This is a genomic window from Pseudomonas sp. GW460-12-10-14-TSB1, assembly GCF_017349775.1.
GTDB lineage: Bacteria > Pseudomonadota > Gammaproteobacteria > Pseudomonadales > Pseudomonadaceae > Aquipseudomonas > Aquipseudomonas piscium.
Genome location: NZ_JACNAC010000026.1, coordinates 1 through 57,671 on the forward strand (window position 1 = coordinate 1; position 57,671 = coordinate 57,671).

The 57,671-nt window shown below is 65.4% G+C and carries 32 protein-coding genes (1 of these 32 running past the window's edge); 12 read left to right on the forward strand and 20 right to left on the reverse strand.

Annotation, left to right across the window (positions count from 1 at the left end; all coding sequences use genetic code 11):
• Positions 1-34 precede the first annotated feature (34 nt).
• The 3 genes from J4D52_RS30540 to J4D52_RS16380 form a co-directional block, all read right to left on the reverse strand.
• A complete protein-coding gene (locus J4D52_RS30540) occupies positions 35-160 on the reverse strand; it encodes a hypothetical protein (RefSeq protein WP_256581540.1) in 126 nt (41 codons plus the stop codon).
• 153 nt (positions 161-313) lie between these two features.
• A complete protein-coding gene (locus J4D52_RS16375) occupies positions 314-16,726 on the reverse strand; it encodes a non-ribosomal peptide synthase/polyketide synthase (RefSeq protein ID WP_408980327.1) in 16,413 nt (5,470 codons plus the stop codon).
• Positions 16,726-27,885 (reverse strand): non-ribosomal peptide synthetase, encoded by an 11,160-nt coding sequence (locus tag J4D52_RS16380; protein ID WP_102677101.1) that lies wholly within the window; start codon positions 27,883-27,885, stop codon positions 16,726-16,728. The genes J4D52_RS16375 and J4D52_RS16380 overlap by 1 nt, the downstream gene beginning before the upstream one ends.
• Before the next feature lie 211 nt (positions 27,886-28,096).
• Between J4D52_RS16380 and J4D52_RS16385 the strand changes: the two genes are divergently transcribed.
• Positions 28,097-29,065 carry a siderophore-interacting protein gene (locus J4D52_RS16385; RefSeq protein WP_102677102.1) on the forward strand — a complete coding sequence of 323 codons (969 nt, stop codon included), beginning with the start codon at positions 28,097-28,099 and terminating at the stop codon, positions 29,063-29,065.
• A gap of 101 nt (positions 29,066-29,166) precedes the next feature.
• Here J4D52_RS16385 and J4D52_RS16390 read toward each other — a convergent pair whose 3' ends face one another.
• Together J4D52_RS16390 and J4D52_RS16395 are read right to left on the reverse strand one after the other, a co-directional pair.
• Positions 29,167-29,910: a thioesterase II family protein gene (locus J4D52_RS16390; protein ID WP_025807476.1), complete on the reverse strand. Its 744-nt coding sequence runs from the start codon at positions 29,908-29,910 to the stop codon at positions 29,167-29,169.
• A 182-nt stretch (positions 29,911-30,092) separates the two neighbouring features.
• Positions 30,093-31,286 carry an MFS transporter gene (locus J4D52_RS16395; RefSeq protein WP_102677103.1) on the reverse strand — a complete coding sequence of 398 codons (1,194 nt, stop codon included), beginning with the start codon at positions 31,284-31,286 and terminating at the stop codon, positions 30,093-30,095.
• Positions 31,287-31,418: 132 nt separating this feature from the next.
• Between J4D52_RS16395 and J4D52_RS16400 the strand changes: the two genes are divergently transcribed.
• The 3 genes from J4D52_RS16400 to J4D52_RS16410 all read left to right on the forward strand — a co-directional run bounded on the left by J4D52_RS16400 (position 31,419) and on the right by J4D52_RS16410 (position 33,686).
• Positions 31,419-32,006 (forward strand): TetR/AcrR family transcriptional regulator, encoded by a 588-nt coding sequence (locus J4D52_RS16400; protein ID WP_102677104.1) that lies wholly within the window; start codon positions 31,419-31,421, stop codon positions 32,004-32,006.
• A gap of 169 nt (positions 32,007-32,175) precedes the next feature.
• A complete protein-coding gene (locus J4D52_RS16405) occupies positions 32,176-32,646 on the forward strand; it encodes a cysteine hydrolase family protein (RefSeq protein WP_102677105.1) in 471 nt (156 codons plus the stop codon).
• A gap of 137 nt (positions 32,647-32,783) precedes the next feature.
• The gene (locus J4D52_RS16410; RefSeq protein ID WP_102677126.1) at positions 32,784-33,686 is read left to right on the forward strand and encodes an alpha/beta fold hydrolase; all 903 of its coding nucleotides are present in this window, start codon (positions 32,784-32,786) and stop codon (positions 33,684-33,686) included.
• On the opposite strand, the gene J4D52_RS16415 is transcribed toward J4D52_RS16410, so the two are convergent.
• Positions 33,672-34,664, reverse strand: a complete 993-nt coding sequence (locus tag J4D52_RS16415; RefSeq protein WP_102677106.1) for a GlxA family transcriptional regulator — start codon at positions 34,662-34,664, stop codon at positions 33,672-33,674. The genes J4D52_RS16410 and J4D52_RS16415 overlap by 15 nt on opposite strands.
• Before the next feature lie 114 nt (positions 34,665-34,778).
• Between J4D52_RS16415 and inhA the strand changes: the two genes are divergently transcribed.
• Together inhA and J4D52_RS16425 are read left to right on the forward strand one after the other, a co-directional pair.
• Complete coding sequence (inhA, locus tag J4D52_RS16420) at positions 34,779-35,465, forward strand: isonitrile hydratase (RefSeq protein ID WP_102677107.1); 687 nt, start codon at positions 34,779-34,781, stop codon at positions 35,463-35,465.
• A 293-nt stretch (positions 35,466-35,758) separates the two neighbouring features.
• Complete coding sequence (locus tag J4D52_RS16425) at positions 35,759-36,163, forward strand: GFA family protein (RefSeq protein WP_102677108.1); 405 nt, start codon at positions 35,759-35,761, stop codon at positions 36,161-36,163.
• Between the two features lie 221 nt (positions 36,164-36,384).
• Here J4D52_RS16425 and J4D52_RS16430 read toward each other — a convergent pair whose 3' ends face one another.
• The 3 genes from J4D52_RS16430 to J4D52_RS16440 are packed head-to-tail and all read right to left on the reverse strand — an operon-like array spanning position 36,385 to position 38,011.
• Positions 36,385-37,191, reverse strand: a complete 807-nt coding sequence (locus tag J4D52_RS16430) for an aminoglycoside phosphotransferase family protein (protein ID WP_102677109.1) — start codon at positions 37,189-37,191, stop codon at positions 36,385-36,387.
• A 15-nt stretch (positions 37,192-37,206) separates the two neighbouring features.
• Positions 37,207-37,566: a helix-turn-helix transcriptional regulator gene (locus J4D52_RS16435; RefSeq protein WP_102677110.1), complete on the reverse strand. Its 360-nt coding sequence runs from the start codon at positions 37,564-37,566 to the stop codon at positions 37,207-37,209.
• A complete protein-coding gene (locus tag J4D52_RS16440; protein ID WP_102677111.1) occupies positions 37,556-38,011 on the reverse strand; it encodes an SRPBCC family protein in 456 nt (151 codons plus the stop codon). Before J4D52_RS16440 ends, J4D52_RS16435 begins: the two co-directional genes overlap by 11 nt.
• Positions 38,012-38,202: 191 nt before the next feature.
• On the opposite strand from J4D52_RS16440, the gene J4D52_RS16445 reads away from it, so the two are divergent.
• A complete protein-coding gene (locus J4D52_RS16445; protein WP_025807460.1) occupies positions 38,203-38,604 on the forward strand; it encodes a lysozyme inhibitor LprI family protein in 402 nt (133 codons plus the stop codon).
• 102 nt (positions 38,605-38,706) lie between these two features.
• On the opposite strand, the gene peaD is transcribed toward J4D52_RS16445, so the two are convergent.
• The 6 genes from peaD to J4D52_RS16470 all read right to left on the reverse strand — a co-directional run bounded on the left by peaD (position 38,707) and on the right by J4D52_RS16470 (position 45,165).
• Positions 38,707-39,834, reverse strand: coding sequence for a quinohemoprotein amine dehydrogenase subunit beta (peaD, locus tag J4D52_RS16450; protein WP_102677112.1), 1,128 nt, complete (start codon positions 39,832-39,834; stop codon positions 38,707-38,709).
• 23 nt (positions 39,835-39,857) lie between these two features.
• Complete coding sequence (gene qhpC, locus J4D52_RS16455) at positions 39,858-40,181, reverse strand: quinohemoprotein amine dehydrogenase subunit gamma (RefSeq protein WP_007921889.1); 324 nt, start codon at positions 40,179-40,181, stop codon at positions 39,858-39,860.
• A 1-nt stretch (position 40,182) separates the two neighbouring features.
• Positions 40,183-41,616: a quinohemoprotein amine dehydrogenase maturation protein gene (gene peaB, locus J4D52_RS16460; protein WP_009050017.1), complete on the reverse strand. Its 1,434-nt coding sequence runs from the start codon at positions 41,614-41,616 to the stop codon at positions 40,183-40,185.
• A gap of 80 nt (positions 41,617-41,696) precedes the next feature.
• A complete protein-coding gene (peaA, locus tag J4D52_RS16465; protein ID WP_102677127.1) occupies positions 41,697-43,277 on the reverse strand; it encodes a quinohemoprotein amine dehydrogenase subunit alpha in 1,581 nt (526 codons plus the stop codon).
• 330 nt (positions 43,278-43,607) lie between these two features.
• On the reverse strand, positions 43,608-44,042 hold the full coding sequence (locus J4D52_RS30765) for a hypothetical protein (protein WP_063432420.1): 435 nt from the start codon (positions 44,040-44,042) through the stop codon (positions 43,608-43,610).
• Positions 44,008-45,165 carry a polymorphic toxin type 44 domain-containing protein gene (locus J4D52_RS16470; protein ID WP_102677113.1) on the reverse strand — a complete coding sequence of 386 codons (1,158 nt, stop codon included), beginning with the start codon at positions 45,163-45,165 and terminating at the stop codon, positions 44,008-44,010. The genes J4D52_RS30765 and J4D52_RS16470 overlap by 35 nt, the downstream gene beginning before the upstream one ends.
• A gap of 210 nt (positions 45,166-45,375) precedes the next feature.
• Here J4D52_RS16470 and J4D52_RS16475 point away from each other — a divergent pair, with 210 nt between their 5' ends.
• From J4D52_RS16475 to J4D52_RS16485, 3 genes are all read left to right on the forward strand, one after another.
• On the forward strand, positions 45,376-46,041 hold the full coding sequence (locus J4D52_RS16475; protein WP_102677114.1) for an HAD family phosphatase: 666 nt from the start codon (positions 45,376-45,378) through the stop codon (positions 46,039-46,041).
• A gap of 130 nt (positions 46,042-46,171) precedes the next feature.
• Positions 46,172-46,576 carry a DUF1090 family protein gene (locus J4D52_RS16480; protein ID WP_063432424.1) on the forward strand — a complete coding sequence of 135 codons (405 nt, stop codon included), beginning with the start codon at positions 46,172-46,174 and terminating at the stop codon, positions 46,574-46,576.
• Positions 46,577-46,866: 290 nt separating this feature from the next.
• Positions 46,867-48,372 carry a methyl-accepting chemotaxis protein gene (locus J4D52_RS16485; RefSeq protein WP_408980328.1) on the forward strand — a complete coding sequence of 502 codons (1,506 nt, stop codon included), beginning with the start codon at positions 46,867-46,869 and terminating at the stop codon, positions 48,370-48,372.
• A gap of 157 nt (positions 48,373-48,529) precedes the next feature.
• On the opposite strand, the gene J4D52_RS16490 is transcribed toward J4D52_RS16485, so the two are convergent.
• Positions 48,530-48,919 (reverse strand): MliC family protein, encoded by a 390-nt coding sequence (locus J4D52_RS16490; protein ID WP_102677116.1) that lies wholly within the window; start codon positions 48,917-48,919, stop codon positions 48,530-48,532.
• Between the two features lie 232 nt (positions 48,920-49,151).
• Between J4D52_RS16490 and J4D52_RS16495 the strand changes: the two genes are divergently transcribed.
• Together J4D52_RS16495 and J4D52_RS16500 are read left to right on the forward strand one after the other, a co-directional pair.
• Positions 49,152-50,642 (forward strand): aldehyde dehydrogenase, encoded by a 1,491-nt coding sequence (locus J4D52_RS16495; protein ID WP_102677117.1) that lies wholly within the window; start codon positions 49,152-49,154, stop codon positions 50,640-50,642.
• A gap of 230 nt (positions 50,643-50,872) precedes the next feature.
• Positions 50,873-52,774 carry an amidohydrolase gene (locus J4D52_RS16500; RefSeq protein WP_102677118.1) on the forward strand — a complete coding sequence of 634 codons (1,902 nt, stop codon included), beginning with the start codon at positions 50,873-50,875 and terminating at the stop codon, positions 52,772-52,774.
• Between the two features lie 263 nt (positions 52,775-53,037).
• Here the strand turns inward: J4D52_RS16500 and J4D52_RS16505 are convergent, their stop codons facing one another.
• The 4 genes in view from J4D52_RS16505 to J4D52_RS16520 are tightly spaced (each overlapping or abutting the next) and all read right to left on the reverse strand, a layout consistent with a single transcriptional unit that may run on beyond the window.
• A complete protein-coding gene (locus J4D52_RS16505) occupies positions 53,038-54,345 on the reverse strand; it encodes an NAD(P)/FAD-dependent oxidoreductase (RefSeq protein ID WP_102677119.1) in 1,308 nt (435 codons plus the stop codon).
• A complete protein-coding gene (locus J4D52_RS16510; protein ID WP_063432436.1) occupies positions 54,342-55,019 on the reverse strand; it encodes a S8 family serine peptidase in 678 nt (225 codons plus the stop codon). Before J4D52_RS16510 ends, J4D52_RS16505 begins: the two co-directional genes overlap by 4 nt.
• Entirely contained in the window at positions 55,009-56,727 is a 1,719-nt protein-coding gene (locus tag J4D52_RS16515; protein ID WP_063432438.1) for an ABC transporter ATP-binding protein, read from the reverse strand. Before J4D52_RS16515 ends, J4D52_RS16510 begins: the two co-directional genes overlap by 11 nt.
• A protein-coding gene (locus J4D52_RS16520) for a sigma-54-dependent Fis family transcriptional regulator (protein WP_063432440.1) crosses the window boundary here: on the reverse strand, positions 56,727-57,671 show its end. Its footprint extends 960 nt past the window's final position; 945 of the gene's 1,905 nt are visible here — the last part of the coding sequence; its start codon lies beyond the right edge, outside the window; the stop codon is at positions 56,727-56,729. The genes J4D52_RS16515 and J4D52_RS16520 overlap by 1 nt, the downstream gene beginning before the upstream one ends.

Here is a 57,671-nt window from a genome sequence, read left to right on the forward strand (position 1 = left end):
CCTCGCTCCCCTTCCAGCTCAACCCAGCCACGCGTCATCCGCTGTTGTAGCTGCTGCCGAACGCCTGCCCGCCCCAGGTGCTGCAAGTGATCGGTGTGCGCACGCCGGCGGGAAACCAGCCCGCCCCACGCCAGGCCTCGCGACCGGAACTGGAAGTCATGCATGGATAAATCCGGGCCAATGGCCACGGCGACGAGTGTCAGGCGGCCCCGGCAGCGACCCATCCGCGCCCCCGCGGGGCGGCCGGAAACCCATCGGGGACGGCCATGAAAAAGGCCCGGATCATCGCTGATCCGGGCCTTTGGCGTGGCACTTAACGCAGAGCCAGGAAGCGCTCCCTGAGGCTGTCGAGCAAGGTCGCCGAAACGATCATGTCCTCATGGCAAGACTCGACCCTGAACGAACTGCCTGGACGCTGGCCTCCCGCCAGGGCACTGATGGCCTCCTCCAGTCGCATGACCTGGGCCTCGCTGTAGTCCGCGGACCACCACAGATGCGGGCTGACCCGCAGCGGTCGGTAGCTATAGGCGGCAAACAGGCGACGCAGGTCGTTGAACACCTCGTTCACCAGCGCGCTGTCGAACTCGGCCTTGAACAGCGTCACCGCCCGGTCCAGTTCCGCCCGCGGCAGGTCGGTATGGGCGACCATCCAGGCAAAGATGCTGTCCCAGGACAGTTGCGCCTCGTCTCTCAAGCGACTGCCAATCAGCCCGGCCTGTGCCGGATAGAGCAGGCTCAGCTTGTCGATCACTGCCCGCCATTCGGACTCGGCGGCCAATTGCGCGGCGGGTACCTGCAACTCGACCTGCTGATGCGCGGCATCCTCAGGCGGGGTTGGGTCGAACAGTCCGAGGAAGCTGACCTCTTCGCCCATGGCCTCCAGTTCGCTGGCGGCGTCCATGGCGATGGAACCGCCCAGGGACCAACCCAGCAGACGATAAGGGCCGTGCGGCTGGGCCTTCCTGATATTGCCGACATAACGCTGCACCATGGCCTGCCATGAGGTTTCGCTCCAGTCCTCGTGCAGATAGGCCTCGTTCAGCACCCCGTAGACCGAATAACGGTCCTTGAGCCGCGCCGCCAGCGAGAGGTAGCAATAGACCGTCCCGCCCGCCGGGTGGAAACAGAAAACCGGCTGCCCGGTTCCGCCCAGCGCGACGATGTTGTCAGCCTTGGGCGCCTGGCGCGTGGTCGCGAACCGGGCCATTTGCTGCACATCGGGCGAGGTGAAGACGGTGTTGAGGGTCAACTCCAGCCCCAAGGCCTGCTTGATCTCACTGACCAGTCGCAATGCATCCAGCGAATGGCCGCCCAGTTCGAAGAAGTTGTCGGTCAGGCCGACCCGGTCCAGTTTCAGTACCTCGGCCCAGATCGTCGCGAGTTGTTGCTCCAGCTCGGTTTGCGGCGCGACATAGGCCTGTTGCATCTGGCTGGCATCGGCCTTCGGCAGCGCCTTGCGGTCCAGCTTGCCGTTCGGCGTCAGTGGCAAAGCCTCAAGGAACAACAGATAAGTCGGCACCATGTAGTCCGGCAGGTTGTCCTTGAGCCGCGCCTTGATGTCCTCACGCAGGTTGGCCTGACGCTCCGCATCGAGCGCTACTTCGGCATCGGCTGGCACGATGTAGGCCACCAGTTGCTGGCCAGCTTCGCCATCCTGGGCCAGGACAAAGGCTTCGCGTACCGCCTCCTGTTGCACCAGTCGCGCTTCGATCTCGCCCAGCTCGATGCGGAAGCCGCGCACCTTGACCTGATGGTCGATACGCCCGATGTACTCGATCACCCCGTCGTCGCGATAACGCGTCAGGTCGCCAGTGCGATACAGGCGACCGCCGTCCGTGGCGAACGGATTGGGCACGTACTTCTCGGCGGTCAGCGCCGGGCGGGCCAGGTAACCCCGGGTGACCCCGGCACCGGCCAGGTAGAGTTCTCCCGCACGACCAGCCGGCACCGCTTGCAGGTCCGCGCCGAGGATATAGCCCTGGGTGTTGCTGATGGCCCGGCCGATATTGGCCCGACCGCCTTTTTCCCGACGGGTATAGGTCGAGTAAGTGGTGTCTTCCGAAGGCCCATACAGGTCATAGACGTGCTGCAACCCCGGGTTCTCATACAGCTTGTCGACCAGGCTCTGCTTCAGCGGCTCACCGGCCAGGTTGATGATGCGAACGCCATCCGGAATCTGCCCGCCACGCTGCAGAGCGGCAATGGCCGACGGTACGGTATTGATCAGGCGCACCTGATCCCGCGCCGGCAGCTCAGGCAATTCCAGGGCATTGCGGGCCAGGACGATGTAGCCGCCCGCGGACAGGGTGACAAACAGCTCCCATACCGACAGATCGAAACAGATCGAAGTCGAAGCCAGGACGCCTTGCAGATCCGCCGGGCTGTAGACCTGCAGCGACCAGTCGATCAGGGCCAGCACGTTGCGGTGAGCGATGGCCACGCCCTTGGGCAGGCCGGTCGAACCCGAGGTGTAGATCACATACGCCAGGTTATCCGGGGTCGCCACCGCCTGTGGATTCTCCGAGGAGTACCCGTCGAGCCAGCCGGCGTCGGCATCCAGTTGCAGGGTTTGCACCGACTCAAGGGTCGGCAGGACCTCCAGCAATGCGCTCTCGGTCAGGAGAATCTGCGCCTGGCTGTCTTGCAGCATATGAGCCAGGCGATCCTGTGGATAATCCGGGTCCAACGGCACATAGGCACCGCCAGTCTTCAACACCGCAAGCAAGGCCACGACCATTTCCGTCGAGCGTTGCAAGGCCACGCCAACCCGCACTTCCGGGCCGACGCCGGACTCGATCAGCTTGTGGGCCAGACGATTGGCTCGGGCATTCAACTGCTCGTAGCTGAGGGTCTGTCCGCCAAAGAGCACGGCTCGGGCGTCCGGAGTTTTCAACGCCTGGGCCTGGATCAGCTCATGCACACAGCGCTCGCTCGGGAAATGGCTGGCCGGTGGATTCCATTCATGGAGGATCCGCGACTGCTCGGCGGCCCCCAGCAACGGCAACTCGCCCAGAGCCTGTTGCGCGTCGAGCATGATGCCCAGCAGCAGGTTTTCCAGGTACTCGCCCAACTGGGTCACGGCCGCCTCGGAGAACGACGCCAAGGCGTATTTGAACTCCAGGGACAGGCTTTCACCCACGCCCACCAGCAAGGTCAGCGGGTAGTTGGTCTGTTCGTGATTGCCCACGCTACCGAAACGCAATTGTCCGGGCGAGCCCTGCTCCAGGGCTTGCGAGACAGGGTAGTTCTCGAACACCAGGATATTGTCGAACAGGGCTTCTGCGCCCAACCCGGCCCAGCGCTGCACTTCATACAGCGGCGTATGTTCGTAGTCACGCAATATCAGGTTGTGGCTTTGCACCGCTTGCAGCCAGTCGCTCGCCGTCATCTCCGGACGTGGCGTGGCCACTACTGGCAAGGTGTTGATAAACAGACCGATCTGCTGCTCCACGCCTTTAAGTTCCGCGGGACGCCCGGAGACCGTGGCGCCAAACACCACCGTATCCTGCCCGGTGCAGCGTTGCAGCAACAGCAGCCAGGCGGCTTGCACCAGGGTGTTCACCGTGACCTTCTGCTGGCGGGCGAACTCGCCCAGGCGCCGGGTCTGCTGCACATCCAGGCTGTGCAGATGGGCCGCGTGGCCGCTGGCGCTCAACGCCTGCGGAGCCGCGACCATGGACTGGGCCAGGCGTGTCGGCTCATCCAGGGCCAGCAGTTGCTCTTTCCAGAAACGCTCGCCGGCCTGGGCATCCTGACGCTGCAACCAAGCGATGTAATCGCGGTAGCGACCGGGCACATGACTCGGCAACTGGCCGGCATAACGTTGCAACACCTCGCCGAGCAACTGCGAGTTGCTCCAGCCATCCATCAGGATGTGGTGGTTGGTGTAGATCAGGTGATGACGGTTTTCCTCGGTCCGCACCAGGGCCAGGCGCAGCAACGGCGCAGCGCTCAGCTCGAAACCGCGCTGACGCTCGGCATCGGCCAGAGTATCCAGAGCCTCTTGCTGTCGAGGCTGGCCACGCCAGTCATGCTCGACACAGTCCAGCACGACCTGCTTGTACACCACCTGGATCGGCGCCGGCAGTTCGCCCTGCCAGAGGAAACCGCTGCGCAGGATGTCATGGCGCTCGACAGTCGCCTGCCAGGCCTGGCGGAAGCGCTCGGGATCGAGCCCATCCACGTCCACCCGCAGCTGGTTGATGTAGTCGCCACCCTGCTGCTCGTACAGGGTATGGAACAGCATGCCCTGCTGCATCGGCGACAGCGGGTAGAGGTCCTCGATCTGCGCCAGCGGCACGGGCAAGCGATCCAGTTGCTGCTGGTTCAGGCGCGCCAGCGGGAAGTCCGACGGCGTCACGCCACGATGCTCCGGCTGGCTGCAATGCTCGATCAGCGCCTTGAGTTCCTCGGCGTACTCATCTGCCAGGCGCTGGATGGTCGCCGGCTCGAACATCGCCTGGCTGAAGCTCCAGCCCAGGCTCAGCTCGCCGCCGTAGACCTGGCCGTTGAGGGTCAGCCAGTTACCCAGGGGGGCCTGCGGGCTCTGGTCTTCGCCCTTGGCTTCACGGGCCGGGGTGAACAGCGCCTGCTCTTCATCGAAACTGGCATCGAACTGGCCCAGGTAGTTGAAGGTGATGCGCGGTACGGCCAGCGCCGCCAAGGTCTGCCGGGCAGCCTCGTCACCCAGGTAACGCAGGGCGCCAAAACCTATGCCCTTGTTCGGCACTGCGCGCAGTTGTTCCTTGATCTGCTTGATCGAATCGGCCAGGGCCGCCTGCGGCGTCAGCTTGACCGGGAATACGCTGGTGAACCAACCCACCGTGCGGCTCAAGTCGATGCTGTCGAACAACTCCTCACGGCCATGGCCTTCCAGTTGCACCAGGGCGCTGTCGCTACCGGTCCAGCGGGTGATGACCCGGGCCAGGGCGGTCAGCAGCAGATCGTTGATCTGCGTGCGGTAGGCCGCCGGGGCATCCTGCAGCAGGCGCTGGGTATCGCTCTTGCTCAGTCGGGTATCGACGCTGCACGCGTGCTGGTTCTGCAGCCCGTCGCTCGCGTGATCCCAGGGCAGGCTCGAGTCGACGCCTTGCAGCTGCGCCTGCCAGTAAGCCAGTTCCTGTTGCAGGGCTGTGCTGCGGGCATACGCCTGCAACTGCCCGGCCCAGGCCTGGGTCGAACTGGACTTGGCCGGCAGCGGCCGGTTGCCCAGCAACGCCTGCAGGTCTTCCAGGAGGATCCGCCAGGACACCCCGTCCACCACCAGGTGATGGAAGATCAGCAACAAACGCTGACTCTGGTCAGCCAGGGTAAAGAGCACGCCACGCAGCAGCGGACCGTCCTGCAAGTTCAGGCTGCGCTGGGCGCGTTCACTGAATTGCTGCAACTCCTGATCGTTGGCCACGCTGGCCTGCCACAGCAGTTGCGCCTGCTCGTCGAACTCGGAAAACGCTGCGCTCCAGCCCCCCTCGCCCTCGACAAAACGCAGGCGCAGGGCGTCATGCTGCACCCTCAGCGCCTGCAAGGCCGTTTCCAGGACATCCGCTTGCAGCGGCTGGGCCGGCTTGAGCAGCACCGACTGGTTCCAGTGATGGCGCTCCGGCACCGGGGTGTCGAAGAACCATTGCTGGATCGGCAACAGTTCCGTGGTCCCGCGCACCGGGCCCTGGTCGATCTGCAACCCGCCCTCGCCCTGCTCCGCCACCGTGGCCAGTCCTTGCACCGTCTGGTGCTGGAACAGGTCTTTCGGGGTAAAGCGGATACCGGCCTGACGCGCGCGGCTGACCACCTGGATCGAGATGATCGAGTCGCCGCCCAGCTCGAAGAAGTTATCGGTCACACCGACCTGCTCCAGCTTCAGCACATCGGCCCAGATTGTGGCGATCTGCTGTTCCAGTGGGTTCTGCGGCGCGACATAGGTCTGCTGCATCAACTGCGCATCGACCTTCGGCAACGACTTGCGGTCCAGCTTGCCGTTGGGTGTCAGCGGCAGCGCTTCGAGGAACAGCAGGTAGGTCGGCACCATGTAGTCCGGCAGGTTTTCCCGCAGGCGGGCCTTGATGCTTTCCCGCAGTTGCGCCTGATGTTCATTGCTCGAAGTAACCTGCGCGTCCACCGGCACGATGTAGCCCACCAGCTGCTGGCCGCTCGGGCCTGGCTGGGCAATCACCGCCACTTCCAGTACCGGCTCCTGCTCCAGCAACCGCGCCTCGATTTCACCCAGCTCGATACGGAAGCCGCGCACCTTGACTTGATGGTCGACGCGGCCGACGTACTCCACCAGCCCGTCGGTGCGGTAGCGGGTCAGGTCACCACTGCGGTACAAGCGCGCACCACTGGTGCTGTAAGGGTCGGGGATAAAACGTTCGGCCGTCAGCCCCGGCCGATCCAGGTAGCCCCGGGCCACGCCGAGGCCGCCCAGGTACAGCTCGCCCGCCACGCCTACCGGCAGCAGGTTGAGGTTGGCATCGGCGACGTAGGCGCTGCGATTACCGACGATATTGCCGATCGGCGCATAAGCCGCATCGCACGGATCGCCAGCCTTGGCCTTCCAGATCAGCGGGGTGACCACGGTTTCAGTCGGGCCGTAGCCGTTGAAAATGTACTTCGGACGCAGCACGCGCCAGGCCAAGTCATAACTGGCCTGCGGCACCGCGTCACCGCCGAAGCAATACACCCGCACCGCTGGTGGGTTGCCGTCGCGTTCGGCGTGCACCGCCAGTTGTTGCAGGTACACCGGTGGGAACACGCCCACGGTGACGCCGTAGCGGTGCATCTGCTCGTAGGTAAACTCCGGCGACCACAGGCTGTCATCGCGGATCAATACGCTGGCGCCATAGATCAGCGGGTGCATCCAGCCTTCGTGGGAGCCGTCGAAGGCGAAGGACATGAAGTGCAGTTCACAATCCGCCGGGCTCATTTCATAGCGCTCGCCGGTGGCCAGGCTGTGCATGGCCAGCGGGCCATGGGACACCGCCACGCCCTTGGGCAGGCCGGTGGAGCCGGAGGTGTAGATCACGTAGGCGAGGTTTTCCTCGGCCAGGGTCACCTCCGGGCTGGTCATCGGGTAAGCCGCAAAGTCGGCCGCGCCTTCGACGCTGAGGGTCGGCAAACCGTCCGGAATAGGCAGGCGATCCAGCAGGTGGCTCTGGGTCAGCAGCAGCCAGGCACCACTGTCCTGCATCATGTAGCGCAGGCGGTCCTGGGGATATTCGATATCCAGCGGTACATAGACCCCGCCCGCCTTGAGCACAGCGAGGAAGGCCACCATGATTTCCGCGCAACGCGGCATGGCGATGGCCACCCGGACTTCCGGGCCCACTCCCAGCTCGATCAGCTTGTGCGCCAGCTGGTTGGCCTGGATGTCCAGCTCGCGATAGCTCAGGCGCTGTTCGGCGAAGAACACCGCCGGTGCCTCCGGCGCCTTGGCCGCCTGGTCGGCGAATAGTTGGTGGACAAAGCGGTGGGTCGGATAGACCACCTGGGTGTGATCCCAGTCCTGGCGAATCCGCCCCTGCTCTTCCAGGGTCAACAACGGCAGTTCGCCCAGGCCCGTCTGCGGATGCGCCATCAGGCTCAGCAACAGGCTCTGCAAGTGCCCGCCCAACTGCAGCATCGAAGCCTCGGAGAACGACTCGCGGGCGTAGATGAATTCGAACGACAGGCTCTGGCCCAGATTGACCGCGACCGTCAGCGGGTAGTTGGTCTGCTCGTGGTTGCCCACCGCGCCGAACTGCAGCTGTGCCGGCGCGCCTTTTTCCAGGGCCTCGGACACCGGATAGTTCTCGAACACCAGGATGTTGTCGAACAGCGCATCGCCACCCAGCCCGGCCCAACGCTGCACTTCGTACAGCGGCGTGTATTCATAGTCGCGCAGCGCCAGGTTGCGGCTCTGCACCGCCTGCAGCCATTGGCTCACCGTCATGTCCGGACGTGGCGTGGCCACCACCGGCAAGGTGTTGATGAACAGGCCCACTTGCTGCTCGATGCCCTTGAGCTCCGCCGGACGCCCCGCCACCGTGGCGCCGAACACCACGCTTTCCTGGCCGGTGCAGCGCTGTAGCAACAGCAGCCAGGCCGCTTGCACCAGGGTATTGACCGTGACTTTCTGCTGGCGGGCGAACTCGCCCAGACGCGCGGTCTGCGCCAGGTCCAGCTCACGCTGATGCTTGCCATGGCCGGCGCCGGCTGGAATCTCCGCGACCCGGGACAGGGCCTGGGTCAGGCGGGTCGGTTCGTCCAGCGCCTGCAATTGTTCTTTCCAGAAGTTCTCGCAGGCCTGGGCATCCTGGCGTTGCAGCCAACCGATGTAATCCCGGTAGCGGCCGGGGGCATGGTTCGGCAACTGGCCGGCATAACGCTGCAGCACTTCGCCGAGCAACTGCGAGTTGCTCCAGCCGTCCATCAGGATGTGATGGTTGGTGTAGATCAGGTGATGCCGCTGGTCGTCGATACGCACCAGGGTCAGGCGCAACAACGGCACCGCATCCAGCTCGAAGCCACGCTGGCGCTCGGCGGCGGCCAGGCTGTCCAGGGCTTCCTGCTGCTGCGGCTGGCCACGCCAGTCATGCTCGCTGCAATCCAGGGCGATGTGCTTGTGCACCACCTGCAGCGGGGTCGACACCTCGCCCTGCCAGATAAAACCGGTGCGCAGGATATCGTGCCGATCGATGGCCGCCTGCCAGGCCTGCTGGAAACGCAGCGGATCGAGCCCGTCCACGTCCACTCGCAGCTGGTTGATGTAGTCGCCCGCGGCCTGTTCATACAGGGTGTGGAACAGCATGCCCTGCTGCATCGGCGACAGTGGGTAGAGGTCTTCGACCTCGGCCAGCGCCACCGGCAGGCGGTCCAGCTGCTGCTGGTCCAGGCCGGCCAGCGGGAAATCCGAAGGCGTCGCGCCGCCCTGGCCCGGCTCGCAGCAATGCGCCACCAGGGCCTTGAGTTCCGCGGCATAGTCATCCGCCAGGCGCTGGATGGTCGCGGCGTCGAACATCTGTGTGCTGAAGGTCCAGCTCAGGCTCAGCTCGCCGCCATAGACCTGGCCATCCAGGCTCAGCCAGTTGCTCAGCGGGGCCAGCGGGCTCTGGTCGTCGCCCTTGGCTTCACCGGTCGGCTTGAACAGGGAATCCTGCTCGTCGAAGCTGCCGTCGAACTGGCCCAGGTAGTTGAAGGTGATGCGCGGTACCGCCAGCGCTGCAAGGGTTTGCTGTGCCTGGGCATCCCCCAGGTAACGCAGGGCGCCAAAGCCGATGCCCTTGTTCGGCACCGCGCGCAGCTGTTCCTTGATCTGCTTGATGGAGTCGGCCAGGGCCGCCCGGGGCGTCAGCTTCACCGGGAACATGCTGGTGAACCAACCCATTGTGCGGGTCAGGTCGAGGTTATCGAACAGGTCTTCGCGACCATGGCCTTCCAGTTGTACCAGGGCACTGGCCTCGCCGGTCCAGCGGGTGATGACCCGGGCCAGGGCGGTGAGCAGCAGGTCGTTGATCTGGGTCCGGTAGGCCGCCGGAGCGTCCTGCAACAAGCGCTGGGTATGGGCCTTGTCCAGGCGCGAACTCAGGCTGCTGGCGTGCTGGTTCTGCAACGGCGTCACCGGGTGATCCACCGGCAGGCTCGATTCGACGCCTTGCAACTGGGCCTGCCAGTAGCCCAGCTCCTGTTGCAGCGCCGCGCCTTGGGCATAGGCCTGCATGTGCTCGGCCCAGGCCTGGGTCGAACTGGTCTTGGCCGGCAATGCCAGGGGCTGGCCGGCGCTCAGTTGCGCGTGGGCCAGTTGCAGGTCCTCCAGCAGGATCCGCCAGGACACGCCATCCACCACCAGGTGGTGGATCACCAGCAACAGGCGCTGGCTGCCGTCCGCCAGGCTGAACAGCACGGCCCGCAACAGCGGCCCTTGCTCCAGGTTCAAGCTGCGCTGGGCCTCGATCGCCCGTTGCTCCATGGCGTGCGCGCTGTCCACCCTGACCTGCCAGAGCAGGCTTGGCCGCTGGCCGGTATCGGTGAACCGCGCCGACCAGCCATCGGCCTGCTGGCTGAATTGCAAGCGCAGGGCATCATGCTGCACCCACAGCGCCTGCAAAGCGTTCTCCACCACCTCGGCGCGCAACGCCTGGGCCGGCTTGAGCAGTACCGACTGGTTCCAATGATGGCGCTCGCTCATGGGCGAGTCGAAGAACCACTGCTGCACCGGCAACAGCGCGGTCGCGCCACGCACCGGGCCCTGGTCGATCTGCAACCCGCCCTCGCCCTGCTCGGCCACCGCCGCCAGACCTTGCACCGTCTGGTACTGGAACAGGTCCCTGGGGGTAAAGCGGATGCCGGCCTGGCGAGCGCGGCTGACCACCTGGATCGAGATGATCGAGTCGCCGCCCAGTTCGAAGAAGTTGTCGGTCATGCCGACCTGCTCCAGCTTCAGCACATCGGCCCAGATCGCCGCGATTTGTTGCTCCAGCTCACTTTGCGGCGCCACATAGACCTGCTGCATCTGCTGCGCGTCGACCTTGGGCAGGGCCTTGCGGTCGAGCTTGCCGTTCGGCGTCAGCGGCAGCGCCTCGAGGAACAGCAGGTACGCCGGCACCATATAGTCCGGCAGATGTTCTTTCAGGGCCGTCTTGATGCTTTCGCGCAAGGCCACTTGCGCGTCACCGGCAACGGCCGCCTCGGCATCGCTCGGCACGATATAGGCCACCAGTTGCTGGCCGTTGTCGCCATCCTGGGCCAGGACAAAGGCCTCGCGCACCGCGGCCTGCTGCACCAGCCGCGCTTCGATTTCACCCAGCTCGATACGGAAGCCGCGGACCTTCACCTGATGGTCGATGCGGCCGATGTACTCGATCACCCCGTCGGCGCGGTAGCGGGTCAAGTCACCAGTGCGATACACCCGGCCACCGTCGCTGGAGAACGGATTGGGCACGAACTTCTCGGCGGTCAGCCCCGGACGCGCCAGGTAACCGCGGGTCACCCCGGCACCGGCCAGGTACAACTCGCCGGCGCTGCCCACCGGCACCGGCTGCAGATCCGGGCTCAAGATATAGCTCTGGGTATTGCTGATCGCCCGGCCGATATTGGCCTGGCCACCCGCTTCACGGCGGGTGTAGGTGGAATAGGTGGTGTCTTCCGACGGGCCATACAGGTCGTAGACATGCACCAGTCCCGGCTGCTGGTACAGGGTATCCACCAGCGCCTGTTTCAGCGGCTCGCCCGCCAGGTTGATGATCCGCACGCCGGGCGGAATCTGCCCGCTGCGTTGCAAGGCGGCAATCGCCGACGGCACGGTGTTGATCAGCCGCACCCGATCACGATCCGCCAGCTCCGGCAGTTCCAGGGCGTTGCGCGCCAGGACGATAGAACCGCCGCAGGACAGGGTGACGAACAGCTCCCACACCGACAGGTCGAAGCAGATCGAGGTCGAGGCCAGCACCCCTTGCAGGTCATCGGCCGAATACACCCGGCTCGACCAGTCGATCAGCGCTAGCACGTTGCGATGGGCAATCGCCACGCCCTTGGGCAGGCCCGTGGAGCCCGAGGTGTAGATCACATAGGCCAGGTTGTCCGCGGTCGCTCGCGGCACCGGGTTGTCCGGCGAATAGCCGTCCAGCCAGCCCGGCTGGGCATCCAGTTGCAGGGTTTTCAGGGACTCAACAGCCGGCAGCAGCGACAGCAATGCGCGCTCGGTCAGGAGGATCTGTGCCTGGCTGTCGCGCAGCATATGGGCCAGGCGATCCTGTGGATAATCCGGGTCCAGCGGCACATAGGCGCCACCGGCCTTGAGCACCGCCAGCAGGGCCACGACCATTTCCGGAGTGCGCTGCAAGGCCACGCCAACGCGAACCTCAGGCCCTACCCCAAGTTCGATCAGCTTGTGCGCCAGGCGGTTGGCCCGGGCATTGAGTGTCTGGTAGTCCAGGCGTTGTCCGGCAAACAACAGGGCTTCGGCTTCAGGGGTTTTCCGCGCCTGGGCCTCGACCAATTGATGCACACAGTGCTCGCTCGGGAGCTCGACCGACGCCGGGGCCCACTCGTGCAGCAGCTTGTTCTGCTCGGAGGCCGCCAACAGTGGCAAGTCCCCCAGGCGCTGCTGGGGTTGCTGGACAATGCCCTGGAGCAACTGCACCCAGGAATGGGCCAGGCGTTCGATGGTCGAGGGTTCGAACAGGTCGGTGGCGTAGGTCATGGACGCCCAGAGGCCATCCTCGGACTCGAAGGTGTCCAGGCTCAGGTCGAACTGGGTACTGCTCTCCTCGCCGCTGAGCATCTCCACCTGCAAGCCGGGAACCTCCAGGCCCCGGGCGCCCTGACGGGCGGCGGCCTGATGGTTGAACAGCACCTGGAACAGCGGGCTGTAGCTCAGGCTGCGCTCCGGGTTCAGGGCCTCCACCAACTGTTCGAAAGGCAGGTCCTGATGCTCCTGGGCTTCCAGGGCACGGCCTTTGACCTGGGCGAGGAAGTCGCTGAAGCTCGATTGCCCGTCGACCTCGGCCTTGAGCACCTGGGTGTTGACGAAGAAGCCGATCAGGCGCTCGGTCTCGACCCGGTTGCGGTTGGCGGTGGGCACGCCAACGCGGATATCGGCCTGGCCGCTGTAGCGGTGCAGCAGCACCTGGAACGAGGCCAGCAACAGCATGAACAGGGTCACCCCTTCGCGCTGCGCCAGTTGTTTCAAGGCGCCCGGCAGCGCTCCGTCCAGGCTGATGCCCAGGCGCGCGCCACGGTGGCTTTGCTGCAACGGACGCGGATGGTCCAGTGGCAAGTCCAGCACCTGGGTGCCGCCTTCCAGTTGCTGCAGCCAGTAGCCCAATTGACGTTCACGCTCGCCGGCGTCCATCCATTGCCGCTGCCAGGCCGCGTAGTCCGCGTACTGCACCGCCAGCGCCGGCAACTCGGCCGGCTGCCCCTGGGCATGGGCGCCATACAGCTGGATCAGTTCCTCCACCATCAGTTGCATCGACCAGCCATCGGAGACGATATGGTGCTGCACCAGCACCAGCACATGCTCGTCCGCCGCCAGGCGCACCAGGGTGGCCCGCAGCAAAGGCCCCTGGCGCAGGTCGAAGGCCTGGCGCACCTGGGTCTCGAGCACCTGCTTGAGCAATGGCTCGGCGTTGCCGGCTTGCACCAGCAGGGACAGGTCCTGTCGCTCGATCCGCAAGCGGGCCTGGGCCTCGATCACCTGGGTCAGGCCCTGGGGCCCCTCGACAAAGCGCGTGCGCAGGGTTTCATGGCGAGCGATCAGGGCATCGAAGCTGCTCTGCAGCGCCACGTCATCCAGGGCGCCGCGCAGGCGCAAGGCCATGGGGATGTGGTAGGCGCTGCTGTCGGCGTCCAGCTGCCAGAGGAACCACTGGCGCTCCTGGGCATAGGAGACCGCCAGGGGCTGCTGGCGATCCACCGGGGGAATGGCCTCAAGCGCTGCCGAGGTTTCAGGTCCCAGCAGACGCACGAAGTCTTCCAGCGACTCGCCCTCGAAGAGCCGCTTGAGCGGCGCCTCGATGCCCAGGTCCTGGCGCAGCCGCGACATCACCTGGGTGGCGAGCAGCGAGTGGCCGCCCAGTTCGAAGAAGTTGTCGCTCAGGCCGACCTGCTCCAGCTTCAGCACCTGGGCCCAGATCCCGGCCACCTGCGCCTCAAGCTCAGTGCGCGGGGCCACATGGGCGCGCTGCAGCAAGCCGCTGTCGACGGCGGGCAAGGCGCTGCGATTGAGCTTGCCGTTGGCCGTCAGGGGCAAGGCCGGCAGGAACAGCACGTGGGCCGGCACCATGTACGCCGGCAGGTGCTCGCGCAACCCGGTCTTGAGGTGTTCGCGCAGGGTCAGTTGCGCGTCGGCCAGGGCCGGGTCGTTCCAGTCCAGGCCGGCCGGCACCACATAGGCCACCAGCTGCGGACCGTCCGGCCCTTCCTGGGCCAGGACCACCGCCTCGCGCACCGCCGGCAGTTCCAGCAGGCGTGCCTCGATCTCGCCCAGCTCGATGCGGAAACCGCGGATCTTCACCTGATGGTCGATGCGGCCGATGTAGCCGATCGAACCATCGGCCTGGTAACGCGCCAGGTCGCCGGTACGGTACAGGCGTGCGCCCGCCTCACCGAAGGGGTCCGGGACGAACCGCGCGGCGCTCAGGTCGCCGCGGTTCAGGTAGCCCCAGGCCAGCCCGGCGCGCCCGACATACAGCTCACCGATGCAGCCCTTGGGCACCGGTTGCAGGTTGCCGTCCAGCAGGTACCAGGACATGTCGGGGATCAGCTCGCCGATCGGGCTGGCCCCCGCCAGCGTCAAGTCCGCCTGGGACAGCGGGCGGTAGGTGACGTGCACCGTGGTCTCGGTGATGCCGTACATGTTCACCAACTGCGGCTGGCGGTCGCCGAAACGCTGGAACCAGGGTTGCAGGGTATTGACCTCCAGGGCCTCGCCGCCGAACACGATGTAGCGCAGTGCATGCCCCTGCTCGGCGGCGCAGGCCACATGCATCAGCTGGCGGAAGGCCGACGGCGTCTGGTTGAGCACCGTGACCCCTTCGGCGCAGAGCAGCGGGTAGAAGTCCTGGGCCGAGCGCGCCACCTCCTGGGGCACGATCAACAGGCGCCCGCCATGCATCAGGGCGCCAAAGATCTCCCACACGGAGAAGTCGAAGGCATAGGAATGGAACAGGCTCCAGACATCCTCTGGGCCGAAGCGGAACCAGTCCGCGGTCGCCGCGAACAGCCGCAACACATTGTGATGGGGCTGCAAGGTGCCCTTGGGCTTGCCGGTGGAACCCGAGGTGTAGATCACATAGGCCAGGTCCTGCGGGGTCACCCCGACCTCGGGGTTGTGTACTCCGTAGGTGTCCAGCGGCTGCTCGAGCAACAGGGTGGTGCCGGCGAATTCCGGCAGCCCCTGGCGCAGATGTTCCTGGGTCAGCAACAGCCTGATGCCGCTGTCCTGCATCATGTGTTGCAGGCGGTCCTGGGGATAGGCCGGGTCCAGCGGCACATAGGCACCGCCGGCCTTGAGGATCGCCAGCAGGCCGATCAGCATCTCCAGGCCACGCTCCGCCGCCAGGCCCACCAGCACATTGGGCCCCACGCCCTGTTCGATGAGTTTGTGCGCCAGGCGGTTGGCCCGTTCATTGAGCTGCCGGTAGTCCAGGTGCTGCCCCTGGAACGTCAGGGCGATGGCCTCGGGCGCCTTCGCCGCCTGCGCCTCGATCAACTGGTGCACGCAAGCCGTCGAGGGGAATGCCTGCGACTGCGGATTCCACTGGGCCATGATCTGCGCCTGTTCCGCGGCGTCGAGCATGGGCAGCTGGCCAATGCGCTGCTCGGGCTGGCGGACCATGCCCTGCAGCAACTGGCGCCAGTGGCCGGCCATCTGCTCGATGGTCGCGGCATCGAATACATCGGTCGCATAGATCAGCGAGGCGGCGATCCGGCCATGGGTCTCGACGGTGTCCAGGGTCAGGTCGAACTGCGCCGACTGCCCTGCCGAGTCCAGGGCTTCGATGCTCAGGCCCGGCAGGCTGAAGGCACCCGCTGGAGCCGAGGCCTCGACCTGATGGTTGAACATCACCTGGAACAGCGGGTTGTGGCTCAGGCTGCGCTCCGGTTGCAGCGCCTCCACCAGTTGCTCGAAAGGCAGGTCCTGATGGGCCTGGGCCGCCAGGGCGGTCTGCCGCACCTGCTGCAACAGCTGGCTTACGGACATCTGCCCGTCGATCTCGGCCTTGAGCACCTGGGTGTTGACGAAGAAGCCGATCAGCCGTTCGGTCTCGACCCGGTTGCGGTTGGCGATGGGCACGCCGACGCGGATATCGGCCTGGCCGCTGTAGCGGTGCAGCAAGGTCTGGAACGAGGCCAGCAACAGCATGAACAGGGTCACCCCTTCGCGCTGCGCCAGGCTGGCCAGGGCTTCACTCAAGGGCTGCTCCAGGGTCAGCTCCAGGCGCGCGCCGCGATGACTCTGGACGGCCGGACGCGGACGGTCCAGCGGCAGTTCCAGCAGGGGCTGCTCACCCCCCAACTGCGCAGTCCAGTAGGCCAGTTGCCGCTCCTTCTCACCGGCTTCCATCCAGTTGCGCTGCCAGATGGCGTAGTCGGCGTAGTGGATCGGCAACGGCGGCAGCTGGGGCTGTTGCCCCTGGCTGTAGCCGATATAGAGGGCCATCAGCTCATCCACCATGACCTGCATCGACCAGCCATCGGAAACGATGTGGTGCTGGGTCAGGACCAGCACATGGTCGTCCTCGGCCAGCTGCAACAGGCCGACCCGGAGCAAGGGCCCTTGCAGCAGATCGAACAGCTGCCGAGTCTGGGCCTGCACGAAACCCTGCACCGCCGTGTCGATCTCGCGTTCATCGGCCGCCAGCCTCTGGCGGGCGATTTCCAGGCGAACCTCGGGCAGCACCACTTGCAGCGCCGCGTCGGCATCCTCGACGAAATGCGTGCGCAGGCTTTCATGGCGGGCAATCAGGGTGTCGAAGCTGCGCTGCAAGGCCTCCACGTCCAGCCGGCCACGCAGGCGCAGGGCCTTGGGAATGTGATAGGCCGCGCTGTCCGGCGCCAGCTGCCAGAGAAACCACTGGCGTTGCTGGGCATAGGAAAGCGGCAGGCGCTCCTGGCTCAGGCGCACCTGCGGAATCGGCAGGTTGGCCGGGGAAATGCCCTGCTCCAGCATCTTCTGCAGGTAGACCTTGCGCTTCTCCAGCGGCAGCAGGATGAAGCCTTTGACAATCTTCAACGCGGTGGCGTTATCCATTACACGGCCTCCATTTCGTCGAGCAACAGCTCCAGCGCGCTCAGGTCGGCGCCCTGTGCCTGGCCCGGGGCCTGCTGCAACTGGCTGACGAACAGCCCCAGGGTTGGAAATTCGAACGCCATCTGCACACTGACTTGACGCCCAAGCTTGAGCTGGACTCGAGAGACCATCGCGGTTACCAACAAGGAATGCCCACCTGATTCAAAGAAGTTATCGTTCATGCCCACTTGCTCGACTTCGAGCACCTCGGCCCAGATCGCCGCGACCTGTTGTTCCAGCTCGCTCTGCGGCGCGACATAGGCCTGCTGCAGCAGGCTGGCGTCGGCCTTGGGCAGGGCCTTGCGGTCCAGCTTGCCGTTGGGGCTCAGCGGCAGCGCTTCGAGGAACAGCAGGTGCGCCGGCAGCATGTAGTCCGGCAGCACCGCCTTGAGCGCCGCTTTCAACTCGTCCCGCAACCGGGCCTGCTCGTCCTGGCTCTGCGCGGCGACGCCCTCGGCGGCGACCAGATAAGCCACCAACTGCGGACCACCCGCCCCCTCCTGGGCCAGCACCACGGCTTCGCGCACCTGGGGCTGTTCCAGCAACCGGGCTTCGATCTCGCCCATCTCGATACGGAACCCACGGATCTTCACCTGGTGGTCGATACGCCCGGCGTAGTCGATCACGCCCTCGGCGTCGTAGCGCGCCAGGTCGCCGGAGCGGTACAGGCGCCCGCCGTCCTGGCTGAACGGATCGGGAATGAAACGCTCCGCCGTCAGGCCTGGGCGATCGTGGTAACCCCGGGCCAGCAGCTCGCCGCCGATCATCAGCTCGCCCGTGGCGCCCTTGAGGGTCAGGTTGCCGCTGTTGTCCAGCAGGTAGATGGCACGGCCCGGCAGGCCCTTGCCCAGGGGGATCTGGCTCGGCAGGGTTGCGCCGTCTTGCAGGTAGCCGCTGCAGTCATGGGCGGTGACACTCACCGTGGCCTCGGTGGGCCCGTAGGTATTGAGCAGGCAAGCGTCCGTCAACCCGGCCTTTTTCCAGGCGGCCACACCTTCGGCCGCCATGGCTTCGCCGCCCAGGTTGAGCTGGCGCAGGCGCCCGAAGTCACGGGGTTCGCGGCTGGCGTAATCCTTGCCGAGCATGAACCAGTAGGCGGTGCTCAGGTCGACGATGCTGATGCCCTGCCCGATCAGTTCGCGGTAGAAGGTCTCGCTGTCCCACAGCGCCTTGCCACGGATCACCACCGAGGCACCGCAGATCAGCGCCGGGTACAACTGCTCGACGAAGGCGTCGAAGTTGAAGGTGGAGAACTGCAGCCCGCGGTCCTCGGCGGTCATCTTGAAATAATCCCGGGAAACCTGGGCGTGCTGGCTCAAGGCAGCGTGGCTGATATCCACGCCTTTGGGCCGGCCGGTGGAGCCGGAGGTGTACATCACGTACGCCAGGTTCTCCGGATTGCTGCGTTGAGCCGGATTGCCCCGGTCATCGCCAGCCAGCCATTCCTGGCCCTGATCCAGGCACAGGTGCGGCACCGCTACGCCATCCTGCAAGCGTTGCAGCAGTGGCGCCTGGGTCAACAGCAACCGGATGCCGCTGTCCTGCATCATGTAATGCAGGCGGTCCTGAGGGTATTCCGGGTCCAGCGGCACGTAGGCGCCACCGGCCTTGAGCACCGCCAGCAGGCCGACAATCATGTCCAGCCCGCGCTCCACGGCGATGCCGACCCGTACATCCGGACCTATGCCCTGCTCGATCAGCTTGTGGGCCAGTTGGTTGGCCCGCTGGTTGAGCTGGCCGTAGCTCAGTTGCTGGTCGCCGCACAGCAGCGCCACGGCATCCGGGGTGCGCTGGGCCTGGGCCTCGATCAACTGCTGGACGCACTGTGGCGCTAGGTCCCGCGCCGGGGTCCGGCTGCGCTGCTCGTCGATCAGCCGGCGCTCGGTGGCGCCGAGCAACGACAGCTCGCCGAGGCTGCCCTGCGGGCTCGCCAGCATGCCCATGAGCAGCTGCTCCAGGTAGCCGGCCAGTTGCTGGATGTTCGCCTGGGCAAAATGCTCCCGGGCATAGCTGTAGTCGAAGGACAGGGTCTGTCCCAGGTAGACCGACAGGGTCAAGGGGTAGTTGGTCTGCTCGTGGTTGGCCGCCGTGCCGAAGCTCAATTGCGCCGGGGCGCCTTGTGCCAGCGCTTCGGACACCGGGTAGTTCTCGAACACCAGGATGTTGTCGAACAGGGCTTCGCCCCCCAGGCCGGCCCAGCGCTGTACTTCGTACAACGGTGTGTGTTCGAAGTCGCGCAGGGCCAGGTTGCGTTCCTGCACCACCTGCAACCAGTCGCTGGCCACCATGTCCGGACGCGGCGAAGCCACCACCGGCAGGGTGTTGATAAACAGGCCGATCTGCTGCTCCACGCCTTTAAGTTCCGCGGGACGCCCGGACACCGTGGCGCCGAACACCACGGTGTCCTGCCCGGTATAGCGTTGCAGCAACAGCAGCCAGGCAGCCTGCACCAGGGTGTTGACCGTGACCTTCTGCTGGCGGGCGAACTCGCTCAAGCGCTGGGTCTGTTGCCCGTCCAACTGCTGCTGGTAAGCCCCGTAGCCTTGGTCCGCGGCGTCCTGCCCGCTGCGGCTGATGGCCTGGGCCAGGCGGGTCGGCTCGTCCAGGGCCGCCAGTTGCTGTTTCCAGAAGGCCTCGCCGACCTGGGCGTCCTGGCGTTGCAGCCAGGCGATGTAGTCGCGATAGCGGCCAGGCGCAGCCCCCGCCGATTGCCCCGAGTAACCTTGCAGGACTTCCCCCAGCAGCCGCGAGTTGCTCCAGCCATCCATCAGGATGTGATGGTTGGTGTAGATCAGGTGATAACGCTGGTCGTCGAGACGCACCAGGGTCAGGCGCAGCAAGGGCGCCGCCGCCAGGTCGAAACCGCGCTGGCGCTCGGCATCGGCCAGAGTATCCAGAGCCTCTTGCTGTCGAGGCTGGCCACGCCAGTCATGCTCGACAAAATCCAGGGCCATGCGCTTGTGCACCACCTGGATCGGCGCCGGCAACTCGCCCTGCCAGAGGAAACCGGTGCGCAGGATATCGTGACGGTCGATGGCCGCTTGCCAGGCCTGGCGGAAGCGCTCGGGATCGAGCCCGTCCACATCCACCCGCAGCTGGTTGATGTAGTCGCCGCCCTGTTGCTCGTACAGGGTATGGAACAGCATGCCTTGCTGCATCGGCGACAGTGGGTAGAGGTCCTCGACCTGGGCCAGGGACAGCGGCAGGCGATCCAGTTGCTGCTGGCTCAGGCCGGCCAGCGGGAAGTCCGACGGGGTGACGCCACGATGCTCCGGCTGGCTGCAATGCTCGATCAGCGCCTTGAGTTCCTCGGCGTAGTCATCCGCCAGGCGCTGGATGGTCGAGCGGTCGAACATCATCTGGCTGAAGGTCCAGCCCAGCTTCAACTGACCGCCATAGACCTGGCCATTGATGCTCAGCCAGTTACCCAGCGGGGCCTCGGCACTCTGGTCTGCGCCCTTGGCTTCGGCGCACGGGGCGAACCAGGCATCCGGCTCGTCGAAGCTGCCGTCGAACTGGCCCAGGTAGTTGAAGGTGATGCGCGGTACGGCCAGGGCCGCCAGGGTTGCCTGGGCATGGGCATCCCCCAGGTAACGCAGGGCGCCGAAGCCGATGCCCTTGTTCGGCACTGCGCGCAGTTGCTCCTTGATCTGCTTGATCGAGTCGGCCAGGGCCGCCTGCGGCGTGAGCTTGACCGGGAACACACTGGTGAACCAGCCCACAGTGCGGCTCAGGTCGATGCTGTCGAACAGCTCTTCACGGCCATGGCCTTCCAGTTGCACCAGGGCGTTGGCGTCACCGGTCCAGCGGGTGATGACCCGGGCCAGCGCAGTCAGCAGCAGATCGTTGATCTGGGTGCGGTAGGCCGCCGGGGCGTCCTGCAACAGGCGCTGGGTATAGGCCTGGTCCAGCTCGGTGCTGACGCTCAGGGCATCCTTGATCGCGACCCGGTCCGTTACCCGGTCGCAGGGCAGGCCCGACTCGACGTCCTGCAGCTGCGCCTGCCAGTAACCCAGCTCCTGCTGCAACGCCGTGCTGTTGGCATAGGCCTGCAACTGCCCGGCCCAGGCCTGGGTCGAGCTGGTCTTGGCCGGCAGCTTGATGGTTTGCCCGGCCGCTTGTTGTACCAGGGCCTGATGCAGGTCTTCCAGCAGCACCCGCCAGGACACGCCATCCACCACCAGGTGATGGATCGCCAGGAACAGGCGCTGGCTGCCGTCCTCCAAGGTCAAGAGCACGGCGCGCAGCAGCGGGCCGTCCCGCAGGTCCAGGCTGCGTTGCGCCTGGTTGCACAGCGCTTGCAGCGAATCTTGAGTCGCGTTGTCGGCCAGCCATAGCACTGCATCGGCCTGCAACGCCACCAAGGGTGCCGAAGTTACCGGCGCCGACGGCGCATAAGTCGCGACCCATCCGGCAGCCCCTTCGACGAAGTTCAGGCGCAGGCCGTCGTGATGTTCGAGCAAGGCGTGCAAGGCTTGCTCCAGCGCCTTGGCACCCAGGGGCTTCAGCGGTTTGAGCAGCACCGATTGGTTCCAGTGATGACGTTCCGGCACCGGGGTGTCGAAGAACCACTGCTGGATCGGCAGCAGTGCCGTGGTCCCGCGCACCGGGCCCTGGTCGATCTGCAACCCGCCTTCGCCCTGCTCCGCCACTGTGGCCAGTCCTTGCACCGTCTGGTGCTGGAACAGGTCTTTCGGGGTAAAGCGGATACCAGCCTGACGGGCGCGGCTGACCACCTGGATCGAGATGATCGAATCGCCGCCCAGTTCGAAGAAGTTGTCGGTCACGCCGACCTGTTCCAGCTTCAGCACATCGGCCCAGATTGCGGCGATCTGTCGTTCCAGCTCGTTTTGCGGTGCGACATAGGTCTGCTGCATCAGCTGCGCATCGACCTTGGGCAACGACTTGCGGTCCAGCTTGCCGTTCGGCGTCAGCGGCAGCGCTTCGAGGAACAGCAGGTAGGTCGGCACCATGTAGTCCGGCAGGTTTTCCCGCAGGCGGGCCTTGATGCTTTCTCGCAGTTGCGCCTGGCGTTCGGCGCTGTGCGCCACGTCGGCGTCCACCGGCACGATATAACCCACCAACTGCTGGCCGCTCGGGCCTGGCTGGGCGATCACCGCCACTTCCAGCACCGGATCCTGCTCCAGCAGCCGTGCCTCGATTTCACCCAGCTCGATACGAAAGCCGCGCACCTTCACTTGATGGTCGACGCGGCCGACGTATTCCACCAGACCGTCGGTGCGGTAGCGGGTCAGGTCGCCGCTGCGATACAAGCGTGCACCACTGGTGCTGTAAGGGTCGGGAATAAAACGCTCGGCCGTCAGGCTCGGCCGATCCAGGTAACCCCGGGCCACACCCAGGCCACCCAGGTACAGTTCGCCCGCCACACCTACCGGCAGCAGGTTGAGGTTGGCATCAGCGACGTAGGCGCTGCGGTTACCAACGATATTGCCGATCGGCGCATAGGCCGCATCGCACGGATCGCCGGCCTTGGCCTTCCAGATCAGCGGAGTGACCACGGTTTCGGTCGGGCCGTAGCCGTTGAAAATGTACTTGGGCCGCAGCACCCGCCAGGCCAGGTCGTAACTGGCCTGCGGCACCGCATCACCGCCGAAGCAATAGACCCGCACCGCTGGCGGGTTGCCGTCGCGTTCGGCATGCACCGCCAGCTGTTGCAGGTACACCGGCGGGAACACGCCCACGGTGACGCCATAACGGTGCATCTGCTCGTAGGTAAATTCCGGCGACCACAGGCTGTCGTCACGGATCAGCACGCTGGCACCGTAGATCAGCGGGTGCATCCAGCCCTCATGGGAACCGTCGAAGGCGAAGGACATGAAGTGCAGTTCGCAGTCCGCCGGGCTCATTTCATAGCGTTCGCCAGTGGCCAGGCTGTGCATGGCCAGCGGGCCGTGTGACACCGCCACGCCTTTGGGCAAACCAGTGGAGCCGGAGGTGTAGATCACGTAGGCGAGGTTTTCCTCGGCCAGGGTCACCTCCGGGCTGGTCACAGGGTAAGCCGCAAAGTCGGCCGCGCCTTCGACGCTGAGGGTCGGCAAACCGTCCGGGATCGGCAGGCGATCCAGCAGGTGGCTCTGGGTCAGCAGCAACCAGGCGCCGCTGTCCTGCATCATGTAGCGCAGGCGATCCTGGGGATACTCGATATCCAGCGGCACATAGACCCCACCCGCCTTGAGCACGGCGAGGAAGGCCACCATGATTTCCGCGCAACGCGGCATGGCGATGGCCACCCGGACTTCCGGGCCGACGCCCAGCTCGATCAGCTTGTGCGCCAGCCGGTTAGCCTGAATGTCCAGTTCGCGATAGCTCAGGCGCTGCTCGGCGAAGAACACCGCCGGAGCCTCCGGCGCCTTGGCTGCCTGATCGGCGAACAGTTGGTGGACAAAGCGGTTGGTCGGATAGACCACCTGAGTGTGATCCCAGTCCTGGCGAATCCGCCCCTGCTCCTCCTGGCCCAGCATCGCCAGCTCGCCAATCGCCTGTCGCGGTTCGAGCATGCCTTGCAGCAGGTTGCGCCAGTGATCGGCGAACCCCTCGATGGTCGACACCTCGAACAACTCACCGGCATAGATGAACGACGCATTGATCCCAGCGTCGGTTTCCAGGGTTTCCAGGGTCAGGTCGAACTGCGCGGTACCGCCCTGCAGGACCATTTCCTCGGCGTGCAGGCCCGGCAGGCTGGCGCCGTCGGCGCTTTCCCCGGCGATGCTCAGGTGGTTGTACATCACCTGGAACAGCGGGTTCTGGTCCAGCGCGCGCTGGGGCTTGAGCGCATCCACCAGGCGGTCGAACGGCAGGTCCTGATGGGCCTGGGCGGCCAGGGCCGTGGCCTTGACCTGACGCAGCAACTGCCCCACCGCCAGGCTCGGCGCCAGGTCGACGCGCATCACCAGGGTGTTGACGAAGAAACCCATCACACCTTCCATTTCCTGGTGGCGGCGGTTGCTGACCGGCACGCCGATCCGGATATCGGGCTGATCGGAATAACGGTGCAGCAACAGGGCGAAGGAGCCGAGGAACAGCTGGAACAGGGTCATGTCGTGTTCGCGCGCCAGGCGCCGCAAGCCCTGCTCCAGGTCCACCGGCAGACGGAAACCCAGGCGCTCCTGGCGATGGCTCACCAGGGCCTGGCGCGGATGGTCCACCGGCAACTCCAGCACCGGGTGCTCCAGCCCCAGTTGCTCGCGCCAGTAATCCAGCTGCCGCTGCTGCTCGCCCTGCTCGAGCCAGGCCCGGTGCCAGCTGGCGTAGTCGGCGTACTGCACGCTCAATTCATCGAACTGCGGGGCCTGCCCCTGGATGAACCCCCGGTAGAGGGCGACGAATTCCCGGGCCAGCACACTCATGGAGGCGCCATCGGAAATGATGTGGTGCAGGGTCACCACCAGCAGGCAGTCCTGCTCGGCGATCTGCAGCACCCGGGCCCGGCACAGGGGGCCGTGCTCCAGGTCGAACAGCACCTGGGTTTCTTCCAGGGCCCTGGCCTCGACCGCCTCGCGGGACAGGCCCGGGGCCAGGCGTTCCCAGGCCAGGGTAATTTCACCCTGGGGGTGCACCACCTGGCACAGGCTGTCCCGGTGCTGGGTAAAGGTGGTACGGAAGGCTTCATGGCGCAGCGCCAGGGCGTCGAAGCTGTGCTGCAACGCCTGCCGGTCCGGCACACCCTTGAGCCGGACCACGATCGGCGTGTGGTAGGCGGTGCTCTGTGGATGCATCTGCCAGAACAGCCATTGCCGCTGCTGGGCATGGGAAGCCGGCAATGGCTCGTCGCGCCCTACCGCCTCGATCAGCGACAGCGAACCGGCGCCGGCGCAAGCCTGCACCTGCTCGACGAACTCATCCAGGCGCGCGGTCTCGAACAGCACCCGCAGCGGCACATCCGCCGCCAGCAGCCGGCGGACCCGGGAAATGATCTGAGTAGCCAGCAGCGAATGCCCGCCCAGGGCGAAGAAATTGTCGCTCAGGCCCACCCGCTCGACCTTGAGCACGTCCTGCCAGATCGCCGCGATACCCCGCTGCAACTCGCTGGCCGGGGCAACGTAGACCGCCACCGGCGCCTGCGGCTGCAACGGTGGCAAGGCCCGCAGGTCGAGCTTGCCGTTGGCGGTCAACGGCATGCCTTCCAGGGCCACGAAGTGCATCGGCAGCATGTAGTCGGGCAGCGCCACCGCCAACTGCCGGCGAATCTCCTGCCAGGCCGCTTCCGGCTCCTGAGCGCTGGCCTTGGCCAGCACCCCATAAGCCGCCACTTGCGGCTCGTCGGCCACGCTGACCACCTGCGCCACGGCGTCCTCGACCTGCGGCAACTGCTTGAGCGCCGCGGTGATTTCCCCCAGCTCGATGCGGTAGCCGCGAATCTTCACCTGATGGTCGATGCGCCCCAGGTAATCGATGACCCCACCATCGAGGTAGCGCGCCAGGTCACCGGTGCGGTACAGCCGCTGCCCGTCGGCACTGAAAGGGTCGGGAACAAAACGCTCGGCGGTCAATGCCGGCCGGCGGTGATAGCCCCGCGCCAGGCCGGCGCCCCCCAGGTACAGCTCGGCCGGGGTGCCGGGCGCCACTGGCTGCAGCGAAGCATCCAGCACCCGGGCGCGGACGTTGGCCAGCGGCTGGCCCAGGGGCACCACCGCCAGGGCCTGGTCCACGTCAGCGGCAGCCATGGTCAGGGCGCCGACCGTGGTTTCCGTCGGGCCGTAGTGGTTGAACACCGCGCACTGCGGCGCCAGGGCCCGGACCTTCCTGACCAGCGCCGCCGGGCAGGCTTCGCCGCCCAGTACCAGGCACTGCCTTGGCAGGGCGCGGGCCGGCTCCGCGCCGGTCATCAGCGCCTGCAAATGCGAAGGGACGATCTTCAGCACATCGATTTGCCGGGCATCCAGGTAGGCCGAAAAGGCCTCGGCATCCAGGCCGGTATCCAGGTCGATCACATGCAGGCAACTGCCGGAGCACAGGGCGCCAAACAGCGTGGTATGCCCCAGGTCGGCGGCAATGGTGGAGACCACCGCCATGTTGCGCGCGGCCCCCAGCGGCAGGCGCGCCAGGATCGCCTGCACGTAGTTGGCCAGGGCCGCGTGGGTGATGGTGACGCCCTTGGCGGCCCCGGTGGAACCGGAGGTGTAGATCGAATAGGCCAGGTGCCCGGCCTCGACCTGCGGCAGTGGAGCCTGCAAATCGCTGGCCGGCGCCCAGCTGTCCGGCTGGTCCAGCAACAGCACGCTGACCCCGGCCGCCAGCGGCAGCCGCGCCTGCACCGCGGTCTCGCTCAGCAGCAGGGCAACGCCGCTGTCTTGCAGCATGTAGCTCAAGCGCTGCTCGGGGTACTGGGCATCCAGGGGCACGTAGGCGCCACCGGCCTTGAGCACCGCCAGCAGGCCCACCACCATCTCCAGCGAGCGCTCCACGGCGATGCCCACCAGCACCTCGGGGCCCACGCCACGCTGCACCAGGGCCGCCGCCAGGCGCGCGGCGCGCTGATCCAGCTGGCGATAACTCAGGCACTGCTCGCCGAACACCAGGGCCGGCGCCTCGGGCCGCAGGCGCACCTGCTCGGCGAACAACTCCAGCACCGAAGCGGCGGCGAATGCCTCAGGCGCACCAATCCCCTGGGCCAGGGTGACCTGGCTTTGCTCGGGGCTGAGCAGCGGCAATTCGGCGATCGCCGACCGCGGCTCACGCACCATCGCCCACAGCAGGTTCTGCCAGTGGCCGGCCATGCGCTCGACGGTCTGCTCCTCGAACAGCTGGCAGTCATAGGTGAAGGCAGCCTGCAACCGGCCACCGCGCTCGAAAGTATCCAGGGTCAGGTCGAACTGCACGGTGCGCTCGTTGCGCGCCAGGGCCTGCACTTCAAGCCCGGAACGGCTGCGCAGGGTGGTCAGCTCGGTGACCTGCGGCTGGTGGTTGTAGAGCACCTGGAACAACGGGCTGTGGCTCAGGCTGCGCTCGAGTTGCAGGGCCTCCACCAAGCGTTCGAAAGGCAGCTCCTGATGGGCCTGCGCCCCCAGGGTGGTCTCGCGGATATCCGCCAGCAGTTGCTCCACCGTCAAGTGCGGGCTCAACTCGCTGCGCAGCACCTGGGTGTTGACGAAGAAGCCGATCAGCCCTTCGGCTTCCTGGCGCGTGCGGTTGGCGATCGGCACGCCCACGCGGATATCCTGCTGGCCGCTGTAGCGCGCCAGCAGCAGCTTGAAACCTGCCAGCAGCACGGCGAACAGGGTCACCCCCTGCTGTCGCGCCAGGGCACCCAGTTGCTGGGCCAAAGGTGGCGCCAGCTCGAAGTCCAGGCGCCGCCCCTGGCGGCTGGAATGGGCCTGGCGCGGATGATCGGTGGGCAGCCTGAGCACCGGATGCTCGTCCCCAAGCTTGGCCCGCCAGTACGCCAGCTGCCGCTCCTGCTCCCCCGCCTCCAGCCAGCTGCGCTGCCACAGGGCGTAGTCGCGGTACTGGATCGGCAGGGCCGGCGCGCTCGGCGCCTCACCCTGGAGCAGGGCGTCGTAGGCTTGCAGGAACTCCTCGATCAGCACGCCCATGGACCAGCCGTCGGCGACGATGTGGTGCAGGGTCAGCAGCATGACGTGTTCCTGCTCCCCCAGCCCCAACACGCAGACCCGCAACAGCGGCCCCTGTTGCAGATCGAAGGGCCGGCGCGCCTCGGCGTCGGCCCGCTGCCGTACGCTGGCCTCGCGCTGCTCGGGGTCGAGGTCACTCAGGTCCTGGTAATCGATGTTCACCTGGGTCGCCAGGATCACCTGCCGCGGCTCGTCCTGCTCCAGGCGAAACACCGTGCGCAGGCTTTCATGGCGCTCCAGCAGCCAGTCGAAGGCCCGGGCCAGCATCGCCCGATCCAGCGGCCCGCTCAGGCGTACCGCGTTGGGCAGGTTGTAGGCCGCGCTCTGGGGGTCCAGTTGCCAGAGAAACCACATGCGCTGCTGCGCGTAGGACAGCGCCTGGCGGTCAGGCACTGCGACCCCCGCGGGAATAGGCAGCAGAGAGAAGTCGACGCCTTCCTTGTCCAGAGCCTTCAAGAACAGCCGGCGCTTTTCCAGCGGCAGTTCAATGAATCTACGGGCGAGCTTCAAGGAGTCTTCGGCATTCATCGGGGGGCATCCGTACTTACTTGTGGGGTATCGAGCATTGGCTCGGTCATCCCTACGGAACGGATGAAGGCCCGGGAAAATTAACCCCGCGCGCCACGCCAGCCGCCAACCCCGGGGCCGCCCGGGACCCGCCGACAAGCGGCGCCGACGGTAAATCGGACCCGCCGCCCTTCGTTCCTTGCTTATCCCCCCTTGCAACAGGTATCCGCCCATGTCCTCCGCTCAATCGCTGACCGACATCCTCACCCAAGGCTTGCGCAAACTGACGGGCATCGACCGGCCCAGACCCAAGGGCTACCGGGTGATCAACGTCGAGCTCAAGCAACGCATCGTCCTCAGCCCGTCCCTGGTGCGCCTGGTGTTCGCCGGCGAGGAGATCGCCCAGGCCCGCGCCCTGGCCCCGGACCAGCGCATCAAGCTGTTGTTCCCCGGGGCCGACGGCAGCGTTCCGCAACTGCCGGTGGAAGGCGACTGGCACGCCGCCCGGCGCAAGCTGCCGGCCGAGCAGCAACCGCCGATGCGCACCTACACCATCCGCGCCCTGCGCCTGCTGCCGGCGGAAATGGATGTGGACTTCGTGCTGCACGGGGTCAACGGCCCCGCGTCCAGCTGGGCCACCCACGCCCGGCCCGGCGACCGCCTGCAGATGGTGGTCCCGAACAAGGCCTACAGCGGCGACCCCGGCGGTTATGAATGGATGCCGCCGGCGGGGATCCGCAAGGTGCTGCTGATGGGCGATGAAACCGCCCTGCCGGCCATTGCCGGGATTCTCGAGGAGCTGCAGGAATATCCGGACTACCCGGACGTGCAGGCCTTTATCGAAGTGCCCCACGAAAGCGACTGCATCGACTTGCGCTGCAACCCCCAGACCCGACTCAACTGGCTGCCGCGGGATCTGCTGGGCGCCCAGCACGGCGAAACCCTGATCCATGCCGCCCGGGAGCTGGCCGAGCTGCCGCCGCCCAGCACGGCACAGCGGCCGATCAAGCTGCGCGAAGGCGACGAGGAACAACGGCCCTGGGAGACCGCCACGCCGGCCGACAACAGCTTCTATGCCTGGGTGGCCGGCGAGTCCGCCACGGTGATGAGCATCCGCCGCCACCTGATCAACGAGCGCGGCCAGGAACGCCGCAACCTGACCCTGATGGGTTACTGGCGCCTGGGCACCTCACTGGGCTGACAGGTTGATCTCGCCCCGGCATCGGCCCCTGTAGCCGCTGCCGAGCCCGCGAGGCTGCGATAAGGCCCGCAGGGCCTTGCTTGACGATCTTGCGGCGGTGGCTACAGGGCAGCCGCGGCTTCGGGTTGCAGGTGACGCCGACGATGCACCTCAAGGTGGCCCTTGATCAGGCTCAGGACCTTGGCTTCGTGCTCGTGAATGAAGAAGTGCCCGCCCGCCAGCATGTCCACGGAGAAGCTGCCCTGGGTCTCCTTCCTCCAGCCGATCAACTGTTCGCTGGTGGCGCGGTCGGCCTTGCCCCCCAGGACATGCACCGGGCAGTTCAGCAACGGGCGCTGCAGCGGGCGAAAACGGCCACACAGGAGAAAGTCGGCGCGCAGGATCGGCAGGGTCAGGCTCATCAACTCCTGGTTGGCCAACACCTCTTCACTGGTGCCATTGAGGGTGCGCAGCTGTTCGATCAGCTGTTCGTCGGTCTTGGGATCGGCAAAACCCCGGTCGTAGTCGGTGCGCAGGGTCGGCGCCGCGGTCCCCGAAGCGAACAGCGCCACCGGCTCCGGACAACCCAGGGCCCGCAGGGCATGGGCCAGCTCGCAGGCCAGCAGCGCCCCCAGGCTATGGCCGAACAAGGCATAGGGCGTACGCAGGCTGGTGCGGATTTCCACCGCCAGTTGCCGCGCCAGCTCGCGCATGTCGGTGTGCAGCGGCTCGGCATAACGGGCGCCACGCCCGGGCAGCTCCACCGGCGAAAGCTGCAACCATTGCGGCAGCTTGCGCCGCCAGCGGCTGTAGACCATGGCGCTGGCTCCGGAATACGGCAGGCACAACAGCGTCAGCTGGGTCACGGTGTTCCCCTTGAAAAAAATGATGGTAAAGACTGGACGTGCCACCTGACCGGCAAATTAGTGGGGAACGATCCCCACCACGCCCCAGCCTTCACCCCCTGCGGCCGATCAAAGCGCAAACAACAGAGATCGTAGTGGAGTCGGTGAATTTCCGGATCGACTCCGGGCGCGGCCGGTAAGGCTCAGGCGACCGCCGGCTGGCCACGGGTCAGCCGGCGACAGCTCTGCACCGCCGCCCCCAGCACCACCACTCCCGCTGCCAGCGCCACCCAGAAGCCGCTGCGCGCGCCAAAGGCATCCACCAGCCAGCCGGAACTGGCCGCGCCGATGGCCACGCCGATGCTCACCCCGGTGACCAGCCAGGTCAGGCCCTCGGTGAGCTTGGCCGGTGGAACTATGCTCTCGACCAGGGCCATGGCGACGATCAGGGTCGGGGCGAAGAACAGGCCGGAGACGAACACAGCCAGGGACAGGCCAAGGATATTGCTCGCCATCAGCAATGGCAGGGTGGTCACGGCGGTGGCGATGCCGCCGTACATGAACAGTCGCGGCAGCGGGATATTCAGTTTCAGCGCACCGAAGGCGATACCCGCCAGGCAGGAACCGATGGCGTACACCGACAGCACGATGCTCGCCGCCGCGGGTTGCCCCTGCTGCTGGGCGAACGCCACGCTGACCACGTCCACCACGCCGACGATCATGCCCATGGCAATCATCAGCAACACCAGCAACTGCAACTCCAGCGAACGGATGATCGACGCGTCGTGCTCGGCCTCATGGGGATGCACCGGTGGCTCGGTCGCCCGTTGCGCCACCAGCGCGGTGACGCCGATCGCCAGCAGCAACAGCGCCGCCAGCGGCCCGGCCTCGGGGAAGGCCGCCACGCACAGCCCCACCGACAGCGGCGGGCCGAGGATAAAGCACACCTCATCGAGCACCGATTCCAAGGCATAGGCGGTCTGCAACTGTGGCTGGCCGCGGTACAGCTCGGTCCAGCGGGCGCGGATCATGGCCGGTATGCTCGGCATGCAGCCGGCCAGGGCGGCGAACAGGAACAGCGTCCAGTGCGGCGCCTGCAAACGGGTGCACAGCAACAACGCCAGCAGCGCCCCGCCACCCAGGCCGGCGGCGATCGGCAGCACCCGGCCCTGGCCGAAGCGGTCGACCATGCGCGACACCTGGGGCGCGCAGAAGGCCGTGGCCAGGGCGAAGGTCGCCGCCACCGCGCCCGCCAGCGCGTAACCGCCCTTGAGCTGGGCCAGCATGGTGATCAGGCCGATGCCGGTCATCGACATCGGCATCCGCGCAATCATCCCCGCCACCACGAAAGCGCGACTGCCGGGGGCCTTGAACAGTTCGCGGTAAGGGTTTGCCATCGTCATTACACCTTGTTTGAGGCTTGCCAGAAATGCACCGCAAGGCAAAAATACATACGGCGCGTATGTGAGAAAGCATGAGAACATACGCGGCGTATGTCAATCCACCTGTCAGCTGTGTGAGTGCCCGCCATGAGCCCGCGTCAACGCGCCGAGATGATCGAAGAAACCCGCAGCAAACTCATCGCCAGTGCCCGCCAGGCCTTTGGCAGCCTGGGTTATGCCAACACCTCGATGGACGAGCTGACGGCCGAGGCGGGCCTGACCCGAGGTGCCTTGTACCACCATTTCGGCGACAAGAAAGGCCTGCTGGCAGCGGTGGTGGAACAGCTCGACGCGGAAATGGACCAGCGCCTGGAGGCGATCTCGCGCGGCACCGACGACCTCTGGGGCGCCTTCGTCCAGCGCTGCCGCACCTACCTGGAAATGGCCCAGGAAGCGGAGATCCAGCGCATCGTCCTGCAGGATGCGCGCTCGGTACTGGGGGACCTGACCGAGGCCAGCGAGGAGCAGTGCGTACTGTCCTTGAGCGGCCTGCTGGATGAATTGATGCAGGCCGGCCTGGTGGTCAAGGCCCCCAGCGAAGCCTTGGCGCGCCTGATCAATGGCAGCCTGCTCGACGCCTCGCTGTGGATCGCCCGGGACGAGCATCCGGGGCAACGATTGCAGCAGGCGCTGGTTGGCCTGGAGGTGCTGTTGCAGGGCTTGCGGGTGCGCTGAGCTTACCCCCGTAGGAGCGAGGCTTGCCCGCGATAGAGACGACGCGGAATGTCTGGTGCATCGCATCATCGGTCATCGCGGGCAAGCCTCGCTCCTACAGAAGACAAGCCGTTCGCGGCAACGGCGGTTTGCGGGCAGAATAGGCCGCCCGGCCCCCTCAAGGACTGCCATGCGCCAGGTACTGCTGATCATCGATGTGCAACCCTCGTTCAACCCGCCGGAGTGGCTGGTGAGCGGCATCAACGCCCTGCTCGGCCAACTGCCCTCGGTGGCCACCGTCGAGCGCCATGACGAAAGCCAAACCCCCTTCGCCCGCCAGCTCGGCTGGCAACCCGCCGCCGATGACCACAGCCTGGTCGCCGCCGACCGTATCTTTATCAAGCACGGTTACGCCCCAACGCCGGAAACCATCGCCTACCTGCGCAGCCTGGCCCCCGAACGCGTGCTGGTCTGTGGCATCCAGACCGACACCTGCGTGCTCGCCGCCGGCTTCGCCCTGTTCGACGCCGGTCTGCAACCGACCCTGATCACCGACCTGACGGTGGGCTCGTCGCTGGACCGCAGCGGCCAGCTCGGTGTGCGGTTGTGGCAGCACCATTTCAAGCACCTCACTACCAGTGCCGAGCTCACCTTGCTGTAGCCCCTGACTGAGGTGTGAAGCAATCGTCAGCGCGGCATGCCGTCAGGGCAAAGCCCACGAATGAAGCCTTGGCACGACACTGGCCAGGCACGCAGATTGAGCTAAGGTTGCTGCTTTCCCTGTCGCCGGGTCCGTCCATGAACAGCTCGCTCTCTGTCCAGTACATCCAGACACCTCGCCTGCATATCGCCTACGAACACCACGGCCCCGCCGACGGCGCGCCGGTGATCCTGCTGCACGGCTTTCCCTACGACCCTCGCGGCTACGACGAGATCGCCCCCGAGCTGGCGGCGCGCGGTTACCGGGTGATAGTGCCGTACCTGCGCGGCTATGGGCCGACCCGTTTCGTCAGCCCGGACATCCCGCGTTCCGGGCAACAGGCGGCGCTGGCCCAGGACCTGCTGGACCTGATGGATGCCCTGGAGATCCCCCAGGCCGCCCTCGCCGGTTTCGACTGGGGCGGTCGCGCTGCCTGCATCGTCGCGGCCCTGTGGCCGGAACGGGTGCGTTGCCTGATGAGCGCCGACGGCTACAACATCCAGGACATTGCCCGCTCGACCCAGCCGCGGCCGCCCGAGACCGAGCACCGGCTCTGGTATCAGTATTATTTCCACACCCAGCGCGGGGTGGACGGCCTGACCGCCAACCGCCGCGAACTGTGCGAACTGCTGTGGCAACTCTGGTCGCCGACCTGGGATCGCGGCCGCGAACTCTACGATCTGAGCGCACCGTCGTTCGACAACCCGGACTTCGTCGAGGTGGTAATCCACTCCTACCGGCATCGCTTCATGTACGCCCCGGGCGACCCGAGCCTGGAACACATCGAGCAGGCCCTGGCGCAGCAACCGCCGATCCGCGTACCGACCATCGCGCTGTGCGGCGGCAATGACGGGGTCGGCCCGGCCAGCGAAGAGGATGAAGACATCGGCCTGTTCACCGGCCCTTACCAGCGCCGGATCTTGCCCGGGGTCGGCCACAACGTGCCGCAGGAAGCGCCGCACGCCACCTTGCAGGCGTTGCTGGAACTACTGGAGGCCTGACTCCTCTTCCGGAGAAAACCGCTCCCGATACGCCTGCGGCGTCACGCCCACGAGCCGCAGGAAGCTGCGGCGCAGGGTTTCTTCGCTGCCGAAGCCGCACTGCACGGCGATACGCTTGATCGGTACGCAGCTGTCGCCGAGCAGGCGCCGGGCGCTTTCCACGCGGATCTGTTCGATGGCCCGGGCCGGGGTCTGGCCGGTGTCGGCGCGGTAGTGGCGGACAAAGCTGCGTTCGCTCATGCCGGCCTGTTCGGCCAGGGTCGGGAGGTTCAGGTCGCGACCGAGGTTTTCGGCGATCCAGGCGTGCAGGTCGTCGAAACGACTGCCCTGTTTTTGCAGGGCCAGGGTCGCGCTGAATTGCGACTGGCCGCCCGGGCGCTTGAGGAACACCACCAGTTGCCGGGCCACGTCCAGTGCCATGGCGTGCCCCAGGTCTGCCTCGACCAATGCCAGGGCCAGGTCGATCCCGGCGGTGACGCCGGCCGAGGTCCAGACCGGCCCCTCGTTGATGAAGATCGGGTTGGCCTCCACACGCAAGCGCGGGTATTGCCGCGCCAGTTGCTCGCAGCGGGTCCAGTGGGTGACCACCCGGCGCCCGTCGAGCCAACCGCTGGCGGCCAGCAAAAAAGCCCCGGTGCACACCGACGCCACCCGCCGTGCCAGCGCTGCCTGCTGGCGGACCCAGGCCACCAGCGCCGGGTCTTCGGCCGCGGCGTACACGCCCCAGCCGCCGGCGATGATCAGGGTGTCGCAGGGAGTGCCCGGCGCCGGCAAGGGTTCGGCCAGCAACGCCAGCCCGGCCGAGGTGGTCACCGGCCCGTCGCCCGTGGCGATCACGTTCACCGCGTAGGGCAGCGGCAAGCCTTTATGCCGCGCCAGGTCGTTGGCCGAAGCAAACACCTGCAGCGGGCCCGTGACGTCGAGCACCTGGGCGTTGGCGAAGGTCAGTACATGGACGGTTCTGGCGGTCTGGGGCATGGTTGGCGTAAATCGTGGGTAGGTTGGCGTATTCGCCAAAGCCTAGGACGCTAGAGTCGAACCGTCCAGCCGCATGAGAGCGGATAGCTTCGAACTTCTCCAGGGAGATACCCCATGACGCTGCAGATCGGTTTCCTGTTGTTCCCCAACGTCCAGCAACTCGACCTGACCGGCCCCTACGATGTGCTCGCGTCGCTGCCGGACGTGCAGGTGCATCTGGCCTGGAAGGCGCGCGGGCCGGTCACCGCCAGCACCGGCCTGGTACTACAGGCGACCACCAGCTTCGCCGATTGCCCGCCGCTGGACGTGATCTGCATCCCCGGCGGCGCCGGTGTCGGGCCCTTGATGGAAGACCCGCAGACCCTCGACTTCATCCGCCAGCAGGCGGCACAGGCGCGTTACGTCACCTCGGTGTGCACCGGTTCCCTGGTGCTCGGCGCCGCCGGGCTGCTGCGTGGCAAGCGCGCCACCACCCATTGGGCCTACCACCACCTGCTGGAGGCGCTGGGGGCGATTGCGGTGCAGGAGCGCGTGGTGCGCGACGGTAATTTGTTGAGCGGTGGCGGGATTACCGCCGGGATCGATTTTGCCCTGACCCTGGCCGGCGAACTGTTCGGCGAGGCGACGGCGCAGCGGGTGCAGTTGCAACTGGAGTACGCCCCGGCTCCGCCTTTCGCGGCCGGTAGCCCACGGACAGCGCCCAAAGCGGTGGTGGAGGAAGCCCAGCGGCTCGCGGCCAATTCCATCAAGCAGCGCGGCGAGATAGTCCACAGGGTCGTGGCGCAGTGGCAACAGGCCTGAGACCTGCGCACGCTGAGGGGAAGAAAGATGCGGACCAGGGCAACCTTATCGGCCAGCCGAGCCCTGGCCGCATCTTCGATAAACCGACGTCAGGCCGGGACTGCTTGCTCACTGGCCTGCAAGATGTAGTCGATCACCTGCATCGGACTCGTCGTCCGGGATCTTGACGCGAAACTCGGCTTCCCCGGCTGCGGTCTTCGGCCTTTTCCGCACTGGCGTACATTCCCGCCAAGCCGACAGAGTGTTCCGCCAGCTTCTACACTCTGGCCTAGCCTTCCCTCAGGAGCCTTGCAATGCACAAGACTTACACCGGCAGCTGTCATTGCGGTGCCGTGCGCTATGAAGCCGAGATCGACTTGAGCCAGGGCACCAACAAGTGCAATTGCTCGATCTGCAGCAAGACCCGCAACTGGAACGCGATCATCGCTCCCAAGGCCTTTCGCCTGCTCAGCGGCGAACAGGCGCTGAGCGACTATCGGTTCAACAGCGGCAATACCCATCATCTGTTCTGCAAGCATTGCGGCGTGCGCCCCTTCGGGCGCGGTCATGTGCAGGAAATCGGTGGCGACTATGTCGCGGTGCAGGTGATGACCCTGGACGACATCGACCTGCAGGAGCTGCTTGCGGCCCCGGTGTACTACGCCGACGGTCGCCATGACAACTGGGGGCACGTGCCGGAGGAGATCCGTCACCTCTAGCTTTTCCACAGGCGAAAAAAAACCCGCCGAAGCGGGTTTTTTTCAAGACCATTACGACATCCTGTCGCTGCATCCTTGCACATGGTCGGTCATCCATGACCCTGAGCGCGTCCTGCGCTGCAGTTGGTGAATGAAGATTAAGCCTGTCGCCCAATCGGCAACAGACGAGAAAGCTGGCAGTGCATGTAAGCCTTTCGCCATAAGCCGACTTACCAAAACCCCTAGGCCGCGCCTTCCAGGGCCTGGATGGCCAACTCCGCCACCTGCAGTTCGTGCTCCGCGCTGGGTACGTCGCCATCCTCCAGGAACCAGGCGGCGGACAGCCCTGTATAGGCCAGCACCCATTGCAGCAGGCGCTTGCGCTCCAGCCCCGCGGCCTGGGCGATGACCTCGACCTGGCGGGTGAAGCGCTGCGGATCGCCGCTGGTCGGCAGGTCCGGGTTGCAGATCAGGTTGGCGAAATCGAAGCCGCGCTCGCCCATGACCCGCTTGGGATCGATCGCCAGCCAGCCGCGCTCCTCGAAGTCCAGCACATTGTCGTGATGGATATCGCCGTGCAGCACCACCTGTTCCCGAGGGGCCGCCAGCAGTTCATCGGCGGTGGCCAGGCAGCGCAGGAAAATCCCGCCCTCGCGTCGAGCGGCCGAGCGCAGGGCCTTGAACCATTCCGACAGGGTCAACAACGGCGGCAAGGGCGTCGAGCGTGGCGCATGCAGGCGGGCCAGGCTGGCGCAAACGATCCGGCTGACCTCGTCGTCTTCGCCGGCCAGGGCCATCTGCATCAGCGAGCGCCGCCCCATGGCCCGCTCCATCAACAAGGCATCGCCGTGGTGCGCGTAGACCCGGGCGGCGCCCTCCCCGGCCCACCAGACCATCAGGCGGTTGCCGTATTTTTCCTCGTCGTCGAGGGCGATCTTCAGCATCGCCGGCGCGTCGTCCAGGCGCACCGGCAACAGGTGGCTGCCCGGCGTAACGATGGGCGCGCCATCGACCTGCAGGTTCCAACGTTTCAGGTAAAACTCGAACATCCGTGATGATTTCCGTTATGACTCGACAAAGGCCTGCAATTGACCCAGGGCATGATCCCACTGCTGGCTGATCACCTCCAGCGAGCGCCGGGCTTCGGCCAGCCGGCCCGGCTCGAATGCCCACAGGCGCTCGCGCCCCAGTTTGGCGTCGCGCACCAGCCCGGCCTGCGCCAGCACCTGCAGATGCTTGGTCACCGCCTGGCGGCTGATGTCGGTGCCGAGGGTCAATTGGGTGATCGACAGGGCGCCGCCGCCACACAGGATGGCGACGAGCCGCAGGCGGGTCTCGTCGCCCAGTGCCGCGAAGATCATGGCCGAGCCGTCCAGCGATGCCGCCACCGACAACAGGGATGTGGATAGGGTGTCAGGGGCCAAGGTAGTTCTCGATATTGCTCATCTGCTCGTCCCAGCCGCGGCTGTTCATGCGAAACGCCTTGAGCCGCCGCTCGGGCGGAATGCCGTCGAACCCCGACTCGACCACCCGCAGCAAGGTGCCGCCGTCCAGGTCTTCGAGTTCGAATTGCACCAGGGTGCTGGGCTCGGCGGAATAGTCGACTTCAGGCTCCACCGCGTACGGGTGCCAGCTGAAGGCGAACAGGTGCTCGGGCTCCAGCCGCTCCACCAGCACATCCCAGACCAGGTGTTCATACCCGGGATAGGTAATCTGCCCCCGGGTGCGTTGCCCGACGACAAAACGCTGGCCCGCGAGCGCCACGCCGAACCAGCTGCCGAAGGCCTCGGCATCGGCCAGTGCGGCCCAGACACGGGAACGGGTTGCCTTGAGCAGGATCTTTCTTTCGATGCGATCTGATGAGTTCATGGGTCACCTCCAGTGATCAAACCCTAGCTTGCTCTCGCAGAAGAGCAACCTTTAAGTTGCATTTTTCCGCAAAGACGGACATGCGGTCGTCACCGGGGCTAGGATGCAGGCCAACGACCCGTCGCCAGCCGGAACCCGGCGGCCCGCAAACGTCCTTGATGCCCCCTTAATTGCCCATTGCGAGAATCCCCATGAACCCACGCTTGCTCCTGGCTCTGCTGCCGCTTCTGCTCACCCCGCTGGCGCAGGCCGCCGACTGTGCCAACGCCACCACCCAGACCGCCATGAACCAGTGCGCCGCCCAGCAGCACCAAGCGGCGGACAAGGAGCTGAATACGCTTTACCAGCGCATCACCCAGCGCCTGAAGGACAACCCGGACGGCAAGAAGCTGCTGGTCAGCGCCCAGCGCGCCTGGGTGGCCTTTCGGGATGCGGAGTGCGGGTTCGCCGCCTCGGGCGTCGCCGGTGGCAGCGTCTATCCGTTGATCTACAGCAACTGCACCACCGACCTGACCAAGGCGCGGGTCGAGGCGTTCAAGACCTACCTCAAGTGCCAGGAAGGCGACCTGAGCTGCCCGGTGCCGGGGAATTGAAATCGCGGGGATCTTGAGGTTTTTCGCGAGCAAGCTTCGCTCCTACAAGAGGAATGCGGTTCCCTGTAGGAGCGAGCTTGCTCGCGATAGCGGTAGCAACGCCTAGCGCACGAACACCTGGGCCGTGGTGATCGCCATGTCCCCGCCCGGCAGCTTGATGCTGCCGATCTGCTTGAGACTGTCGGCATCGAAGATCGCCACGTCGTTGAAGGTCCCGGCCAGGTAGATCTTGCTGCCCGCCTTGTTGAACGAAATGCAGTAGTAGGAATGTTCCAGGGTGGCGGCCTGGAGCAGTTTTTTCTGCTTGATGTCGTACTTGGCCAGGCGGTTGAGCACGCCGAACATCAGGTTCGGGTCCTTCGGCGAACGCATGCCGCTGAAGTAGATCTCCGTCAGCGGACCGAAGTCGGTGGTTTCGCTCTTGCCGGTTTTCAGGTCGATGCTGAACAGGCCGTACAGGTACTCGGCGGTGGCCGGGTCCTGTTTCTTGTCCTTGAACTTGGCGGCGGTGTAGAGCAGCGAGAAATCATGGCGGTAGGTCTGCTGGTTCCACACGTAGAGCACGTCCGGCGCACTGTAGTTCGGGCGCTTCCAGTGGCGGCTGGGGATCAGCACGTCGAACTTGCCGGTCTTGACATCGACCTTGTACACATCCGCCCCGGCCACATACAGCGAGCCGTCGTTACCGCTCTGCATGATGGTCAGCTGCCGCGGCGCCGGGAAGCTGCGCACCGGCTTGGCCTTGAGCCCGGCGTCGGTGGCATAGACATCCAGCCGCGGTGGCTTGACCTCATAACGGTCGTTGAGCATCAGCGTCGGGTTGGCCACGGTGTACAGCTCCTTGCCGTCATGGCTAACGGTGAAGGCGAACATCGAGCGGGCCTTTTCCCCCGGTTGCTGGGTGATGCTGGCGTGGAACACCTGCTTGCAGCTGTCCAGCTCGACCCCGTAGACATCGGCGTAGTGGTTGTTCAGCACGTAGGCGACCTTGCGGTCCGGCGCCAACTGCACGGTGCCGGGGCCGAAGGCGTCGGGCATCTTGCAGGTCTTGTACAGCGTGTCGCTGGCCAGGTCGATCACGTGCAGGTTGTTCGGGTAGTTGGTGGTGACCATGTATTCATGGCCGGCGTTGAGGGCCTTGTTGTCGGTGTTGTCGTCGGCCAGGGCGCTGAGGGAACAGGCCCCCAGGACGGCGGAAGCGGCCAGGCCGCAGGCATTGATCAAGCGCATGCTGGAATCCTTCTACTGACCGATTACTTGTCTTTAGGGAACACGGTGCCGAGGTTGCGCCAGTTCTCGTTGGAGGCCTGGGCGTCCTTGTTCCAGTCGGGGTAGGTGCTCATCATGTCCGGCACCTGGGCCGGCCACCAGCAGGGGTCGGAGCAACCGTAGAGGTCGGCCTCCATCGGCTGGCACAAGGACGACACGCCACCGAAGGCATCGATTTCCCAGCCCGGGTCGGTGGTCGAGGCACAACCGGCCACCGAACTCATGGCGACCACCTCTTCGATACGGTTCTCGTCAGCGGCCTGTTCCAGCTTCTGGGCTTTGTTATTGATCGGCTTGAGATGTTTCATGTCAGTGAGCCTTGCGCGGAGTGATGTAACTGCTGATGAACGCAGGGTTGTGGGCCATGATCCGGCTGTAGACCTCGATGCCGAAATCCACCCAGTCACGCATCAGTTCGCAATAGTGATAAGTCGGGTGCGCCGGGTCGCCGTAGCGGGCGTAGCTCTCGTGGTAGCAGCCGCCGGAACACAGGTTGCGGATGCGGCAGCTGTCGCAGCCGGTGTTGCTGCGGTCCAGGCGCTGGGACAGGAAGTCGTTGAGCTCCATCTGCTTCACCCCGCCGTCGCGCACGTTGCCGAAGGTCGGCAGCGATGAGCCGGTAAAGCGGTGGCACAGGTTCAGCTCGCCCTTGTGGTCCACCGCCAGCATCTTCAGCCCAGCGCCACAGGGCAGCGCCTTCTTGTGGCCTTCGTGGATATCGGTGATCAACTGGTGCAGGTTGGAAAAACCGATATTGCGATGCTCCAGGGCCGCCTCCAGGTAACGCCGGCCCAGGCGCTTCATGCTGGCGAAGACCTCAATCAGTTCTTCGCCGGTGAGGTTGAAGCTGCTGATATCGCCCGAGGTCACCGGGGCAAACCCGACCTCGGCGAACCCCAGTTCGTTGAACAGGTGGTCCCAGATGGTTTCCACATCGGTGACACCGGTGGTCAGGGTCACCCGCGCGCCGACTGGGCGGCTGTCGTAGCGGGCCAGCAGCATCTGCGCCTTGCGCCGCACCACGTCATAGGTGCCCTGCCCGCCCACGGTGATGCGGTTGCGGTCGTGCACGGTCTTGGGCCCGTCGATGCTCACCGACAAACCGAAGCGGTGGGCATTGAGGTAGTCCACCGTCTCTTCGGTGAGCAAGGTGGCGTTGGTGGTCATGACGAACTCGACGAACTTGCCCGCCTCGCGAAAACGCTTCTCGCAATAGTCGACCATGTATTCGATCAGCTTGCGGTTGCTCAGCGGCTCGCCACCAAAGAACACCACGGTGAAACGCTGTTCATCGGGGGATTCCCTGAGCAGCATTTCCACCGAGGCGATGGCCGTCTCGACGTCCATCTTCTTGCCCGCCGAGGGCTTGTCCAGGTCTTCCTTGTAGCAGTAGGTACAACTCAGGTTGCAGCCGGTGTTGACGTTGAGCACCACAGTGTTGATCGCCGTGCGCTCGACCCGCTTGACAGCGATCTCCGGGGTCAATGGCGAGCCGTCGCTGACCAGTTCCAGGGCGATCAGCTCGCGCAGGGTCTCGTTGATTTCCTCGCCATTGAACCGTGCGCCAAGGCGCTGGACCAGGTCCTCCGGGGTGCAGCCGGGGCCGCGCAAGGTGTCGATGATGGTGCCGGTCAACTCGTCGCTGGCGAACAGCGAACTGCTGGGGATATGGAACAGCATGCGGTCGGCATCGACCTGCACTTCGTGCAGGTTGCGTTCGACCAGATTCAAGATAGCGCCCATTGCAAACCTCCTGTGCCGGCCCTCTTTTCACGGGGGCCTGCGGTCATTCCGAAAGGGTGTCTCAGGTCACGGACCGCGCCTTAGGGAATGGGTGGATTGTTCCAGCGTTGCACGGTGACGATCAGGTGGCCTGCGCCGGTCAGGGATTTCCCTGCGTCGTCGACGGCGGCGATCACCTTGAGGTTGCCGGCGTTGTTGGTGGACATCTTGCGTTGCGGGTTCGGCCCGGCATCGCCGGGAATGAACACGCCGCTGTCGGCCTGCATGGTGCCGGCAAACTTGACGTCTTCGTCTTCCTTGGCGCGCTCGTCGAAGGCTTCGACCTTCCACTGCGCCGGGAACACACCGATGCGATACGGCTTGCCATCGGCGCCCTTGCCCCAGGCTTCGGCATCGAAGCGGCCCTGGACCTTGGGCGTCGAGCCACCGCCCTCGCCGATCCGCGCCACCGAGAACTCAGGCACGACCTTGACTTCGGCGATTGTGCTGTAGACCGACAGCGTCGGGCCTTTCAGCGTACCGAGGGTGACATTGCGCAAGCCCGGTTGGGCATTGGCGGCCGCCTTGAGCTTGAGCTTGATCCGCTGCGGGCTCTGCTCGATGACTTCGACCACTTCCACGCCTTTGCCAAAGCTCGGCTTGCCGGTGAGGCCGCTGCCGATCAGGGTGACTTCGGTTTCACCGCCAGCCTTCAGGTAACCCGGTTGCACCGCCAGCAAACGACTGCTGCCCTGCTTGGCGGCGATAAAGTCCAGGCCGCGTTCGTCGTGCTCGGCCTCGAACATCCGGCCCTGCAATGCATTGCCTTGGGCGGCGAACACCTGGCGCATGCTCACGCCATCGATGCTGACATTGCCGCGCCATTCGTAGCCGCTGTAGAGAATCGCGCTGCCCTCGCCGTTGAACGGACTGCCGTCGGCGTACTGGCCTTTGACGCTGACCTTGAAGCTGTCATTGCCCTCGGGGCTGACGCTCATCACCCCGGCCAGTTCGCCCTTGCCCGGCAGGTGGCCGCTGAAGCTCCAGTCGCCCGCCAGAGTCTCGGCCTTGGGCGCAGTGCTCAACCATTTTGCCCAGGCCGGGTTGTCCAGCGGATAACGCTTGGCCAGCAGCGGCACCATCTCCTTGCGCGCCAGGTCGAACCAGTCTCGATCACGAGACAGCGCCTGGTATTCCAGGGACGGCCATTGGCCAAGGTGGAAGTTGACCAGGCGTTCCCACTCCTGGGCCGGACGCCGTTGCAGGGCGACCCGCGCGCCGGAGTGGCAGCGGCCGCACATCTGGCTGGTTGGTTCGTCGAACTTCTCCACGGTGTTCAGGCGCCGCTCCAGGGCATAACGCACGCCGTCGGTTTCACTCGGCGCCAGGCCCTGGGTGTCGGCCAGGTATTTGACCAGAGTGCGGCGATCGTCATCGCTGATCTGCAGGCCATGCATGACCTGCATGCGGGCGATGCTCATCAGCCAGCCTTCCGGGGTCTTGCGCTGGTGGCTGATGCGGCTCAAGGCATTACCTGCTTCCGGGGTGTGACAGCCCTGGCAGGTTTCCTTGAGGATGGCCTGGGCATCGCGCGCCGCAAGGCTGGGAGGGGAATGCAAGGCGGCGCAGACCGCCAGCGCCAGCAGGCCGCTGGACATATCTGCTCGGAGTGTTCTCTTGATCAAGGTCGGACCTCCACGGAGCTTTTTTATTGTTGTGTGTCGTTTTTATGGTTTCTGCCATGGCCGGTGGCGCCGGGCACGGAGGCAAGAGAAACGTCTGAGGTGAGCAATACACGGAGCGTGCCAGCTTATAAATGATGTTTTTTATCAAGGGCTTGCTGGAGGCACACGGTACATTCCCCAGGCTGTCGCTGGCCCATCGCGTTTAATTTCGCGACAACTGTTCCACTCTGAGACATGCCCCTCCGCTCGCCGCGAGAGCGGAGGGATCTTGAGAGCTAAGCATAGGGAGGGAGAAGCGGATGGCGGGTGGGATGAATGTTTAGGAGGTCAAGGCTTCGCAGTGTCTGTGATGCATTGCTTCAAACGATCTGTATCCGTGCCACTCCCTGGACGGGTATCAATATTGCCGCTCACATCAAGGTAGATACGAGTGGTGGGCCACTTGGGGGTGATATTGACGCAATGATTACGGACCTTTTCCCCCCACCAGTAAAACTCCATAAAGAAGTCCTCATTGGGGAATATGTGGCCAAAATCCAACGTAACCTCCCCAGGGTACAAACCGCCGCGCCCGCCCCTGTATATCCTGTGCTGTGTATTCCAGACACTCCCAAGCTTTTCCTTCGCTTCCTTGGGGTAGTAGACAATCACGGTTGGGGTTGCGACATACCAGAACACCAACGGAGCGAGTAACAGGAGAAGGAGAACAGCGAAGATTCGCCCGTATCTAATGGGTTTCACATTTGTGCTCACTTGCAGCATCCCCCCATTCTTCCGGCGTAACTGCAAGTACTTCGTCCATGATCATTTTTGCTGTAATGCCCCCGCTGGGATTTTGCTGGTAAAGCTTCATGCCAATGCCAATCGAAATACGGTCCGGAGCATCGTCCCATGCCCGCAGCCCGTCAATATCTGCTGAGCGATGCGGCCCGGGGAATCGTCTTTGGTTGGAAGGCTCTGTCATCAACTCCTTAGCCTTTCGCACCGAGTCCGAGATGATCTGCTCGGCACCAGCACCATCCAAGAGAGCATTCTCAGAAAGCCCCCCGGCACTGCCTACATATCCGTAATGGATGTTCGACCAAATATCATAGAAATAATCGTAGGCCCCTTGTTTGTGTCTAGGCTTTCCACCGAAAAGCTTCAACAGCATCGGCTTGTGATCCCAAGGCCGGTCCTGCCCCACTCGCTCAGTCCAGATAGCAAAAGCCTTGGCCTTTTTTCCAAGCGCCAAGTTGTAGAAATCTGGGCCTTGACCGAATCGCAGGTAAAAAGGCTGGGCTGCGTACTTTCTTGTTTCCTCTACCGGGTCAAAACTGTTCAGGGCTTTCATAAGCAGAACTGACGGATGCTTGATATTGGCATTCATCTCGCCAGCAATATAAGTCGCCAGATCTTCCATCATATCGGGGTCGTTGCAAACGGCAGGCGCTGCTGTTTGAGCTGATTGTTTGGGGGCCGCGCCTGGATCAACCAAGGCCCTGGCAGCGGTTGCCTTCGCGATCAGGTTCGGGTCAGCTAACAAGGTCGCCATCTTTTGATCATCCACCGAGCCATCCGGACGAAACACCTCTAGCATGGCGAAGTTGATGATGGCCGCATCGGGAGCCGGCCCGAAGACAAAGCCGCCAAAGGTATCGTTCGACCCAGTGATGATCGTTCCGCCATGGCTGGTGGGGCTGCCCAAGTGAGCCATGGGGCGGCCATTCAGAAGAATGGAAGGAAAGCCCGTGGTAATGACTGCGCCGCAACCGCAGGTGTCGCCCACGCGGGCGGCGCCCATGGAGTTGATGCTGATATCGGCGGAAGCGGAGGCAATCGGGGTGGTGCCATGACCGGGAAGCGGGCAGACATGTTTGTCGCCCAGACGGGAGGAAGAAAGCATTCATCACCTCAGGTAGCGATCGGTGAAAACAGCCGGCCTGATGGTCGACGTGGTGGCTGTCAGGCCAGGCGATGACGCTATCAACGACTACCGCTCCCGGATTTAGGAGCATTCTGAATCACACCAAGGATTGTTCTGGCGCGTCCCTCGGCAGCTGCTACGATGCCTGGCTTAACCGCTTCAGCCACCGGCCCTGACAGGAATCGCGCCATGCTCAATGCCCTGCTTTTCGATCTCGACGGCACCCTGACCGACACCGACCAACTGCACCTGCTGGCGTTGCAGCAGCTGTTGCTGGAGGAAGACGGCCGAGTGTTCACCCAGGAAGAGTTCGAGGCCCATGTCAGTGGCCAGGCCAATGCCAACATGTGCCGCTATCTGTTTCCGCAGCGCTCGGTGGCCGAGCATGAGGCCTTTGCTGACCGCAAGGAGGCGCGCTTTCGCCAGTTGTCGCCGCAGCTGACGCCGATGCCGGGCCTGTTGCGCCTGCTGGATTTCGCCCGGGAACGCGGCATAGGTATGTGCGTGGTGACCAATGCGCCACGGGCCAATGCCGAGCACATGCTGGACGTGCTGGGGCTGGGCGATCGCTTCGGCACCGTGCTGGTGGCCGAGGAATTGCCGCGGGCCAAGCCCGACCCGCTGCCCTACCTCACCGGCCTGGAATGCCTCGGTGCCAGCGCCGAGGCCGGGATTGCCTTCGAGGACTCGATCCCCGGCCTGACTGCCGCGGTCGGGGCCGGGATCTTCACCGTCGGCCTGGCCACCAGCCAAAGCCCCGAGGCTCTGCTGGCCGCCGGCGCCCATCTGGTGGTCGAGGATTTCAACGACCCGCAATTGTGGGCGGTGATCGAGCGAATGCTCGGCTCGCGCTGAGACCGGGTTAAGCCCGGTCTGACCGGGCAACTCAGAAATAACCTAAGGCTTTTTCAGTTGTGTCTGATGGTCCGGCGCGCGTTGGCTCTTGAAGATAGCGCCCCGCACGCCTGTCGCATCAAGGACCTTCATGAACGCCCTCACCTCCCTCTCCCTGCTGGCCCTGCTTGGCCTTGCAGCCAGCACGGGCCACGCCCAGGAAGCCCCCGAACCGGCCCCGCCGGAAGCCACCAGCAGTTGCCTGACCCGCGGCGAGGCCATCAAGGGCAGCCTGGAAAAACTCCTGCCCGACCCTGAGTACCGCCAACTGGCCGGCCTGCAACGGGCGCTGGAACCCCTCAGCCGCTATTGCGACGGCCTGCACTTCGAGCACAACCCGCCCCTGCGCCAGGCCGAGTACCAGGTGATATTGCGCCAGATGGAACTCGAGGCCGCGCAGCGTTATGGCGACCCGAGCATCATCGGCAAACGCAAGGCCCGGCTCACCCACGCCCTGCAAGTCCTGCAATACGCCCTCGGCGCCCACGACAACTGAAGCGGGTTCTTGCCCGATGAGCGTCGCCACCGGCTCGCTCCGGCGAGCCTGCTCCAGCGCCAGACTTTTCCCAACAGATTCAACGATCTGCAAAATCCGCTCGGGAGTATCCAGAATTCCTCGCAGATGGGAATGCAACCAATTGTTATGCAAGGAATTTTCTAACATTTAGCTAAGATTGTTCTGGCTCGTGCCGATGGGTTTTGTAGGACACAGGGAGCAATCTGGAAATGAGAAACAATCAGCCCGTTACACAACGTGAAGTGGCTCTGGGGTCGAACCAGAAACTCATCTCCACCACCGACGCCCGTGGCGTCATCAGCTACTGCAACGATGCCTTCGTGGACATCAGCGGTTTCGACCGCGATGACCTGATCGGCGCTCCACAGAACATCGTCCGTCACCCCGATGTCCCCCCCGCGGTATTTGCCCATATGTGGGCGGCGCTGAAACAGGGCCAGCCGTGGATGGGCATCGTCAAGAACCGCTCGAAAAACGGCGACCACTACTGGGTCAACGCCTACGTCACGCCGATTTTCGAGGGCAGCCGGATCGTCGGCTACGAATCGGTCCGGGTCAAACCCAGCGCCGAACAGATCCGTCGCGCGCAAGACCTCTACCAGCGCCTCAACCGCCAGCAGCCAGCCATCCCCCGCCGGCATCGCTGGCAACCGGCCCTGCTGGGCTGGACACCCTTCCTGGTCACGGGCCTGGCCGGTGGCCTGAGCGGCCTCTGGCTGGCGCCGCCTTTGGCGTTGGCGGTGGCCGCCGGGATCTCCGTGCCCCTGGCGCTGCTGGCGATGCAGCGCCAGAACAATGCCGCCCGGCGCCTGCTGCAACTGGCCGACTCGTCCACCTGCGACCCGTTGATCGCGCAGATGTACAGCGACGCCCATGGCCCCCAGGCGTGCCTGGAGACCGCCTTCGTCAGCCAGGACGCGCGGCTGAAAACCTGCCTCACCCGCCTGCAGGACAGCGCCGAACACCTCAATGCCCTGGCCAGCCGCTCCGACACCCTGGCCAGCGACAGCTCCCGGGGCCTGGACCGCCAGCGGGTGGAAACCGAGCAGGTGTCCGCCGCGGTCAACCAGATGGCCGCCACCACCCAGGAAGTGGCCAGCCATGTGCAGCGCACCGCCGACGCCACCCAGGCCGCCAACCAGTTGACCGGGCGCGGGCGCGAAGTGGCCCGCGATACCCGGGAAGCCATCGAACGGCTGTCCCAGGTGGTCGGCGAAACCGGGCAGAACGTGGCGCAACTGGCCAGGGACAGCGACGAGATCGGCACCGTGGTCGATGTGATCAAGGGTATCGCCGACCAGACCAACCTGTTGGCGCTCAACGCCGCCATCGAAGCGGCCCGCGCCGGTGACATGGGCCGCGGTTTCGCCGTGGTGGCCGACGAGGTGCGCCAACTGGCCCAGCGCACCGCGCAATCGACCCAGCAGATCCACGAGCTGATCACCCAATTGCAAAGCTCCTCGCAAAACGCCGTGCAGAGCATGGAAAGCGGCCAGCGCCAGGCCGAGGAAGGCGTGGCCCAGGTGCTGGAGGCGGACCAGGCGCTACTGGGCATCAGCGAGGCGGTGGCCAACATCACCGACATGACCACCCAGATCGCCGCGGCCACCGAGGAGCAGAGCGCCGTCGCCGAGGAAATCAGCCGCAATATCAGCACCATCGCCCAACTGGCCGACCAGACCTCGGAGCAGGCCCATCACTCGGCCGAACTGAGCAAGGAACTGACCCAGACCGCCACCACCCAGTACTCGCTGGTGGAGCGGTTCAACCGCTAGGTCAGCGGCGCTTGTGCCGATCTATCGCGAGCAAGCTCGCTCCTACGGATAATGCGCAACCCCTGTAGGAGCGAGCTTGCTCGCGATGACGGATGGAGAAACAACGCAACAGCCTGGGCCTTCGCCGGCCGGACAATCGCGACTGCGACTGAGGGCGTTACTGCTCCTCGGCCTTCTGCTCCTTGCAGTCCTTGAGCAGCTGCTGTTCCTTGGCGGTGTGGTCGGCTTCCAGGAAGCTCAACAGGCCGCTGTCACCCTTGGTGTGCCAGCGGTAGCTGTTCTGCTCGTCGTCGGCGATATACAGCGCGCCGGAGCCGGAACGGGCGATATGCATCGGGATCAGCTGGCCCTTGTAATACAGGGTGGCGAACGAAGCACCGTTTTCGATATTCAGGTAGGCCGCCTGCACCTCCACCCCACCCTCGCAGCGGTAGCTGGCCAGGCTGCTCTGGTGCGCCGGCAGTTCCGGCTCGGCCGGGATCGTCGCGGCCTGGGCGAAAAACGGCGCCAGCAGCAAGGTGGTTCCCAGAATCGTTGAAATCTTCACTGCACATCTCCTTGTTCAATGCCCCTTCGGGACGGGCCTCTGTACGACGAAGCAGGGCCCCATAAGTTCAGGCCGGACTTGTCTCAAGGCATTCGCAAATTGCGACAGCTTGTATCCGGCGCTCTCTCGCCACCGTAAATAAACCCGATTCAAATCATCGAGTTAAGCGCCAGCGAAAACTGGCACAGGGGTTGCGAAAGCCCTCGCCTCACGCATAACAAGAGGTTCTGTCATGGCTATTGCAACCCTGCTCCCCGCCACCACCGCCTTTATCCAGCGCGCCCCGCGCATGCTGATCGGCGCCGAATGGGTCGAGGCCGCCGACGGCCAGACCATGCCCCTGCGCAACCCGGCCACCGGCGAGCAACTGTGCGTGGTGCCGCGGGCCACGGTGGACGATGTCGACCGCGCGGTGCTGGCTGCGCGTCAGGCTTTCGACGATTCGCCCTGGAGCCGCACCCGCCCGCGGGAACGGCAGAACCTGCTGTGGAAACTCGCCGACCTGATGCAGCGCGACGCCGAGCTGCTGGCGCAACTGGAGTGCCTGAACAACGGCAAGAGCGCCGCGGTGGCCCAGGTCATGGACGTGCAACTGGCCATCGACTTCCTGCGCTACATGGCTGGCTGGGCGACCAAGATCGAAGGCAGCAGCGTCGAGGTCTCAGTGCCGCTGATGCCCGACCAGCAGTTCCACAGCTTCATCCGCCGCGAGGCGGTCGGCGTGGTCGGCGCCATCGTCGCCTGGAACTTTCCACTGCTGCTGGCCTGCTGGAAACTCGGCCCGGCCCTGGCCACCGGCTGCACGGTGGTGCTCAAGCCCGCCGACGAAACCCCGCTGACCGCGCTGAAACTCGCCGAGCTGGTACAGGAAGCCGGCTACCCCGACGGCGTGTTCAACCTGGTCACCGGCACCGGCATCACCGCAGGTTCGGCCCTGACCCGCAACCCGCTGGTGGACAAGCTGACCTTCACCGGCTCCACCGCAGTGGGCAAGGAGATCGGCAAGATCGCCATGGATTCCATGACCCGGGTCACCCTGGAACTGGGCGGCAAGTCGCCGACCATCGTCATGGCCGATGCCGACCTGGGCAGCGCCGCGGCCGGCGCCGCCAGCGCGATCTTCTTCAACCAGGGCCAGGTCTGCTGCGCCGGCTCCAGGCTGTATGTGCAGCGCAAGCACTTCGACAATGTGGTGGCCGATATCGCCGGCATCGCCAACGCCATGAAGCTCGGCAGCGGCCTGGATACCAGCGTCGACATGGGCCCGCTGATCTCGGCCCGGCAGCAGGAACGGGTCTGGCGCTATATCGAAATGGGCCGGGAAAGCGGCGCCACCATCGCCTGCGGCGGCGAGCAGTTCGGCCCCGGTTATTTCGTCAAGCCGACGGTGATAGTCGATGTCGACCAAAAGCATTCGCTGGTGCAGGAAGAGATCTTCGGCCCGGTGCTGGTGGCGATTCCTTTCGACGACGAAGCCGATGCCCTGCGCATGGCCAACGACAGCCCCTACGGCCTGGGCGCGAGCATCTGGTCCAACGACCTGGCGGCGGTGCACCGGATGATCCCGCGGATCAAGTCCGGCTCGGTCTGGGTCAACTGCCACAGCGCCCTGGACCCGGCGCTGCCGTTCGGTGGCTACAAGATGTCCGGCGTGGGCCGGGAAATGGGTTATGCGGCGATCGAGCATTACACCGAGCTGAAATCGGTGTTGATCAAGCTCTGATCCGCGACAGCCCATAGCGCCTCGCACTCGCGCAAGCGCTTCTCCACCGGGGCGCCGGGGTTTGTCCGGCGTCTCCCGACGACTGGTCCAGGGTCGCCGACCTGCTGCCCGGCCGGCGCCCCGAACGGCTGCTACGCTCAGCCCGAGCCGGCTCGACAGCTGCCCTGCGAACCTGGCTCAGCCACCTTCACCCCACACCTCATCACCACCGAAAACCTGAGGAAAGCATCATGGGATCAAATGGACATGATCACGACGGCGTCCAATGCGGATGCCACAACCCCATCTGGAACGCTCTGAAGGACAGCCTCGACCCGGCCAGCCATACCGCCAGCCAGCCACAGGACGCCAATGAACTGGCCAAGGAACCGGCCGGCGAGTCCATGGTTTTTTTTGACGGCACCATCTACCCCTTGCGCGACGGCAACATGGACGAACGGGTCGAGGCCCTGGGCATCCACGCCGGCGACGTGGTCGCATCCGGCACCCTGGCCGCCGTCGAAGCACGCATGAACACCCTGGGCATCAGCTACAAGAAGCAGTCCCTGAACGGCAAGACCCTGTTGCCCGGCCTGATCGAACCCCACGCCCATATCGTGCAGAGCTGCGCCATGGAAGGCTGGCTGAACCTGGGGGCCATCGATAGCGACAACCCGGATGAGCACAAGAACCAGCGACTGCGGCCCACCTATGACTGGCCCTGGTTGAAAAGCACCATCCAGGGCAACCTGCCCAAGGACAACTCGACCTGGATCCTCGGCCATCAGGTCGATCCGGCGCTGATGCCCTTCCAGCTCGACCCCCACGGCCTGAACAAACTCATCACCTTTCACTGTGGCCCCGGCGATGACGTCGGCAACCTGGACACCATCGACAAGCAGCATCCGATGCTGCTGATCAGCGCGTCCATGCACACCGCCTACCTGAACACCGCGGCGAGCGACGCGGTGTTCGAGAAGACCGGCGTAAAGGCCGACAACGGAGTCCTGCAGGAAACCGAGGTGCTGGCCGCCATCAAGAGCATTCCCCTCAGGCAGCAGCTGGAAATACTGAATATCTTCAAGCACCTCGAAGACTACTTCGACAAGGCCGCGCGTCGCGGGATCACCCTGCTCTACGACGCGATGATGGACTCCCAGTCGAAGCTGGTACTGGGCGCCTACTTCCTGACCCACCCCCGCAAGCTGCGGATCGGCTACGCCGCCGCCTGCGATGGCACGCCCGAAGCCATCGGCAAGCTGCCGCGCTACCAGCCGGTCAGCCGGGAACAGGCCAAGCGCTTCTATCAGGGCTCGGTCAAGCTGGTGTCCGATGGTTCCAACCAGGGGCTGACGGGTTATCAGGCGCAGCCTTACTGCTGCGAGACAGATCGGCCGGTGGGCAATTTCAATTTCTGCGATCAGGACCCCACCCCGGTCACCACACCCGATGCCTACAAGACTGTGGTGCGCAATGCCGTCGAAACCGGCTGGCCGCTGATGATCCACGCCAACGGCGACCGGGCCATCGAGTTCACCCTGCAAGCCTATGAGGCGGCCTTGCAGGGCGGCAGCGCCCTGGAAAAACGCCACCGTATCGAGCACTGCTCGCTGCTGACCGCGAACACCCTGCAGACCCTGCAGCGCCTGGGCCTGTCGCCGAGTTTCCTGATCGGTCATGTCGGCTACTGGGGCTATTCCTTCAAACAGGCGATCTTCGAAGGCAAGGCCGAGCAGATGCTCAACCTGTGCCAGTCGGCCCTGGACCACAACCTGAGAATGACCCTGCACAGCGACTGCTCGGTAACGCCCCTGGGGCCGCTGCGCTCCATGGAGCAGGCGGTGACCCGCAAGATGGAAGGCATTCGCGATGCCCGGGGGCAGTTCGTCCGCGACCCAAGGCTGCAACCCATCCTCAATGAAGCCGAGTGCCTGACGCGCAAACAGGCGTTGAAAGCCATCACCTATGACGCGGCCTGGCAGTGCCACGCCGAAGGCTGGACCGGGTCCTTGCAGGACGGTAATTTCGCGGACCTGGTGATTCTCGAGCAGGATCCCCTCGACGAAAAAGTGCCGGCCACCAGCATCAGGGACATCAAGGTCTGTGAAACCTGGAAAGGCGGCCACCGGGTGTACGTCAATCCCGCTAGCTGATCGTTAGCCAGCGCAAGCCGGGGGCTGTCCGGCCCCTGGCTTGTTAGCGCTTCGTCAGGAACGACGGGACTCAGATGGCCGCTGCGCGGATCGCGGGCAAGCCTCGCTCCTACAGGGTTATCTCATCTTCTGTAGGAGCGAGGCTTGCCCGCGATAAATCGCCCAGGCACCACACATCCGCCGATCGATCGCTCACGCCTTTACGACGGCTGCGCTGCCGATCGCAACCTGCGGCAGCGGCTACAGAAAGCCGCCCCGTCGTATCAAGGCTTGTATCCCTGCCCCAGAAACCAGCCACGCACGGCCCTGTCCTGTTCCTCGCTCAACCCCGCCAGCACTCGTTGCGCCGGCTCGTTGGGCAAGCGGCGCAACAGCGGCGCCAGCTCCACCCCTTGCACATGCCAAATGCCCAGCGGCTGGTCCGGGGTGATCACCACCTCGGCTTGGTCCACCAGGCCCTCGCGCAGTACCGGGGCATGCTCGATGCGCAGGGCGGAAAAGTCCGCCTCGCGGTGCGCCGGCTCACTGTCCGGCCACTGCCGTCGGGCCTGCCAGAACGGCCGTTCGGCCCAGCGCTGCTCGTCGGCGTAGAAGTCGCGACCGATGCGGGCGAAGCGCAGGAACAGTTGCTCAACCCGCTGAGCATGGAAGCGCTGCGCCAGGGCCGCGCGTTCGGGCCGTTGCAGCAGGGTGTTGATCACCGCCGGCGCCTGCAACGCCGAGGACAGCGACTGGAAGATACCGTTGCCCGACAACGGGTCCACGGCCATGGCCGCATCGCCCACACGAATCCAGTTATCGCCACACACCTGCGGGCAAAGAATCGCCGTGCTGCTGCGCGCATGCAGCTGCAGATCGTGCTCCGGCCCGTCAGCAAAAAACTCCCGCGCCAGGGCCGAACCCTGGCGCCGCTGACGGCAGTAATCCAGCAACTGCGCCTTGCCCGGCAACTCGGCGCTGGCCACGTCCACCGTCAGTTGCCAGTAACACTGGCCGTCGGCCTGGCGCGCCATCCAGGCCCAACCGTCTGCAAGGCTGTGCACGGCGCTGGCGGTGGCGCCCGGCGCGCCCTGCCAGCGGTTGAGCAGGCTGAGGGTTTCCGGGCCGCGCAGGCCTTTGCCCAGTTCTTTACTCAATGCCGGCGCCTGGCGCCCTCGGGCCTCCACCAGAAAATCCGCGAAGCGCTCGGCCTGCCCCTCGATCCGCAACCGATGCCCGCTCGCCGTTGACTGCACCTCCAGCACCCGGCCTTCGATCAACTCAACCCCGGCCTCGCGCAAATCCTCGCGCAGGCCGCGATCGAAGCGCGGGCGATCCAACAGGTATTCGACGTTCTGCCCATGGTTCTGGCCGTTCCATGCCACCTGACGCTGGGACGCCTGCAACCCCGCCTCCAGCGCACGCCCCAGGCCGGCGCCGCGCAGGGCTTCGAGCACCCGCAGCGACACCCCTTCCAGCGCGGGGAAACGCCGCCACTCGCTGACCAGCGCCACCTCGTAGCCCAGCCGTCGCAAGCCCAGGGCCACCGCGGCACCCGCAGGACCGGCGCCGAGAATCAGCAGCGGCCTCATGTCCAGCCGCGCCGTTCGGGGCCGTGATAGCGGGCATGGGTCTGCAGCCACTGGACCACCTGCGGGTTGTCGGCGTCGCGGTGTTCGCCGAGGTAACCGGCGATATGCCCGCTCAGTGCCGCGCAGCCCAAGCTCGCGCCGGACTGGCCGGGATGGCTGCCCTGCACGCAGGCGGCGAAATCGGCCTGCTGGCTGTCGAGCCACGACCATTCGCCGGGGGTGCAACGGGCATCGCCTGTCACCCGCAGCACCCCCGGATAGCGGGCCGGGAATACGCCTTCGCCCTGGGCCGGGCTCGATGCGCACAACAGCACGCCGCGGGCCAGGGCCGCCGCGCAGGCTTCGCGCAACAGGCTGCGGTCCTGGCGCAGCCCCAGGCTGAGGTTGATCAGCCGCACCTGTTGGCTCACCAGCCAGTCCAGGGCGCTGGCGATCTGCAGGGCGCTGGTCACCCCGCGCTGGTCGAACACCTGGGCCACACAGAAACGCGCCTTGGGCGCCCGCTCGCGGATCGCCTCGATGATCGCGCTGCCGTGGCCGAGGGGGTCCTCCCGCAAGTCGCCCTCGCCGACCCCGTCCTCCACCAGATAGAAACGCCGCCCGGCCAGCACCCGCTGGCGTTGTGCAGCCGAATGTCCGCTGTCGACCACGCCGATCCGCAGCTCAGGCTTCATGGGGCACCTTCACCGACTGCAACACGCCGTCCACCAGTTCGAAGCGCAGGTCGGCGTCGGCCAGGGTCGAGGGCCGATGGCTGATCAGGATCCGCGTGCGCCCGGCGAACAGCCGGTCGATGGCCTCGATCACTTCGCGCTCGGTGCTTTCGTCCACCGCCGAGGTGGCTTCGTCCAGCACCAGGATCAAGGGGTCCTGGAGCAGTGCGCGGGCAATCGCGATCCGTTGTTTCTGTCCGCCGGACAGCTGCTGGCCGCGCTCGCCCAAGGGGCTGTCCAGGCCTTCGGGCAGCGATTCGATCAGGCTGTCCAATTGCGCCAGCCGCGCCACCTCGGCCACCGCCGCGCGCGGTGCGTCGGGCACGCTGTAGGCCAGGTTGTCGGCCAGGCTGCCGCGGAACAGCACGATGTCCTGGCTGACCACGGCGATGCGCCGGCGCAGCTCGAACAGATCGAGCTGGCGCAGGTCCACACCGTCCAGCAGCACCTGCCCGGACTGCGGGTCGTGGTGGCGTTGCAGCAGGTCGATCAGGGTCGACTTGCCGACCCCGGAGCCGCCGCCCAGGGCCACTTTCAGGCCATAGGGAATGCGCGCCTCGATGCCGCGCAGGGTGCTGGGCCGCCCCGGGTGGCTGAAATGCATGTCACGGAAATACAGCTCGCCACCGCTGGGCATCGGCAGCGGTTGCGCCGGCGTGGTCACGCTCGGCTGTTCGCCGCGCAGCTCCATGACCCGGCCCAGGCTGACGGTCATGCGCTGGATCGCCACGTACAACCCCAGCAGGCTCTGCACCGGCCCCACGGCCATGCCCAGATAAGTGGAAAAAGCGATCAGCGCGCCCAGTTGCCAGGTGCCCTGCACCACCCAATAGCCGCCGATCAAAAACGCACAGGCCCGCGACAGCGAGGTCAGGGTGCCGGGCACCGCCTGGGTGAAAAACTCGCTGACCTGCAGGCGCAGCAACTGGCTCATGTAGCCCTGCCCCAGGCGCTCCAGGCGCTGCGCTTCGCGCTGCTGCTGGCCGGCACTCTGGATGAACTTCATCACCGGCAGGGTCTCGACCATGAACGACGACATGTCCGCCGAACGCTCGCGCAGTTGCCGCACGTCGCGCTCGACCTTGCGCCGCATCCAGCGCAGCCAGAGCAGGTCCAGGGGAATCAGCAGCAGCGCCAGCAACGACAGCTGCCAGGACAGGGTCACCAGCAGCGCCAGGGCCACCAGCAGGCCGATCACGCTGGACACCGCGGAGAACAGCGAGTCGACGGCAAAACGCTGGATCTCCGCCACGTCGCCATCGAGCCGCGACATCAGGTCGCCGATCCGCCGCTGCCCATAGAAGCCCGGCGACAGGCGCTGCAAATGGCGGTACAGGTCGTCGCGCAGGGCAAACAGGATCCGCCCCGACAGGCGCGTGTGCAGGTAGCGGTTGATGCCCGACAGCGCGGTGCCCAGCAGCCCGGCGAGGATCATCAGCCCGGCGATCCACACCAGCATGGAAAAATTGCGCGCCAGCAGGCCGTCGTCGATCAGCAGCTTGGTCAGCCACGGCTGCACCAGCACCAGCAGCGAGGCACAGACCGACAGCGCCAGCAGCCCGGCGATGGCCAGGCGCTGCGGGCGGACAAACCCATACAGCCAGCGCAAGGCGGCTTGCAGGGCCGCGGGGTCGGGGCTGTCCACCAGCCGACTGAGCAGGCGCGACATCAGCTGCGCAACTGCTTGAGCTTGCGGTACAGGGTCGCGCGACTGATGCCCAGGGCATCGGCGGCGGCGGAAACATTGCCCTGGTGACTGTCCAGCGCCTGGCGAATCAGCTCCAGCTGGTTCTCGCGGATGCTGCCGCTGGCCGGCCGTTCGCTGGCGTTGAGATCGTCGAGCATGCTGTCGGGCAGATGGTCCAGGCCCAGGGCCGCTTCGCCCTCCTCGCGCATCGCCAGCGCCGTGCGCAGCACCATCTCCAGCTGGCGGATATTGCCCGGCCAGTGATAGCCGGCCAGCAGCTGGCGCAGGTCCTCGGCCAGAGGCACGCCGGGGCCGCCGAGCTTGGCCAGCAGGACCTCCAGCAGATCGTCGAAGTCTTCGCGTTCGCGCAGCGCCGGGAGCATCACGCTGATGCCGTTGACCCGGTAGAACAGGTCCTCGCGAAACTGCTTGTCGGCCACCTGCTGCTTGAGGTCGCGGTGGGTGGCGCAGATCAGCGCGATGTCGATGTCCTGCTCTTCGCCGGCGCCCAGCGGCGCCACCTTGCGGTCCTGCAACACCCGCAGCAGGCGCGCCTGCAAGGCCAGCGGCATATCGCCGATTTCATCGAGGAACAGGGTGCCGCCATGGGCCTGTTGCAGGCGGCCGATCATGCCGCCACGGCGCGAACCGGTGAAAGCGCCCTCGCGATAACCGAACAGCTCCGACTCGATCAGGCCTTCGGGAATCGCCGCGCAGTTCACCGCGATAAAGGGCTTGTCGGCGCGGCTGCCGGCCAGGTGCAGGGCGCGGGCAACGACCTCCTTGCCGGTGCCGGTTTCCCCCAGCAGCAACACCGGCAAGGCATTGGCCAGGCCCTGGCGGGCCATGCGCAGGGCGCGGGCATAACGGCTGTTGTTGCCGGCCAGATTGTCGAGTTGCGGATGGCTGGCGGTATTTTTCGGCGC

What these genes read in the sequence shown, in the direction of transcription:
- inhA (WP_102677107.1), top strand. Translation starts at nt 34,779, where the DNA reads ATGACGCTGCAGATCGGTTTCCTGTTGTTCCCCAACGTCCAGCAACTC.
- J4D52_RS16475 (WP_102677114.1), top strand. Translation starts at nt 45,376, where the DNA reads ATGCTCAATGCCCTGCTTTTCGATCTCGACGGCACCCTGACCGACACC.
- J4D52_RS16495 (WP_102677117.1), top strand. Translation starts at nt 49,152, where the DNA reads ATGGCTATTGCAACCCTGCTCCCCGCCACCACCGCCTTTATCCAGCGC.
- J4D52_RS16380 (WP_102677101.1), bottom strand. Translation starts at nt 27,885, where the DNA reads ATGAATGCCGAAGACTCCTTGAAGCTCGCCCGTAGATTCATTGAACTG.
- J4D52_RS16415 (WP_102677106.1), bottom strand. Translation starts at nt 34,664, where the DNA reads ATGCCCCAGACCGCCAGAACCGTCCATGTACTGACCTTCGCCAACGCC.
- J4D52_RS16385 (WP_102677102.1), top strand. Translation starts at nt 28,097, where the DNA reads ATGTCCTCCGCTCAATCGCTGACCGACATCCTCACCCAAGGCTTGCGC.
- J4D52_RS16405 (WP_102677105.1), top strand. Translation starts at nt 32,176, where the DNA reads ATGCGCCAGGTACTGCTGATCATCGATGTGCAACCCTCGTTCAACCCG.
- J4D52_RS16400 (WP_102677104.1), top strand. Translation starts at nt 31,419, where the DNA reads ATGAGCCCGCGTCAACGCGCCGAGATGATCGAAGAAACCCGCAGCAAA.
- J4D52_RS16375 (WP_408980327.1), bottom strand. Translation starts at nt 16,726, where the DNA reads ATGGATAACGCCACCGCGTTGAAGATTGTCAAAGGCTTCATCCTGCTG.
- J4D52_RS16440 (WP_102677111.1), bottom strand. Translation starts at nt 38,011, where the DNA reads ATGAACTCATCAGATCGCATCGAAAGAAAGATCCTGCTCAAGGCAACC.
- J4D52_RS16515 (WP_063432438.1), bottom strand. Translation starts at nt 56,727, where the DNA reads ATGTCGCGCCTGCTCAGTCGGCTGGTGGACAGCCCCGACCCCGCGGCC.
- J4D52_RS16505 (WP_102677119.1), bottom strand. Translation starts at nt 54,345, where the DNA reads ATGAGGCCGCTGCTGATTCTCGGCGCCGGTCCTGCGGGTGCCGCGGTG.
- J4D52_RS16470 (WP_102677113.1), bottom strand. Translation starts at nt 45,165, where the DNA reads ATGCTTTCTTCCTCCCGTCTGGGCGACAAACATGTCTGCCCGCTTCCC.
- J4D52_RS30540 (WP_256581540.1), bottom strand. Translation starts at nt 160, where the DNA reads ATGACTTCCAGTTCCGGTCGCGAGGCCTGGCGTGGGGCGGGCTGGTTT.
- J4D52_RS30765 (WP_063432420.1), bottom strand. Translation starts at nt 44,042, where the DNA reads ATGCTGCAAGTGAGCACAAATGTGAAACCCATTAGATACGGGCGAATC.
- J4D52_RS16480 (WP_063432424.1), top strand. Translation starts at nt 46,172, where the DNA reads ATGAACGCCCTCACCTCCCTCTCCCTGCTGGCCCTGCTTGGCCTTGCA.
- J4D52_RS16500 (WP_102677118.1), top strand. Translation starts at nt 50,873, where the DNA reads ATGGGATCAAATGGACATGATCACGACGGCGTCCAATGCGGATGCCAC.
- J4D52_RS16510 (WP_063432436.1), bottom strand. Translation starts at nt 55,019, where the DNA reads ATGAAGCCTGAGCTGCGGATCGGCGTGGTCGACAGCGGACATTCGGCT.
- J4D52_RS16445 (WP_025807460.1), top strand. Translation starts at nt 38,203, where the DNA reads ATGAACCCACGCTTGCTCCTGGCTCTGCTGCCGCTTCTGCTCACCCCG.
- J4D52_RS16430 (WP_102677109.1), bottom strand. Translation starts at nt 37,191, where the DNA reads ATGTTCGAGTTTTACCTGAAACGTTGGAACCTGCAGGTCGATGGCGCG.
- J4D52_RS16425 (WP_102677108.1), top strand. Translation starts at nt 35,759, where the DNA reads ATGCACAAGACTTACACCGGCAGCTGTCATTGCGGTGCCGTGCGCTAT.
- J4D52_RS16410 (WP_102677126.1), top strand. Translation starts at nt 32,784, where the DNA reads ATGAACAGCTCGCTCTCTGTCCAGTACATCCAGACACCTCGCCTGCAT.
- peaB (WP_009050017.1), bottom strand. Translation starts at nt 41,616, where the DNA reads ATGGGCGCTATCTTGAATCTGGTCGAACGCAACCTGCACGAAGTGCAG.
- J4D52_RS16395 (WP_102677103.1), bottom strand. Translation starts at nt 31,286, where the DNA reads ATGGCAAACCCTTACCGCGAACTGTTCAAGGCCCCCGGCAGTCGCGCT.
- peaD (WP_102677112.1), bottom strand. Translation starts at nt 39,834, where the DNA reads ATGCGCTTGATCAATGCCTGCGGCCTGGCCGCTTCCGCCGTCCTGGGG.
- qhpC (WP_007921889.1), bottom strand. Translation starts at nt 40,181, where the DNA reads ATGAAACATCTCAAGCCGATCAATAACAAAGCCCAGAAGCTGGAACAG.